The sequence below is a fragment of the Achromobacter kerstersii genome (genome assembly GCF_902859595.1).
Lineage (GTDB): Bacteria > Pseudomonadota > Gammaproteobacteria > Burkholderiales > Burkholderiaceae_B > Achromobacter > Achromobacter kerstersii.
The window spans coordinates 393,868-449,199 of record NZ_CADIJQ010000003.1; the positions used below are offsets into that span (position 1 = coordinate 393,868).

At 63.9% G+C, this 55,332-nt stretch carries 55 protein-coding genes (2 of these 55 cut by a window edge); 26 read left to right on the forward strand and 29 right to left on the reverse strand.

The genetic code is table 11. The features are described 5' to 3' along the window. A protein-coding gene (locus tag HV765_RS13225) for a cyclase family protein (RefSeq protein ID WP_054426240.1) crosses the window boundary here: on the reverse strand, positions 1–613 show its 5' portion. It extends 428 nt beyond the left edge of the window; 613 of the gene's 1,041 nt are visible here — the first part of the coding sequence; its start codon is at positions 611–613; the stop codon falls past the left edge of the window. A 169-nt stretch (positions 614–782) separates the two neighbouring features. On the opposite strand from HV765_RS13225, the gene HV765_RS13230 reads away from it, so the two are divergent. Further along, positions 783–1,790, forward strand: coding sequence for a Bug family tripartite tricarboxylate transporter substrate binding protein (locus tag HV765_RS13230; RefSeq protein ID WP_054426238.1), 1,008 nt, complete (start codon positions 783–785; stop codon positions 1,788–1,790). After that, positions 1,787–2,509 (forward strand): SDR family oxidoreductase, encoded by a 723-nt coding sequence (locus HV765_RS13235; RefSeq protein WP_175169939.1) that lies wholly within the window; start codon positions 1,787–1,789, stop codon positions 2,507–2,509. The genes HV765_RS13230 and HV765_RS13235 overlap by 4 nt, the downstream gene beginning before the upstream one ends. Positions 2,510–2,621: 112 nt before the next feature. Here HV765_RS13235 and HV765_RS13240 read toward each other — a convergent pair whose 3' ends face one another. Beyond that, positions 2,622–3,065: a hypothetical protein gene (locus tag HV765_RS13240; protein ID WP_254600555.1), complete on the reverse strand. Its 444-nt coding sequence runs from the start codon at positions 3,063–3,065 to the stop codon at positions 2,622–2,624. Next, positions 3,062–3,949, reverse strand: a complete 888-nt coding sequence (locus tag HV765_RS13245) for a GlxA family transcriptional regulator (RefSeq protein ID WP_175170026.1) — start codon at positions 3,947–3,949, stop codon at positions 3,062–3,064. The genes HV765_RS13240 and HV765_RS13245 overlap by 4 nt, the downstream gene beginning before the upstream one ends. Positions 3,950–4,051: 102 nt before the next feature. On the opposite strand from HV765_RS13245, the gene HV765_RS13250 reads away from it, so the two are divergent. After that, positions 4,052–4,726, forward strand: coding sequence for a DJ-1/PfpI family protein (locus tag HV765_RS13250; RefSeq protein ID WP_175169940.1), 675 nt, complete (start codon positions 4,052–4,054; stop codon positions 4,724–4,726). Positions 4,727–4,749: 23 nt separating this feature from the next. On the opposite strand, the gene HV765_RS13255 is transcribed toward HV765_RS13250, so the two are convergent. Continuing rightward, complete coding sequence (locus HV765_RS13255; RefSeq protein WP_175169941.1) at positions 4,750–5,232, reverse strand: Lrp/AsnC family transcriptional regulator; 483 nt, start codon at positions 5,230–5,232, stop codon at positions 4,750–4,752. A gap of 142 nt (positions 5,233–5,374) precedes the next feature. Here HV765_RS13255 and HV765_RS13260 point away from each other — a divergent pair, with 142 nt between their 5' ends. After that, positions 5,375–5,998 (forward strand): LysE family translocator, encoded by a 624-nt coding sequence (locus HV765_RS13260; protein WP_245636414.1) that lies wholly within the window; start codon positions 5,375–5,377, stop codon positions 5,996–5,998. 95 nt (positions 5,999–6,093) lie between these two features. Here HV765_RS13260 and HV765_RS13265 read toward each other — a convergent pair whose 3' ends face one another. Continuing rightward, positions 6,094–7,980 (reverse strand): ABC transporter ATP-binding protein, encoded by a 1,887-nt coding sequence (locus HV765_RS13265; RefSeq protein WP_175169942.1) that lies wholly within the window; start codon positions 7,978–7,980, stop codon positions 6,094–6,096. 474 nt (positions 7,981–8,454) lie between these two features. Further along, on the reverse strand, positions 8,455–9,705 hold the full coding sequence (locus tag HV765_RS13270; RefSeq protein ID WP_175169943.1) for a flavin-containing monooxygenase: 1,251 nt from the start codon (positions 9,703–9,705) through the stop codon (positions 8,455–8,457). A 361-nt stretch (positions 9,706–10,066) separates the two neighbouring features. On the opposite strand from HV765_RS13270, the gene HV765_RS13275 reads away from it, so the two are divergent. The 5 genes from HV765_RS13275 (at position 10,067) to HV765_RS13295 (ending at position 14,352) form a co-directional block, all read left to right on the forward strand. Further along, positions 10,067–11,188, forward strand: coding sequence for an ABC transporter ATP-binding protein (locus tag HV765_RS13275; RefSeq protein WP_175169944.1), 1,122 nt, complete (start codon positions 10,067–10,069; stop codon positions 11,186–11,188). An 82-nt stretch (positions 11,189–11,270) separates the two neighbouring features. Further along, positions 11,271–12,269: an NAD(P)H-quinone oxidoreductase gene (locus HV765_RS13280; protein ID WP_054426223.1), complete on the forward strand. Its 999-nt coding sequence runs from the start codon at positions 11,271–11,273 to the stop codon at positions 12,267–12,269. Between the two features lie 15 nt (positions 12,270–12,284). Further along, positions 12,285–12,899, forward strand: a complete 615-nt coding sequence (locus tag HV765_RS13285) for a glutathione S-transferase (RefSeq protein WP_175169945.1) — start codon at positions 12,285–12,287, stop codon at positions 12,897–12,899. A 10-nt stretch (positions 12,900–12,909) separates the two neighbouring features. Then, on the forward strand, positions 12,910–13,380 hold the full coding sequence (locus HV765_RS13290; RefSeq protein ID WP_175169946.1) for a type II 3-dehydroquinate dehydratase: 471 nt from the start codon (positions 12,910–12,912) through the stop codon (positions 13,378–13,380). 12 nt (positions 13,381–13,392) lie between these two features. Beyond that, positions 13,393–14,352 (forward strand): 2-hydroxyacid dehydrogenase, encoded by a 960-nt coding sequence (locus HV765_RS13295; RefSeq protein WP_054426217.1) that lies wholly within the window; start codon positions 13,393–13,395, stop codon positions 14,350–14,352. A 43-nt stretch (positions 14,353–14,395) separates the two neighbouring features. On the opposite strand, the gene HV765_RS13300 is transcribed toward HV765_RS13295, so the two are convergent. From HV765_RS13300 to HV765_RS13335, 8 genes are all read right to left on the reverse strand, one after another. After that, positions 14,396–15,217, reverse strand: a complete 822-nt coding sequence (locus tag HV765_RS13300) for an ABC transporter permease (protein ID WP_054426215.1) — start codon at positions 15,215–15,217, stop codon at positions 14,396–14,398. Between the two features lies 1 nt (position 15,218). Continuing rightward, positions 15,219–16,073 carry an ABC transporter permease gene (locus tag HV765_RS13305; RefSeq protein ID WP_175169947.1) on the reverse strand — a complete coding sequence of 285 codons (855 nt, stop codon included), beginning with the start codon at positions 16,071–16,073 and terminating at the stop codon, positions 15,219–15,221. A gap of 78 nt (positions 16,074–16,151) precedes the next feature. Beyond that, on the reverse strand, positions 16,152–17,177 hold the full coding sequence (locus HV765_RS13310; RefSeq protein WP_054426213.1) for an ABC transporter substrate-binding protein: 1,026 nt from the start codon (positions 17,175–17,177) through the stop codon (positions 16,152–16,154). Positions 17,178–17,202: 25 nt separating this feature from the next. Further along, positions 17,203–17,988 (reverse strand): amino acid ABC transporter ATP-binding protein, encoded by a 786-nt coding sequence (locus HV765_RS13315; RefSeq protein WP_054426211.1) that lies wholly within the window; start codon positions 17,986–17,988, stop codon positions 17,203–17,205. A gap of 37 nt (positions 17,989–18,025) precedes the next feature. Then, positions 18,026–18,715 carry an ABC transporter permease gene (locus HV765_RS13320; protein WP_054426209.1) on the reverse strand — a complete coding sequence of 230 codons (690 nt, stop codon included), beginning with the start codon at positions 18,713–18,715 and terminating at the stop codon, positions 18,026–18,028. After that, on the reverse strand, positions 18,705–19,418 hold the full coding sequence (locus HV765_RS13325; RefSeq protein ID WP_054426207.1) for an ABC transporter permease: 714 nt from the start codon (positions 19,416–19,418) through the stop codon (positions 18,705–18,707). Before HV765_RS13325 ends, HV765_RS13320 begins: the two co-directional genes overlap by 11 nt. 122 nt (positions 19,419–19,540) lie before the next feature. After that, positions 19,541–20,332, reverse strand: a complete 792-nt coding sequence (locus HV765_RS13330; protein WP_175169948.1) for a transporter substrate-binding domain-containing protein — start codon at positions 20,330–20,332, stop codon at positions 19,541–19,543. Between the two features lie 55 nt (positions 20,333–20,387). Beyond that, positions 20,388–21,185: a maleate cis-trans isomerase family protein gene (locus HV765_RS13335; protein ID WP_175169949.1), complete on the reverse strand. Its 798-nt coding sequence runs from the start codon at positions 21,183–21,185 to the stop codon at positions 20,388–20,390. Positions 21,186–21,503: 318 nt separating this feature from the next. On the opposite strand from HV765_RS13335, the gene HV765_RS13340 reads away from it, so the two are divergent. The 6 genes from HV765_RS13340 to HV765_RS13365 all read left to right on the forward strand — a co-directional run bounded on the left by HV765_RS13340 (position 21,504) and on the right by HV765_RS13365 (position 26,062). Next, positions 21,504–21,917, forward strand: coding sequence for a RidA family protein (locus HV765_RS13340; RefSeq protein ID WP_054426203.1), 414 nt, complete (start codon positions 21,504–21,506; stop codon positions 21,915–21,917). A 19-nt stretch (positions 21,918–21,936) separates the two neighbouring features. Next, a complete protein-coding gene (locus HV765_RS13345; RefSeq protein WP_175169950.1) occupies positions 21,937–22,608 on the forward strand; it encodes a DUF1028 domain-containing protein in 672 nt (223 codons plus the stop codon). 175 nt (positions 22,609–22,783) lie between these two features. Then, positions 22,784–23,809 carry a LysR substrate-binding domain-containing protein gene (locus HV765_RS13350; RefSeq protein WP_245636413.1) on the forward strand — a complete coding sequence of 342 codons (1,026 nt, stop codon included), beginning with the start codon at positions 22,784–22,786 and terminating at the stop codon, positions 23,807–23,809. A gap of 47 nt (positions 23,810–23,856) precedes the next feature. After that, complete coding sequence (argE, locus tag HV765_RS13355) at positions 23,857–25,032, forward strand: acetylornithine deacetylase (RefSeq protein ID WP_175169951.1); 1,176 nt, start codon at positions 23,857–23,859, stop codon at positions 25,030–25,032. A 139-nt stretch (positions 25,033–25,171) separates the two neighbouring features. Next, on the forward strand, positions 25,172–25,558 hold the full coding sequence (locus HV765_RS13360) for a DUF6152 family protein (protein WP_054426198.1): 387 nt from the start codon (positions 25,172–25,174) through the stop codon (positions 25,556–25,558). An 18-nt stretch (positions 25,559–25,576) separates the two neighbouring features. Further along, positions 25,577–26,062, forward strand: coding sequence for a DUF6644 family protein (locus tag HV765_RS13365; RefSeq protein WP_175169952.1), 486 nt, complete (start codon positions 25,577–25,579; stop codon positions 26,060–26,062). A 61-nt stretch (positions 26,063–26,123) separates the two neighbouring features. On the opposite strand, the gene HV765_RS13370 is transcribed toward HV765_RS13365, so the two are convergent. The 4 genes from HV765_RS13370 to blaOXA form a co-directional block, all read right to left on the reverse strand. Beyond that, positions 26,124–26,960, reverse strand: a complete 837-nt coding sequence (locus HV765_RS13370) for a PhzF family phenazine biosynthesis protein (RefSeq protein ID WP_175169953.1) — start codon at positions 26,958–26,960, stop codon at positions 26,124–26,126. 48 nt (positions 26,961–27,008) lie between these two features. Continuing rightward, positions 27,009–27,362, reverse strand: coding sequence for a RidA family protein (locus HV765_RS13375; RefSeq protein ID WP_175169954.1), 354 nt, complete (start codon positions 27,360–27,362; stop codon positions 27,009–27,011). Between the two features lie 124 nt (positions 27,363–27,486). After that, positions 27,487–28,416 (reverse strand): LysR family transcriptional regulator, encoded by a 930-nt coding sequence (locus HV765_RS13380; protein ID WP_175169955.1) that lies wholly within the window; start codon positions 28,414–28,416, stop codon positions 27,487–27,489. Positions 28,417–28,957: 541 nt separating this feature from the next. Further along, positions 28,958–29,848: a class D beta-lactamase gene (gene blaOXA, locus HV765_RS13385; RefSeq protein ID WP_175169956.1), complete on the reverse strand. Its 891-nt coding sequence runs from the start codon at positions 29,846–29,848 to the stop codon at positions 28,958–28,960. 275 nt (positions 29,849–30,123) lie between these two features. Here blaOXA and HV765_RS13390 point away from each other — a divergent pair, with 275 nt between their 5' ends. Beyond that, positions 30,124–31,584, forward strand: coding sequence for a hypothetical protein (locus HV765_RS13390; protein WP_254600556.1), 1,461 nt, complete (start codon positions 30,124–30,126; stop codon positions 31,582–31,584). Here HV765_RS13390 and HV765_RS13395 read toward each other — a convergent pair. Next, positions 31,566–32,513, reverse strand: a complete 948-nt coding sequence (locus HV765_RS13395; protein WP_175169958.1) for a LysR family transcriptional regulator — start codon at positions 32,511–32,513, stop codon at positions 31,566–31,568. The two genes, HV765_RS13390 and HV765_RS13395, sit on opposite strands and share 19 nt — an antisense overlap. Positions 32,514–32,667: 154 nt before the next feature. Here HV765_RS13395 and HV765_RS13400 point away from each other — a divergent pair, with 154 nt between their 5' ends. After that, on the forward strand, positions 32,668–35,271 hold the full coding sequence (locus tag HV765_RS13400) for a penicillin G acylase (protein ID WP_175169959.1): 2,604 nt from the start codon (positions 32,668–32,670) through the stop codon (positions 35,269–35,271). Here the strand turns inward: HV765_RS13400 and cydC are convergent. Beyond that, positions 35,243–39,049 (reverse strand): thiol reductant ABC exporter subunit CydC, encoded by a 3,807-nt coding sequence (cydC, locus tag HV765_RS13405; RefSeq protein WP_175169960.1) that lies wholly within the window; start codon positions 39,047–39,049, stop codon positions 35,243–35,245. The genes HV765_RS13400 and cydC overlap by 29 nt on opposite strands. Before the next feature lie 93 nt (positions 39,050–39,142). On the opposite strand from cydC, the gene HV765_RS13410 reads away from it, so the two are divergent. Continuing rightward, complete coding sequence (locus HV765_RS13410) at positions 39,143–40,087, forward strand: LysR substrate-binding domain-containing protein (RefSeq protein WP_175169961.1); 945 nt, start codon at positions 39,143–39,145, stop codon at positions 40,085–40,087. Between the two features lie 72 nt (positions 40,088–40,159). Here the strand turns inward: HV765_RS13410 and HV765_RS13415 are convergent, their stop codons facing one another. Genes HV765_RS13415 through HV765_RS13425 form a run of 3 tightly spaced genes read right to left on the reverse strand, consistent with a single transcriptional unit; the run spans position 40,160 to position 42,719 of the window. Then, positions 40,160–40,948, reverse strand: coding sequence for an ABC transporter ATP-binding protein (locus tag HV765_RS13415; protein WP_054426187.1), 789 nt, complete (start codon positions 40,946–40,948; stop codon positions 40,160–40,162). After that, the gene (locus HV765_RS13420; RefSeq protein ID WP_054426186.1) at positions 40,936–41,706 is read right to left on the reverse strand and encodes an ABC transporter permease; all 771 of its coding nucleotides are present in this window, start codon (positions 41,704–41,706) and stop codon (positions 40,936–40,938) included. Before HV765_RS13420 ends, HV765_RS13415 begins: the two co-directional genes overlap by 13 nt. Before the next feature lie 14 nt (positions 41,707–41,720). Beyond that, on the reverse strand, positions 41,721–42,719 hold the full coding sequence (locus HV765_RS13425; protein WP_054426184.1) for an aliphatic sulfonate ABC transporter substrate-binding protein: 999 nt from the start codon (positions 42,717–42,719) through the stop codon (positions 41,721–41,723). A 263-nt stretch (positions 42,720–42,982) separates the two neighbouring features. On the opposite strand from HV765_RS13425, the gene HV765_RS13430 reads away from it, so the two are divergent. From HV765_RS13430 to HV765_RS13445, 4 genes are all read left to right on the forward strand, one after another. Beyond that, positions 42,983–44,170, forward strand: a complete 1,188-nt coding sequence (locus HV765_RS13430) for an NAD(P)/FAD-dependent oxidoreductase (protein WP_175169962.1) — start codon at positions 42,983–42,985, stop codon at positions 44,168–44,170. Between the two features lie 4 nt (positions 44,171–44,174). Next, a complete protein-coding gene (locus HV765_RS13435) occupies positions 44,175–44,744 on the forward strand; it encodes a HutD/Ves family protein (protein WP_175169963.1) in 570 nt (189 codons plus the stop codon). 149 nt (positions 44,745–44,893) lie between these two features. Then, positions 44,894–45,643 (forward strand): electron transfer flavoprotein subunit beta/FixA family protein, encoded by a 750-nt coding sequence (locus HV765_RS13440; RefSeq protein ID WP_175169964.1) that lies wholly within the window; start codon positions 44,894–44,896, stop codon positions 45,641–45,643. Further along, a complete protein-coding gene (locus tag HV765_RS13445) occupies positions 45,643–46,572 on the forward strand; it encodes an electron transfer flavoprotein subunit alpha/FixB family protein (RefSeq protein WP_175169965.1) in 930 nt (309 codons plus the stop codon). The genes HV765_RS13440 and HV765_RS13445 overlap by 1 nt, the downstream gene beginning before the upstream one ends. Positions 46,573–46,579: 7 nt before the next feature. Here the strand turns inward: HV765_RS13445 and HV765_RS13450 are convergent, their stop codons facing one another. The 3 genes from HV765_RS13450 to HV765_RS13460 all read right to left on the reverse strand — a co-directional run bounded on the left by HV765_RS13450 (position 46,580) and on the right by HV765_RS13460 (position 49,603). Then, positions 46,580–47,593, reverse strand: coding sequence for a LysR family transcriptional regulator (locus tag HV765_RS13450; RefSeq protein WP_054426174.1), 1,014 nt, complete (start codon positions 47,591–47,593; stop codon positions 46,580–46,582). Positions 47,594–47,648: 55 nt separating this feature from the next. Then, positions 47,649–48,452 carry an N-formylglutamate deformylase gene (gene hutG / locus HV765_RS13455; protein WP_175169966.1) on the reverse strand — a complete coding sequence of 268 codons (804 nt, stop codon included), beginning with the start codon at positions 48,450–48,452 and terminating at the stop codon, positions 47,649–47,651. A gap of 215 nt (positions 48,453–48,667) precedes the next feature. Beyond that, positions 48,668–49,603: a LysR family transcriptional regulator gene (locus HV765_RS13460; protein WP_254600557.1), complete on the reverse strand. Its 936-nt coding sequence runs from the start codon at positions 49,601–49,603 to the stop codon at positions 48,668–48,670. 122 nt (positions 49,604–49,725) lie between these two features. On the opposite strand from HV765_RS13460, the gene HV765_RS13465 reads away from it, so the two are divergent. Beyond that, positions 49,726–50,928 (forward strand): MFS transporter, encoded by a 1,203-nt coding sequence (locus HV765_RS13465; protein ID WP_175169968.1) that lies wholly within the window; start codon positions 49,726–49,728, stop codon positions 50,926–50,928. A gap of 8 nt (positions 50,929–50,936) precedes the next feature. Here the strand turns inward: HV765_RS13465 and HV765_RS13470 are convergent, their stop codons facing one another. After that, the gene (locus HV765_RS13470) at positions 50,937–52,331 is read right to left on the reverse strand and encodes a lysozyme inhibitor LprI family protein (RefSeq protein WP_175169969.1); all 1,395 of its coding nucleotides are present in this window, start codon (positions 52,329–52,331) and stop codon (positions 50,937–50,939) included. Between the two features lie 105 nt (positions 52,332–52,436). On the opposite strand from HV765_RS13470, the gene HV765_RS13475 reads away from it, so the two are divergent. Then, positions 52,437–53,120: a MarC family NAAT transporter gene (locus tag HV765_RS13475; RefSeq protein WP_175169970.1), complete on the forward strand. Its 684-nt coding sequence runs from the start codon at positions 52,437–52,439 to the stop codon at positions 53,118–53,120. After that, a complete protein-coding gene (locus tag HV765_RS13480; RefSeq protein ID WP_175169971.1) occupies positions 53,107–54,129 on the forward strand; it encodes an Lnb N-terminal periplasmic domain-containing protein in 1,023 nt (340 codons plus the stop codon). The genes HV765_RS13475 and HV765_RS13480 overlap by 14 nt, the downstream gene beginning before the upstream one ends. Here the strand turns inward: HV765_RS13480 and HV765_RS13485 are convergent. Then, positions 54,126–54,761, reverse strand: a complete 636-nt coding sequence (locus HV765_RS13485) for a TetR/AcrR family transcriptional regulator (RefSeq protein WP_175169972.1) — start codon at positions 54,759–54,761, stop codon at positions 54,126–54,128. The two genes, HV765_RS13480 and HV765_RS13485, sit on opposite strands and share 4 nt — an antisense overlap. Before the next feature lie 188 nt (positions 54,762–54,949). Between HV765_RS13485 and HV765_RS13490 the strand changes: the two genes are divergently transcribed. Continuing rightward, on the forward strand, positions 54,950–55,153 hold the full coding sequence (locus HV765_RS13490; RefSeq protein WP_175169973.1) for a hypothetical protein: 204 nt from the start codon (positions 54,950–54,952) through the stop codon (positions 55,151–55,153). A gap of 95 nt (positions 55,154–55,248) precedes the next feature. Here HV765_RS13490 and HV765_RS13495 read toward each other — a convergent pair whose 3' ends face one another. Then, positions 55,249–55,332: the 3' portion of a porin gene (locus HV765_RS13495; RefSeq protein ID WP_054426155.1), read on the reverse strand. 1,053 nt of this gene lie beyond the right edge of the window; 84 of the gene's 1,137 nt are visible here — the last part of the coding sequence; the start codon falls outside the window, past its right edge — the gene reads right to left on this strand; its stop codon occupies positions 55,249–55,251.

Consider the following 55,332-nt stretch of genomic DNA (forward strand, 5'->3'; position numbering starts at 1 on the left):
TGGCGGCTTGCAGTTGTTCGTGGCCGACGAGCGTGCGGCCAGGGCCGAAGGCGCGCGCCAGATCCACCAGCACGCCGCGCCCTTGCATGCCTTTTTCGGCGTAGCGGCTGACGCTGAGCTTGCGCGCATACGAACCGCCGGGCGGGCAGCAGGCGTTGTCGGACGTGTCCGGGTCCACGCCGCCAAAGACGTCAACGCCCGCCGCAAAGCCGTTGTAGTAGACGCGGCGCGGCTCGCCGTCGCCTTGGATATCGAACATTGCGCCCACATGGCACAGGCCGTCCCACTGCGTGGAATATTGCATCGACAGCGTGACCTGATCGTCCGACAGCACGTCAACGGCCTCGGGCTGCACCTGCGACATCGCAAAGTTCAGGTAGGGCGTGCCTTCGCGGAACGTGGGTTTCAACGTGGGCGCATGACGGCGCGGGTTCAGCACGTTGCCGCCGGGCAGGTCCAACGGCAGCGACAGGCAGAACACCTTGCCCGCCTGCACTTCACGCACGCCCTGAAGCACCTTTTCTTCGGTCAGCAGGTTCAGCCTGCCGAGCTCGTCGTCCGGCCCGAAGTCGCCCCAGGTGGAACCTTCGGGGCGTTGCGTCCAGCGTTTCATCTCTTGTCTCCTGGTTATGTTCTATGTTTTTATAACTATAGTACGTATTTACGTACTTTGAAGTGCTTTGAATATTCCGCAGGCTGGAATTTTCCCCGATGTTGCCGAGTTGTACCCACAAGACTTAAGAAGAAATCCGCAGTCAGCGGATTCAAGAGGAGACAGATTCATGACCCAAGCCGTACCCCCGCGCGCCGGGTGGCGCAGCGTTGCCGTGGCCGCGTTGGCCACGCTGGCGCTGCCCGTCATTCACACCGCCGCGCATGCCGCCGGCTACCCCGAGCACCCCGTCACGGTCGTCGTGCCGTATCCGCCCGGAGGCGGGGCCGACATCTTTGGCCGCGCCATCGCCAACGCGCTGCAACCGGGCTTGAAGCAAACCGTGCTGGTTGAAAACAAGCCCGGCGCGGGCGGCAATATCGGCATGGCCTACGTGGCGCGCGCCAAGCCGGACGGCTACACGCTGGGCTTGGGCACCATCGGCACGCAGACCATCAACCAGTTTCTGTACAGCAACATGACGTTCGACCCGGAGCGTGATCTGGTGCCGATTGCGCTGGTGTCCACCACGCCGAACGTGATCGCCGTCAGCGCAAAGTCGCCGTACAAAACCGTGGCCGATGTCATCAAGGCTGCCAAGCAATCGCCCGACAAGAAGCTGACTTACGCATCGCCCGGCATTGGCTCGTCGGTGCATTTGACGGGCGCGTACTTCGAGTCGATGGCGGGCGTGACGATGCTGCACGTGCCGTTCAAGGGCACGTCTGCCTCATTGCCTGCTGTGGCGGGCGGGCAGGTGGATCTGTTGTTCGACAACCTGCCGGGCGCGCTGGCGCAGATCAAGGACGGCAACCTGGTGCGCGGCGTGGCGGTAACGTCAGGCGCCCGCGACCCGTCGGTGCCCAATCTGCCCACCGTGGCGGAATCCGGCTTGCCAGGCTTTGACGTCACCGCCTGGTTCGCGTTGTACGCGCCGCGCAATACGCCGGCGCCGGTTGTCCAACAGCTGATCGACGCGGCACGCAGCGGTCTGCAAAGCCAGGCCATCGCCACGAACTTCGCCACCATGGGCGCGAAACCCGGTACGCTTTTCGGCGCCGACCTGGCCGCCTTCGAATCCGCCGAGCGCAAGAAGTGGGGCGGGCTCATCAAAGACAAAGGAATCACTGCGCAATGACAACCCCCATCGCACTGGTTACCGGCGGCAGCCGGGGCATCGGGCGCGCCATTGTGGCGCGCCTGCTCAAGGACGGCTATCACGTCGTCAACTTCAGCCGCCGCGCGCCTGATGACACGCTGCCGGGCGAAACCTTCCGCTCGGTTGACCTGGGCGATGCCGCCGCAACGCGCGCCGCCGCAACGGAACTTGCGGCCGAGCGCCCCGTGCTGCATCTGGTGAACAACGCCGGCATGATCCAGGTGGCCGATATTGAAGACGTGACTGAAGCCGACCTGCTGCGCACGATGGCGCTGAACATCACCGCGCCGGTCCTGCTGATGCAGGCCTTGCTGCCGGGCATGCGGCAGGCGGGCTACGGACGTGTCGTCAACATCGGCAGCCGCGCGGCGTTAGGCAAAGGCGGGCGTTCGGTCTACGGCGCATCCAAGGCGGGCTTGGCCGGCATGACGCGCACCTGGGCGCTGGAACTGGCCGCCCACGGCATCACGGTGAACACCGTGGCGCCAGGCCCCATCGCCACGGAACTGTTCAATCAGTCCAACCCGCCGGGCGCGCCCAAGACGCGCGCGCTGGAAGCGTCCATTCCCGTGGGCCGTGTCGGAACGCCGGACGAAGTGGCCCACAGCGTCGCCATGTTCCTGGACAAGCAGGCGGGCTTCATCACGGGGCAATTGCTGTACGTGTGCGGCGGCATGTCGGTGGGGCTGGCCGGGTAGGCCTGGTGGGGTAGGCGTGGCGGGGTAGAGGCGGCGGGGTAGGGGCGGCGGGGTAGAGGCGGCGAGCTAGAAGCCGCGAGGTAGAAGCCGCGGGGGCGCGGCTTGCTTCGGTTTACTTCGGCTTCCAGTGGCGCCCGTCGGTGGACCGGAACACGCCGCCCGTTGCGCAGCAGCCGCCCGCGCCCATCGCCATTTCACCGATCTCGGCTTCCACGGTGTTGCCCTTGCGGGTCAGCGATTGGCGCTGGCACGCCATGAACGACGGGTAGAACTCGGGTTCCAGCACGATCGTCCAGCGGCGCGCGCCGGTCGAAGATTCCGGGTCCGCCTCGTTCAGATACACGTCGCAGTCGTGGACGATCAAATGCACGGGCTGGCCGTTGAGATCACCCTTGAACTCGCGATGGGGAGCCAGGTCTTGAAACAGCTTTTGCTCCAGCGTCAGCTTTGGCTTGGAAGGCGTATCGTCGCAGGCGGTCAGCAGCGTCAGCGTCAGCAAGGCGGCCGCAACAGCGGTCCAGCGGGCAAGGCATTCGCGGTGATTCGGTAGCGTCATTGGGGTGGCCTGTTGGGTACCGGCCCCACGTGATGTTGGACCGTTTTTTTCGACATCTTACCGGTGCTCTGTAGCGCGCTGGCGCGTTCTTCTCGCAGCCGCCGCAAGACTTCCGTGGGCGCCACGCCAAAGTGCACCGCAAATTTGCGTTGGAAGGTGCGGCGCGACATATGGCAGGCGTCGGCCATGTCGTCCACGGACCAGCGGGCCGACAAGTGCGCTTCGATTTTTTCCACCAGATCGCGAAAGGGCGCCGCCACACGGTCTTGCAGGCGCAGGCTTTGGCTGTATTGGCGCTGGTCGCCATCGCGGCGCATGAAGACGACCAGCCGCCGCGCCACCTGCTGCGATAGCGCGGTGCCATAGTCACGTTCAATCAGCGCCAGCGCCAGGTCGATGCCAGCGGTCACCCCCGCCGACGTCCAGTACTTGCCGCTTTCAATGAAGATGCGGTCGTCTTCCACGCGCAGCGCCGGGTACAGTTGGCGCAGCCGGTCGGCCGACCGCCAGTGCGTGGTGACGGCGCGGCCATTGAGCAGATCGCAGGCCGCCAACAGAAAGGCGCCCGTGCAAACGCTGCACGTGCGCGGCGTCGTTGCATCCCGGCGGCGCAGCCATGCGCGCGTTTCCGCGTGCGCGCTGGCGCGGTCCACGCCGGGGCCGCCCGGCACCAGCAGCATGTCGATGGGCGTATCGCCATCGGCCTCGAATGTGTTGTCAGCCTGCATGCGCAAGCCCTGTTCCCAGGTGCTGACGACAGGCGTGGCGGCGATGGTGCTCAACTGATACAGCACGCGCCCGGCTTCTTCGTTGGCCGAGCTGAACGCCTGCCACGGGCCCGCCAGATCCAGCGGCTGGAAACCGTCGTACAACACGAACACCACGCGCTGTGGCGCGCGTTCTGGCGCAATCTCTGCATTTTTTGGCACACGCGGCCGGGCGCGTCCGCCTATGCTGGGCGTTGGCGTTCTTGAGGGAGCATCGTCATGCATGTGAATATTCTCTTGTTCGAAGGGCTGACCCAGCTGGATATGACCGGCCCCTACGAGGTCCTGGCGAATGCGCCGGGGTTTACCGTGGATTTTGTCTCAAAAAGCCTGGACCCGGTACGTTGCGATCGCGGCCTGAAATTTTTGCCGACTCAGACGCTGGCATCCGCCACGCAATGCGATCTGCTGGTGGTGCCGGGCGGGCCGGGCACGGATGATGCCATCGTTGACGCCGATTGGGTGGCGTTCACCCGGCAGCAAGGCCTGGCGGCGCAATATCTGTTTGGTATTTGCACGGGTTCTCTGCTGCTGGGCGCGGCCGGCCTGCTGCGCGGCAAGCGGGCGTCCAGCCATTGGCGTGCGCGCGAATTGCTGTCGCGCTTTGGCGCGATTCCTACCGACGAACGCTTGTGCGTGGACGGCAACACCTACACCGCGGGCGGGGTGACGTCAGGCATCGACATGGGCTTGAAGGTGGTGGCGGCGCTGTGCGGCGATGACGTCGCCAAGCTGATCCAGTTGCAGATCGAGTACGACCCGAAGCCGCCGTTTCCGGGCGGCACGCCCGCGACGTCTGAACCCGCTATCGTCGAGCGCTATCTGGCCATGTCGCAGGCGCGTTTTGACCGCCGCGCGGCGTTGGTGGACCGGGCGGCGGCGACTATGCCGTAACCCGCCACGAGGTGCGGCGCGGGCTACTTGCCCAGATGGTCCAGCGGCAGCGGGCTTTGCCGCTTGACCGTCTGAATGGCGAAGTTGCTGCGGATGTCTTTCACGCCGGTCAGCTTCAACAGCGTGCCCAGCAGAAAGCGCTCGTAGCCGCGCAGGTCCGGCACCACCACTTGCAGCAGAAAGTCAGACTCGCCCGACACCAGATGCGCCGCGATGACTTCAGGCAGGGCGCTGACCTCTTTGCGGAACTGTTCGGCGTCGCGTTCGTGGTGCCGTTCCACCTTCACGCCGACGAACACGGTCAGGCCCAGACCCACTTCGTCTGGCGCCAGCCGCGCTTCGTATCCCTGAATCACCCCCGCTTCTTCCAGCATGCGCACGCGCCGCAGGCAGGGGGAGGGCGACAAGCCAATCTGCTCGGCCAGCTCCACATTGGTCAGGCGGCCATTCTGTTGCAATGCTTCCAGAATGCGGCGGTCGTAAGCGTCCAGTTCATGTTTTGGCATGGAATTAGGAAAAGTGTTTTTCTGCTAGTGGAATGTGCCAATCATCATAATTCCATTGGCATGAATCGCAAGCACATGCCAGCCCGATTTTCCTAGAATGACCGCCTTGAAGAGCATGCGTGGGAGCGCGGATATGGCCGATATGGCGTTGTTTCTTGGGGCCTTGCTGATTGTGTACGTGGTGCCCGGGCCGGACATGATCCTGTTACTGGAAACCGGCGTCCTGCGCGGGCGCGGGCAAGCGCTGGCGGTCGCGGTGGGGCTGGCGATTGCGCGTGCCGCGCATGTGACCTTGGCGGCGCTGGGTTTGGCGGCCCTGTTCAAGACCCATCCCTGGGCCTTCGACGCTGCGCGCACGGTAGGCGGCTGCTATCTGGTGTGGTTGGGGGTGAAGTTGTTGCGCGCGAAGCCGGTGGCGCTTGATGCGACGGGCCAGCCGGCGGCGGGCGGCAAGGGGCTGGGCGGCGCGTTGCTCAGCGGCGTGCTGACCAACGTGCTCAACCCCAAGGCCTTGCTGTTTTGCTCGGTGCTGCTGCCGCAATTCGTGTCGCCTGCGCACGGGTCCATCGGACAACAATTTGCCGTGCTGGGCGTCATCCTGGTCAGCCTGGGGCTGACGTTCGACGTGATCTGCGCGTTGGCCGGCGGGGCAGTGGGGCGCTGGATGTCAGCCAGCCCCCGCGCTCAGAAAGTGCAAAGCGTGATCTTCGGCACGGCGCTGATCGGCTTCGGCTTACGCCTGACGTTGGCGCAGCGCCCGGCGTGATGCCGGGCGCTGTATGGCGAACGGGTTTTGGCAGAGCCTATTTGCCAAAACCTATTTGCCGGCCGCGATCTGCCACCCCTTAGATCTGCCACCCCTTATTTACCGAACGCAAACTCACCGGCGTCCACGTCTTCGTCTTTAGCGGGAGGCGGCGTGGCGCCGTCTTGCAACATCTCGGCTGCCGTCATGCCCTTGGTCAGTTCCAGCGCCTGCCGTTCGAACAAGCGCCGATACAGGCCGCCCTTCAAACGGACCAGCACATCGTGGCTGCCTTCTTCGATGATGCGGCCGCGGTCCATCACTAGCAGACGGTCCAACGCGCGCACGGTGGACAGCCGGTGGGCCACCACCAGCGTCGTGCGGCCCACCATCAGACGGTCCATGGCCTGCTGGATCAGCACTTCGCTTTCGCTATCCAGGCTGGACGTGGCTTCGTCCAGAATCAGGATGGGCGAGTCCGCCAGGAACGCCCGCGCAATCGCCACGCGCTGGCGTTCACCGCCCGACAGCTTCACACCGCGTTCACCCACCAGCGTGTCGTAACCCTTGGGCAGCGACATGATGAACTCGTGCGCGCTGGCCAGCCGCGCCGCCTGCTCGATCTCGGCTTGTGTGGCGCCGGGCCGGCCATAGGCGATGTTCTCGGCCAGCGTGCGGTGAAACAGCACCGGGTCCTGCTGCACGATGGCGATCTGGCTGCGCAACGATGCCTGCTTCACCTGGGCGATGTCCTGCCCGTCGATGGTGATGCGGCCGTCGTTCACGTCATACAGGCGCTGAATCAGCTTGATGAACGTGGTCTTGCCCGAGCCCGAATGCCCCACCAGCCCGACGCGTTCGCCCGGCGCAATGCGCGCGGAGAATTTGTCGTACAGCGCGGTGTTGTGCGAGCCATAGCGGAACGTCACGTCCTCGAAACGGATTTCGCCTGCGGTGACGTGAATGGCGCCTGCGCCCGCGCGGTCAGCCACGCCCAGCGGCTGGCGTTCCATCGCGACCAGTTCTTCCATGTCGTTGACCGAGCGTTGCAGGTTGCGAATATGCATGCCCACGTCACGCAGATAGCCTTGCAGCACGAAGAACATCGTCAACGTGAACGTGATGTCGCCCACCGTTGCCTGGTTGCGTGACCACAGCAGCAGCGATGCGCCCAGAATGGCGGCCTGCATCGCCACCAGCATCCCGCCCTGAATGCCGCCGTTCAACGTGGCGCGCACCCAGGTGCGGCGCGTGCGGTTGCGCCACTTGTTCACCACGCGATCCAGCCGCGCTTCTTCACGGTTTTCAGCGCCAAAGGCCTTGACCACCGCATTGCAGCTGACGGCGTCAGCCAGCGCGCCGCCCATGCGCGTGTCCCACGCGTTGCCCAGGCGCGCGGCGGGCGCGACAAACCCCAGCGACAACGCGGCGGTAACGGCGATGTACAACACCGAACCCAGGCCCACCACCAGCCCCATCAGCGGCCAATGCGCACCCAGCAAGGCGGTGGCGCCCACCAGCATCACAACGGATGGCAGCAGCGCAATCAGCAGCGTGTCGTTCAGGATGTCTACGGCCCACATGCCGCGCGTGATCTTGCGCACCGTCGAACCGGCGAAGCTGTTGGCATGCCAGTCCGTGGAGAAGCGCTGTACGCGATGAAACGCGTTGGACACGATGCCGTTCATCATCTTCAACGTGAAGGTGATGATGTTCTGGAACACGGCCTGGCGCAGCAGCGTGCCGCCCACGCCCAGCGCCACCAGCAGCCAGAAGGCGGTGATGGCGGCGCTCCAGGCCAGCTCGTTGCCGGATGAGCCAGAGGCCACGGCGTCGACCAGTTTGCCGGCGTACATCGGCGTCAGGATATCGGCCACAGCCGACAGCAGCGCCAGCAGCACGATGACAAGCGTGCGCCAGGGTTGCAGGCCCCAGTGCCGAAAGGTAAAGCCCAGAACATCCTTAAAGGCCTGTCCTCGAAAGTCGATTTTTTTTCTAGCCATAACAATGGCCTGGCGGCACAAGACACGCCAGGATGTCCTTGTGATGAAAGAGGGATAACAAGCCATGCGCCGAATGGGCACAGGCGACTGCGTTCAGGTTTTTGGAACAAGCACGGAGGACCAGTCGCTAGGTAACGGTCTAGCGATGGGTCCGCGCGGGCGACGACTTAGTGGCGTCGCGGGGACACGCGCGGGACGGCGTTCGGCATGGGGTGAATCATCATGCAGCCTCCCTGACGGTGAGTTGAGTGGACGAAAAGAAATGGGCACACGCCCGAATTGCTGATTCTATAGAAATGAGTTATGGGAATCAACGGGGCCAGAATGCGGATCGGGTCTGCTGTGGGTTTTTTTCAACGATCAATGTTCCAGGGTCAGCCGGAGCATCGGAGCATCTGCAAAAAAAAACCCGCATCCTGATCCAGGGTGCGGGTTTTTTGCGTCAGTGCCGGAGCACGCCTGTTGCGGATTCCGTCATTCCTTCTTGTACGCCAGGTAGTCCAGGTGAATTCCAATATGGTCGGCGATGTAGCGGGCGTCGTGCCAAACCCCCCAGATGAACGAGGAACTTCGGTTGGTGAGGTTGGGCAGGCCGAGGAAGTAGATTCCTTTTTCGGCGGAGATGCCGCGCTTGTGGATGGGGTAGCCGTTTTGGTCAAACGTGTCGACGTCGATCCAGCTGAAGTCGACCTTGAAACCGGTTGCCCACAGGATGGTCTTGATGCCGGCCTCGGCCAGGTTCAGGCTTAGGGTGGGATAGGTCAGGCACTCCGGGTCGGGCAGCAGTTTCCAGGCATCCGGCTCGGGCGGAAGGTCCAGGCCATTCTGCTCGATGTAGGCGTCGGCTTCGCGCAGAACTTCGAAGTAGTCGGCATCGCCCTGGGCGACATCGCGGCCAAGGTTGTCGGCGAAGTGCAGCACCCCGTTTTCGTACGACGTCGTGATGCCGACCAACTGGATGCCGTCGTGGGCAAGGCGCCGGAAGTCGATAGTCTTGCCGTTCTCGTAGCCGCTCACGGCGAAGGCGACGTGCTCGCGCTTGGGCTTTTTCTTCACTTCGTCCCACATGCCCAGCGCGCCCAGCCACCAGCAGTAGTCGCGTCCGCGGTAGGAGCGGGGCGGCCGGTAGTGTTCGCCCACGGACAGGTAGACGGTGCGGCCGGCCTGGCGGAGTTCTTCGGCGATCTGCGAGCCGGAGGCGCCCGCGCCGACGACGAGCACGGCGCCGTCGGCCAGTTGCCCCGGGTTTTTGTAGGCCGAGGAATGAAGCTGCTGGATGCCGGCGCTTTCCGGCACGATTTTCGGATAGGTGGGGATCTGGAAGGGGCCGGTTGCGGCGACCACGTGCTGGGCTTCGATGGTGCCCGCAGAGGTGGTGACGGTGAAGCCCGGGCGCTTGTCGTTGCGCTGCACGCGCAGGACTTCGACGCCGGTGCGCACGGGCGCATTGAGCATCTTCGCGTAGTCTTCAAAGTACTGGGCCATGCGCTCCTTGGGCGGGAAGATATCAGGCCCGACGTCATCGAACTTCAAACCCGGAAAGCGGTCGTGCCAGGCGGGGCCGTTGGCCACCAGCGAGTCCCAGCGTTCGGAGCGCCAGCGTTCGGCGATCCGTTTGCGTTCGAGCACGATATGCGAAACGCCCATCGCGCCGAGGTGCTCGCTCATTGCGATGCCGGCCTGGCCGGCGCCGATCACCAGCGTGTTGGTTTTTTCAATTGACATGTGAAGATCCTAAGGAATACCGAGACCCTGGTGCGTCTCGTGGCTGACACGACGATCCGATTGGCAGGCAGTGTGACCCCGAAGCCTCAACTTGATAACTTCGTTTTTCGGACGGCTGACTTAGGAAAAAGCAAAGGTGTCGGTTTGCCCCGGTCGGCACACGCCATTGCGCTTGCGCCGTCATGATTTCTTTTTTCCGATGGCCCCCATCAGCATCGGCAATGCACTGGAAATAGGGCTTTACCGTATTCTTGACTGCACCAGAACGCTGGCGCCGCAGCACTTGCGTGCCATGCGGCCACCGCCTGTTTTTCCCGGAATTCTCGCGCCGGGAAACTGATCTTCAGTGAGTGCAGCAGCCATGCCGAATAGTCCCTATTCCTCCGATAGCTCCAGCGCGGTCAGCCTGGAGGGAGTGGTCAAGAAATATCGCGGTCACGCGGTGCTTCAACAGGTGTCCCTGAAGATCGAGCGCGGGGAGTTCCTGACGCTGCTGGGCCCGTCGGGCTGCGGCAAGACCACCTTGCTGAACCTGATCGCGGGATTTGCCGACGCGGACAACGGCGAGATCTTCATCGACGGCACGCCCGTCACGGCGCTGCCGCCGTATCAGCGCCAGATCGGCATCGTGTTCCAGAACTACGCGCTGTTCCCGCACATGACCGTAGAGCGCAATATCGCGTACGGCCTGCGGATGCGGCGCGTGCCGGCCGCCGAGATCGAGCGGCGGGTGCGTGAAGCCATGGCGCTTGTAAAGCTGGATGGATTGGGCGAGCGCAAGCCGCGCGAGCTGTCCGGCGGCCAGCAGCAGCGCGTGGCGCTGGCGCGGGCGTTGGTGATCCGTCCTAAAGTCTTGTTGCTGGACGAGCCATTTTCCGCGCTGGACAAAAGCCTGCGCGGCGCCATGCAGGTGGAAATCCGCGATATCCAGCGCAGGCTGGGCGTGACGACGATCTTCGTCACGCATGACCAGGGCGAAGCCCTCAGCATGTCGGATCGCATCGCCGTGATGAACCAGGGCGTGATCCGGCAAGTCGCCACGCCGGACGAGCTATACCGCAATCCGCAGGACCCGTTCGTGGCATCGTTCCTGGGCGACGTCAACATCCTGCCCGCGCACTATCACGGCACCAGCGCGGAAACCATCCAGCTGCGCCTGGGCGCGGGGCTGACGCATATCCCCCGCCAGCGCTTGGTGGGCGGGTCGCACGAGGGCCACCGGCTTGATCTTTATGTCCGGCCTGAACATATCAAGCTGGAAGCGCTGCATAGCGGATCGGTCCTGAGCGGCACGGTCGTCAACCACGTGTTCCAGGGTGATCACGTGGATCTGTACCTGGATGTGCACATTCCTGTGGAAGGGCGCCAGCACGTCATGGTGCGCACCTTCGACCTGAACTGCCTGCATGAATGGCCCGTGGGCGCCGTGGCGGGGCTTGCCTTGCCCGGCCACGGGGTCAGTGTCTTCAACGCGCCGTCCTGAATACGGCTTCACGCGATGCCCCTTCCTGGCGGCCGCGCCTGCGCAGCCGCCGAGTTTCCATTCGTCTGCGAGGCACAGTGCCATGAATCAAATCCCCGCTGAAATGCAAGCCATCATCGCCCGCGAGCCGGGCGACGCCACGGTGTTGACGCTGGCCGGCAGGCCAGTCCCGGCGCCGGGTCCCGGTGAAGTGTTGTTGCGCGTGCATTCGGCCGGCATCAACCGGCCCGACATCATGCAGCGCCAGGGCGTGAGCAAGCCGGCGCCGGGCGTGACCGACGTGCTGGGGCTGGAAGCTTGCGGCGAGGTCGCGGCGTGCGGACCCGGCGTGCCGGATTCCTTGCTTGGGCAACGTCTCATGAGCCTGCTTGCGGGCGGCGGCTATGCGCCGTGGTGCGTGGCGCGCGTGGATCATTCCCTGGCAGTGCCCAAGGCGCTGGACGACGCGCAGGCAAGCGCACTGCCGGAAGGCCTGTTCACCGTCTGGCACAACCTGTTCGAACTGGGCCGCCTGCGCATGGGCGAGACCGTCCTGATCCATGGCGGGGGAGGCGGCATCGGCACGCTGGCCATCCAGATGGCGCATGCCGCCGGCGCGCGGGTCATCGCCACGGACGGCGAACGCGATCGCTTGGATGCCCTGCGCGAACTCGGCGCCGACGAGGTGATCTGCTTTCATGACACGGATTTCGTGGAAGCCTGCGCGGCGTTCACGCAAGGCCGTGGTGTGGACGTCGTGCTGGATATCGTCGGCGGCGATTATGTGCGGCGCAATCTGCAGGCGCTGGCCTTCGGCGGGCGCCACGTGAGTCTTTCTTTTCTGCAGGGTTCGGCCGTCAACATCGAACTGCTGACCCTGATGCAAAAGCAGTTGAGCTTGCACTCATCGACCATGCGTCCGCAAACCGATGCCGAGAAGGCTCGGATGGCGGTCGCGCTCAGGCGCCATGTGCTGCCGTTGGTGGCCGCGGGCCGCGTCCGGCCCAGGATGGCGCAAAGCCTGCCCCTGGCCGACGCCGTGCGCGCGCATCAGTTGCTGGAAAGCGGCAAGGTGTTCGGCAAGCTGGTCCTCAAACCCTGACAAACGGAGAACGGATTGAAACTTCTCTATGCCCCGACGTCCCCCTTCGTGCGCAAGGTTATGGTGTGCGCGCACTTGACCGGCCAGGCCAAACAGATTGAATGGCTGGCCAGCGCCGCGCATCCGGTCAACCGCGACACGCGCATCGCCGCCCACAATCCGCTGGCCAAGGTGCCCACCCTGATCCTGCCGGACGGCAGAGCGCTCTACGACAGCCGCGTGATCTGCGAATACCTGGCCGAGGCCGCCGGCGATACGCAGTTGTTTCCGGCGGGTCCGGCTCGCTGGGTCGCGTTGACGCGGCAGGCCCTGGGCGACGGCCTGCTGGATGCCGCCTTGCTGGCGCGCTACGAGCACACGGCCCGGCCGGCCGAGATCCAGTGGCCGCAATGGCGCGAGGCGCAGCTCGTCAAAGTCCAAGCCTGCCTGGCGGACATCGAGTCGCAGGCAGACGATCTGCCGCGAACGCATCCCAGCATCGGTGACCTGACCCTCGCTTGCGCCTTGGGGTATCTGGATTTCCGCTTTCCCGAATTGGACTGGCGCACGGCGCATCCGCGCGCCGCCGCGTGGTTCTCCGTATTCAACGACTTGCCTGCCATGCAGGCGACCCTTCCTCACGAAGCCTGAGACTGCCTCCATGACGACGCCAAGCGCCACCCCTGCATCTTCCACGGTCTGGTTTCTTAACGGGCCGAACGCCAATCTCTACGGACTGGACGCCAACAAGACTTATGGCTCCGACAGTTTTCCCGTGTTGCAGCAGCGCTGCGAAAGCAAGGCGGCCTCGCTGGGCATCCAGTTGAACTTCGTCCAGTCCAACCATGAAGGGCAGTTGGTCGACTGGATTCAGGAAGCGCGTGGCGCCGCGCAGGGCGTCATCATCAACGCGGCCGGCCTGACCTATTCGTCGGTGCCCATCCTTGATGCCTTGTTATCCTTTCCGGGCAGAATCATCGAAGTCCACATGAGCAACATCTGGCGGCGGGAAGCGTTCCGCCATCATTCCTATATTTCCAAGGCCGCGGATGGCGTCATCGCGGGGCTGGGCGGCGATGGCTATGAGCTTGCCATCGAGGCCATGTCCCGCCTGATCCACCGCGGCGCCTGAGGCAGACCGGCCATGCACGCATCCTCCCGCCCCGCCGTATCGGGTGCAATGATCTTCTATAGCGATTTCGACGACTACACGGCCTGGCGCGACGCCATGCAGGCGTGCCTGCCGGACTTGCGTGTGGTGCACGCCAACGACGCGCACGATCCGGCCGACATCCATTACGCGCTGATCTGGAAGGCGCCGTCGGGCTTCTTCAACCGCATGAAAAACCTGCGCCTTATCGTGAATCTGGGCGCAGGGGTGGATTCGATTGTCGGCCGCGAAGACCTGCCCGCCGAGGTACCCATCACCCGTATTACCGATCCCAATATGGCGCGCATGATGGCGGGCTATGTGCTGTTTGCCGCCCTGCGTTATGCGCGTGACATTCCTTATTTCGAAGCGGCGCAGCGGCGGGGCGAATGGGCCTATCGCCATCCGCGCTCGCCGGAGGCGGTGCGGGTGGCGGTGCTGGGCCTGGGCGAACTGGGCGCCTATGCGGCGCGCGAACTGTCCCGCCAGGGGCTGAACGTGCTTGGCTGGTCGCGCAGCCCGCGCAACATCGAAGGCATCGAATGCCACGCCGGCATGGCGTCGCTGGATACCGTGCTGTCGTGCGCCGACATCCTGGTGGTGATGCTTCCGCTCACGCCGCAAACGCGCGGCCTGTTGAACCGTGAACGCCTGCAACGCCTGCCGCGTGGCGCGGCCCTGATCAATGTGGCCCGGGGCGCGCTGGTGGACCAGGCCGCCCTGACCGACCTGCTGCGTAGCGGTCATCTGGGCGGCGCGACGCTGGACGTCTTCGAGCGTGAACCTCTGCCGCCTGGCGACCCGCTCTGGGCCATGGAAAACGTGCTGATCACGCCTCACCTGGCATCGGTCGCCATTCCGGCATCCGCTGCCGGACAGATCGCCGACAACGTGCTGCGTGTCAGCCAAGGCTTGCCGCCCGTCAATCGCGTCGATGCCGCGCGCGGCTATTAAGCGGCGCCGCCCTGGCCCACGGGCCAGGGCATGTTGACCGGCTCTAGTGGTTGTCCTCGATATTGAGAATCCGGCCCAGCCCGAGGAAGCGGTTCGCGAAGATCAGCAGGCTGGCCGTCACCACGATATACACCACCGACAGCGCGGCGAGCGTCGGGTCGGCGAACTCGCGCACATAGTTGTACATCGTCACGGGAAGGGTCTGCGTGCTCTGCGTGGTCACGAACAGCGACGCGGTGAATTCGCTGAACGACATGATGGCCGCGAACAGCCAGCCGCCGAACAAGCCGGGCGCGAGCAAGGGCACGGTGATGGTGCACAGGACCCGAACCGGCGACGCTCCCAGGCTGGCGGCGCTTTGCTCCAGGCGCTCGTCCAGGTTCTCCATCGAGACATAGACGCTGCGCAACACGAACGGCAAAACAAGAATGACGTGGCACAGGATCACGATGCCGTAGCCACGATCAATGTTCAGCTGCGCCACCAGAATCAACAAGCCCAGTCCTACCGTGAAGTGCGGGATCACCAGCGGCGAGAGCAGAATCGCCTGCAGGATGTTCTTGCCGGGAAACGCCATGCGCTTGACGGCAATGGCCAGGCCGGTGCCGATGACCAGCGCCAGCAACGACGACCAGAACGTGACGACCACGCTGGCGCGAAAGCCGTCGCGGAAATCGGAGTAGGTGAAAACACGCTCGAACCACCGCCAGGACCAGGCCTGTGGCGGAAACGTGAGCAAGGCTTTTTCATTGAAGGAAGCCAGCACCACCACCACGACGGGCAGCAGCACGAAGGCCAGGATAAGCGTGATCAGCACGGGCGCGCCGATGCGCAGCCATAGGGGCAGGGATTTACGAAGACCCATGTCAATGTCCTCCAATGACTTTGAGACGGCGCGTGACGCGGCCAAGCAGCATCAGCGCGATCGCCGTCAGGCCCAGGCCCATGACGCTCAGGCTGGCCGCCAGGGGAAAGTTCATGGACGAGAATCCCAGCTGGTAGACCAATGTGGAAACCGTTGGAACGCGGCCTCCACCAATCATTTGCGGCGTGGCGAAGGCGCTGAACGTCCAGGCGAATGAAGTCGTGATGCTGGCCAGGATGCCCGGCATCGATAGCGGAAGCGTGATGGTCAGGAACGTGCGGACCGGCCCCGCGCCCAGACTTTCGGCGGCTTTCTCATAGTCGCGGTCGATGTGGGAAATGGCGGTGGCCAGCATCAGCACGACCACCGGAACGGTAACGTGCACCAGCGCCACCAATACGCCAAGATGACTGAACATCAACGCAAGCGGCGTATCGATCACGCCTAGCTTGAGCAGCATCGAATTGATGAAACCCGTACTGCCCAGCACGATGATCCACGAATAGGTGCGCACGATCTCACCCAGAAAGAGCGGTGTGATGGAGACGATCAGGATGAAAGACTTGATGTAGCGGTTTCGCACCCTGACCAGGGCATACGCCAATGGGTACGCGACGAGCAAGGAGAAGACCGTGGTTTCCACGCTCAGGCGCAAGGTGTTCACAAAGGCATCGACGTAAATCTGCTTGCCCATGCCCGAGAAGTTCGAGAGCGTCAGGCCGCCGACATCCAGCGACCCTGGAATGAAAGTGCGCAAGCTGTACTGCAGCACGGCCGCCATGGCGACGCAGATGCATAGCGCGATGAAGCTGGCCGGGGATATCAGCCATCCTCTCAGGGTGGAACGCGCATCCATGTTGGACCCATCCTTCGTATAGGGTGAAAGCGTGGCGGCGCCGCGGCCGGCAAGGCCGCGAGGCTGCGATATCGGCAATCAGTTCATGATGTTCTCGGTAAACCACTTGCGCCATTCAGCGGTCTTTTCGGCGCGCAGCTTGTCATCGATGACGATGGCCTGGGTATCCCATTGCTGCTTGGTCGTGAAAACGCCCGGCAGCGCGGCGTCTTCGGGCGAGACCTTGGCGTCGTCGATGACGGGGCTGGCTTTCTTGGCGGCCACGATCTTGGCCTGCACGTCTGGCGACAGCGCGATGTTCATGAACTTGTGCGCCAGGTCGGACTTGGCGGTGCCTTTCATGATGCCCATGGTGTCCACCCCCAGCACCGCGCCTTCCTTGGGCATCGCCACCTTGATCGGCACGCCTTGGCCGATCATGTAATAGGCGTTCATGGACAGCACGATCTGCACGGGCGTCTCACCGGCCGCGATCAGTTGCTGGCTGTTGGCATCGTTGGTGTAGAAGGCCTTGAAGTTGGGTTTCAGGGCCTTGAGTTTGTCCTGGCCCTTTTCCCAGGTGCTCGCGTCGCCGCCCGAGAGCAAGGCCGAAACGTCGATGATATGGCTGGGGTCGAAATCGGGCGCGGACAGCTTGCCTTTCAGCGCCGGGTTCCAAAGATCGTTCCAGCTGTTGAAGGTGATGCCGGCGGGAACCAGATCGGGGCGATAGCCGATGGTGTACACATACGCCCAGCTGCCGATATGGTACGGGCTGATCTTGGCGCGATCGACCAGGTGCGAGTAATTGGGAATTTTGCTCAGGTCCAGCTTCTCGTACAGGCCGCCATTGACGTAGAGCCAGCCGATGTGCGATGTCGTGAACGTGATGTCGCTTTCCGGCTTGGTGGCGAGCTTGGCCTTGTTCAGGCGGTCGATGGTGCCGCCCGTGATGTACTTCACCGGCACCCCTGTCTGCCGCGTGAACTCCTTGCCGATGGTCTCATCGATAAGGTCCCGGAAGCTGCCGCCCCAGGTGCTCACCACCAGGGCATCCTGCGCGTGCGCCGTGCCGGTGAGGGCCGCGCCGGCAAGCATGCCCGCGCCAATGAGTTTCTTGATCATGACATCCCCTTGTCTATGTTGTGAACTACAAAACCTGCTCTAGGAAATTCTTCAGGCGTTCGTTTCTGGGCGAGGCAAAGAACTGTTCGGTGGGCGCGGTTTCGATGATCTCGCCGCGCTCCATGAACACACAGCGGTCGGCCACCCGGCGGGCGAAGCCGATCTCGTGGGTGACGCAGATCATGGTGATGCCGGTCTGGGCCAGGTCTTCCATGATGCGCAGCACGGAACCCACCGATTCCGGATCGAGCGCCGATGTGGGCTCGTCAAAGAGCATGATGCGCGGGCGCAGGCAGAGCGCGCGCGCGATGGCCACGCGCTGCTGCTGCCCGCCGGAAAGCTGGATCGGATACTTGCCGGCCTGTTCGGTCACATTGACCTTGGCGAGGTACTCCCGTGCCGTCTGTTCGGCTTCGCTGGCCGGCGTCTTCAAGGCGATCTTGAGCGCGAAGGTGCAGTTTTCCAGCACCGTCATGTGCGGAAAGAGATTGAAGCTCTGGAACACCATGCCCAGCTGGCGCCGAACCTGCTCCACGCTTTCCGGGCTGCGGGTCAGGGCGGTGCCATTGACGTGGATATCGCCCGAATCATGCTGTTCCAGATGGTTGATGCAGCGGATCAGCGACGACTTCCCGGACCCCGAAGGCCCGCACAGGATGACGATTTCGCCGCTGGCTACCTCAAGGTGAATATCGCGCAAGGCGTGGAACGACCCGTAGAACTTGTTCAACCCCGAGATGGATACCGCGGGCGCGCAGTCAGCGCGAACGGAGGACAACGGCGGCGTGATGCTGGACAGGATGGCAGTCATGATGGTTCGCGCTCTGATAGACGGTCGGCCGGACGGTTCAGACTCTGACGAGATAGCGGTTCAACCTGCGATCCGCGATCGAGAATCCAAGACGTATGCAGTTGGTGATGCACCAGTAGATGGCCGCCGCCGTGATCAGCGGCGTGAACGGGTCATAGGTGTAGTCGAACACCGTGTTGGCGGCCGCGGTCAGGTCAACCAGCGTGATGGCGCTGACGGCCGCCGTGCTCTTCACCATGATGAGCAACTCATTCTGATAGGCGCGCAGCACATAGCGCGCGACCAGCGGGAGCCGCAAGCGGAACAGGATTTGGGCGGGCTTCAGGCCCAGGGTCTGCGCGGCTTCGATCGTGCCCTTGGGAATTGCCGCCAGCCCGCCGCGGATGATCTCCGCCATGAAGCCCGAGTGCGTCATCGACAGGCCCAGCCAGGCGCAGACATAAGCGCTGGAAAAAATGTTCCACAGAAAGGTGTCGCGCACGAAAGAGAACTGCGGCAGTCCGCTATAGATCAGATACAGCAACACCAGGCTGGGCACCCCGCGGAAAAACCCGATGTAGCTGCTGGCAAAGAGGGCGCGCGGGCCTGGCCGGAAGCTTGCCAGGGCAACCGGCAGCGCCAACAGGAGGCCGATGACCAGCACCGGCAGCAGCACCGCGAACGTTGTGCCGGCGCCGGCCAGCAGTTTGGGCAGGCTCTCCCAGGCCACCTGGAAATCAAAGTGCATGAGAGGCTCCCTGGGTCACGACGGGATGAAAGCCGCGCGCGGCCCACGTTTCAACGCGGCGGGCCACGAAGTAGGTCAGCCAGGTCATCATGAGAAAGAAGCACGCCGCCAGCATGTAATAGACGAAGGGCTCCTTGGTGACGCCAGAGGCGAGCTTGGCGTAGGCCATGATTTCCTTCAGGCCGATCAACGAAATTAGCGCCGTGTCCTTGAGCACGACGATCCACATATTGGTCATGCCGGGCAAGGCCAGGCGCAGCATCTGCGGCAGGATGACCTTTAACCAGATGGCGCTGCGCGGCACCAGCAGCACGCGCGCGGCTTCGAACTGCCCGTGGGGCACGTTCTGGATTGCGCTGCGTATCAAGTCGGCCAGGTAGGCGCCGTACACCATGCCCAGCGCCGCCACCGCCGCCATGAAAGGCGTGATCTCGATACGCTGGCCAATGCCGAACGGCGAGAGCAAGCCGGCGACGATCTGCGAGCCGCCGTAATAGAACAGGAAGCCCACCAGCAGCGAAGGCACGCCCGTGAAGATGGACGCATACGGAAGCCAGATGATTCTGGCCAGCAGCGTTGGCCGTAGTGTGATCAGGGCAAAGAACGTCCCGATCGCAAGCGCCAGCAGATAGGCGCAGACGGCGACCTGGATCGTCATCATCGCGCCGGTCGCGAGTTGCTGCACGAAACCCATCGAAGGCATGAGGTATTCCTAAAGCCTGTTCACATTGAAAGGCGCCTTGCACAGACCTTGGCAAGCGTATGAAACATGCCGCCTGGTCCGCCGGCCCCGTGCCGGGCGGCTCAGGCAGGGCGCGCCTGCGGCTAGCGGCAGGCCGCTTCCTCGGGCAGGAGCTCCACGTCCATGTAGGGTTTACGCAGCTTGGTGAAGGTGCAGTCCTTGATGATGGTTTCCAGCGTGGCGTTCATGCGGCCGAGCAGTTCGCCGCTGTCCTTGCGGGCAATCCAGCTCGAGCCCGCTTCGCCGCCACCGGTCCACAAGTCGCCGCCCGCGAATTTCCAGCCTTTGCCCTGGGGCTTGGACAGGAACTCGTTGGTCCAGCTGATCTTGGGGCCCAGGCTCATGTCCAGCCGTCCGTTGGCAAGGTCAAGCCGGATCTGGTCGGGGTTGTCGTAGAACACGATCTGCACCGCGTTGCCGAACGTCTCGGACACGTATTTGGCTTGCGCCGAACCGCGTTGCAGGCCGATGCGCGCGCCCTTTAGCCCTTCGGGTGTGAAGGTGTAGCTCTTCGCTTCCGGCACCACGTAAGAGTCCGGATTGAACAGCACCGGGCGGCCGAACAGCACCTTTTCCTTGCGCTCCGGCAGCGGCTTGGTCTGGCTGACCACGGCATCCAGTTTTTTCTGCAGCAGCGCGGGAATCAGGGCCTTGAAGTCCATGACGACGATTTCGCAATCGACCTTCATCCGTTTGCATGTCTCGCGCGCCAGGTCGGGTTCGAAGCCCGTCAGGCGGCCCGAGGGATCGACCATGCTGAACGGGGGATAACTTCCCTCGTTGCCAAGCACCAGCTTTTCGGCATGGGCCGGCGCCAGGACGAATAACGAGGCGCTTGCGAGTGTCAGCGCCGTGATGGTTTTGTGCAGATGCATCTTTTTCCCCTTGTTTATTGGTTCTCCGCCGTGGCGAAGTGCTTACACGACGTCTTTACATCGTGTCGGCCTTGTTCAGGTTGCCGTTGAACAGCGACCCGTAGCCGGGCTTGGCGCCTGCCGCGCCGGTGAGATCCAGGCAGTGCCAGAACGAGGCCTGGATGGCCGAGATCACCGGCTTGCCGAGTTTCTGTTCCAGCGCCTCGATGGCCCCGACAGTCCGGAAATTGGTGCACGACACGAAGATGGCTGTGGCATCCGGGTGGTCGACCGACATCACGTGGTCATAGACCTTTTCAAGCGAGACCTCGGCCAGCGCGTGGTCATCCGAGATGCCCAGGCAGGCGCTCCTGACGACCTCGTGGCCGTTTTCCTGCAGGAAGCGGATGGCGCGTTCGTGGATCTCGGGCAGATAAGGCGTGGCCAGCGCAACCTTGCCGGCCTTCACCTTCTTCAACGCCGCGAGCGTGGCGGTGGACGCCGTGGTGATCTTCGGCCCCGGCACCCATTGCCGCAGCTTCTGGATGAGCGCCTGGTCGTAGGCGGTGCCGTGCAGAAACGAAGCGCTGGTGCCGCCGAACAGCAGCACGTCGATAGGGGCCGCGCCCGCCAGGCGCGCCGCCTGCTCCAGCTCTGGGGCGTTCATCATTTCCTCGATGCCCTGCACGGTGACCTTGGGCAGCTTGATGCGTGCGGTATGAGTGGAAACCCCCGGCGCGGACATGGCCCACATCTCTTCTTCCATCACGACACTGGAGGCGATGTAGATCAGCCCGATGCGGGCAAGGTCGCCCGAGCCGTCGTAGCGGAATTGGGGATAGGCAGCGGGTGGGGGCATTGAGGCGGTGTTCATCCGGTTTCCCTGCAAAGAGAGGTTGCTTCGGCTAGCGAAAACCAATGATGAGAGACGCGATCCGAGCGACCAAGTCGCCTTTTCCGTTGGCATGAATAGATTTTCCTGATGGCCGGACAAGGCGCCCCGATGCATGGCGAAGGCGCATCGCCGCAGGCGCCGCCCGCGTCAGGATTTCCGAGACGGGACGCCGGAAAAAACAAATAGGCGGCCGCCCGGCTTGGGCCGACCATCAGCGGGCAGGTCACGGCCTTATGCGACGCCGCTTGCCAGGCAGGCGCGAGAGGCCCCGGATAAACCCTAATAAAGAGTCGAGCCATGAAGCACAAGCGCATACGCACCTTCAATACCAAGGCAACCTACCCGGAACAGAAACTCGACAACGATCTGTGCCAGGCCGTCGTCGCGCGCGGCAGCACGGTCTTTCTGCGCGGCCAGATCGGCCAGAACCTGGACACGTCCGAGAGCGTCTGCATCGGCGATGCCTCGGGCCAGGCGGAGCAGGCGATGAAGAACATCGACATGCTGCTTAAGGAAGCTGGCGGCGAACTGCAAGACATCTGCAAGATCACGATCTATCTCATTGATCCCCGTTATCGCGAGGCGGTCTATCTTGTGGTCGGCAAGTGGCTCAAGGGCGTGTTCCCCGTGTCCACCGGTATCGTGGTGTCGGCATTGGCGCGCCCCGAATGGCTGGTGGAAATCGACGCGACTGCTGTTATTCCGGATTGACGCCACAGGAGGCCCCGTCATGACTTTCTCGATCATTGCCCGTTGTCCGGCCACCGGCCAATTCGGCGCGGCCGTCTCATCGTCGTCGCCCGCGGTCGCGGCGCGTTGCGTCCGGGCGCGTGCAGGTGTGGGCGCGGCGGTCAGCCAGAACATCACCGACCCCGCCCTGGGGCCGCTCATCCTTGACGCGATGAGCCAGGGCCATTCGCCCGAGCGCGCCCTACAGTCGCTGGCCGAACGTCCGTTCATCAGCTACCGGCAGCTGATGGCCATCGACGCCACGCAGGCGCCGGCCATCTTCACCGGGTCGAACGCGCTGGGCCGTCTGGCCAGTGCAAAGGCTGAGCACGCCGCGTGCGCCGGCAATATGCTGGCGTCGCTGGATGTGCCCGCCGCCATGCTGTCAGCGTTCGAGAAGACGCCGGGTTCGCTGGCCGAACGCCTGATGCAGGCCTTGCTGGCGGGGCAGGCGGCGGGCGGCGAAGAGGGGCCGGTGCATTCGGCCGGCCTGCTGGTGGTGGCGGAGCTGGATTGGCCTATCGTCGACCTGCGCATGGACTGGGTGGAGCAATGCCCCGTCGAGACGCTTTACGAGGCCTGGAAGATCTACGAGCCGCAGATACAGGACTACATTACCCGCGCCCGGGACCCGCGCGCCGCGCCAAGCTTCGGCGTGCCCGGCAATCTGTGACAGGCGGTGGCAGGCGCCGAGTGCGAGAAAACCCGAGGAGCGTCCAGCCCGCTGTCCGGGCATAGTGGGACACTTTTTCCTCGGTGCGGCGCATGCCGGCGCCGGGCCATGGTGGCGGCCCGCCAGCCGGAACGCCACCTCCCTCCAGCCCGCTCCAGTTTTCTCACTTCGGACTATGCTCAATCGCATTTCGCTGCGCCAGATGGAGTACTTCGTCGCCACCGCCAAGCATGGCAGTATCGCCGCGGCATCCAGCCAGATCCACATTTCGGCGCCGTCGATTTCGGCCGCCATCGCACATGTTGAAACCGAGCTGGACGTGCAGTTATTCGTCCGGCATCCGTCCAAGGGCTTGGCCCTGACGGTGCTCGGCCAACAGGTCATGAGCGAATGCGAAGACCTGCTCGAGCGCGCGTCGCGCCTCTACAAGATCGCGTCCGTCTCCAGCAACACCATCCAGGGCACTTTGCGCGTGGGCTGCTTCCAGTCGCTTACGGCCATGATCGCGCCCGAGGTGATCTTTGGATTCGCGCGTGCGTTCGACAAGGTCGAGCTGCACATGGTCGAAGGCGACCAGCAGTTGCTGATCGACAAGCTGCATACGCTGGAGATCGACGTTGCGCTGAGCTACGACCTGAGGCTGGGCGACGAGATATCGTTCGAGGCGCTGGCGCGTTTGCCGCCGCATGTGGTGGTGAGCGAACTGCATCCGCTTTCGCAGCAGATCGCGGTGACGCTGGAGGAGCTGGCCCGCCTGCCCATGGTGCTGCTGGACCTGCCTTTGAGCCGTGACTACTTCATGTCCCTGTTCGCGAAGGTCGGGCTGGAGCCGAACATCGTGGCGCGTTCGCGTTCCGAGGAAGTGGTGCGGTCCATGGTGGCCAACGGGATCGGCTATGCCTTGTTCAACGTGCGGCCGAAGTCCACCCAAGCGCTGGATGGCAAGCGGCTGGTGCGGCTGCGCCTGGTGGGTGAACACCGCCCCATGCTGCTGGGCCTGACGACCTACAAGCCGATGAAGCCGTCGCGCCTGACCGAGGTGTTCATGCAGCGCTGCCGCTCCTATATCTCGGATCAATACATTCCCGGCATGAGCGAAGGCAGCTTCTTCGATCCTTACGTACTTCCCGAAAACGTACTTCCCGAAAACGTGCTTTCCAAAACTGTGCTTCCCAAAACCGTGCTTCCCAAAAACAAATGAACGGACGGCGCGCCTGAGCGCCTTCCGCCTACTTGCAGGCCCATGCCATGAGCAAACCCACTCCGGACAACAGTCCCGACCTATTGAGCGAATTGCTCGCGTTCCCATCCGTCACGCTGACGCCGAACATCGAACTCATCGAGCGTGTGCGGGAGCTGCTGGCGCAGGCCGGCATCGCGTCCACGCTGGTGGCGGACCCGCAGGACGCTGCGCGGAGCAATCTGTACGCGTCCGTTGGCCCGCAGGATGTGCCCGGCATCCTGCTGTCGGGCCACACCGATGTGGTCCCCGTGACGGGCCAGCCCTGGACCTCGCCGCCTTTCGAGGCAACCCTGCGCGATGGGCGCATCTATGGGCGCGGCAGCGCGGACATGAAGGGCTTCGTCGCCTGCGCCGTGATGGCCATGATCCGCGCGGCCCGCCAGCCGCTTGCGCGCCCCTTGCATCTGGCGCTGTCGTTCGACGAGGAAATCGGCTGCGTGGGCGTGCGCCATATGCTGCGCGCGCTGGAACATATGGAACCGGCTCCGCTGCTCTGCGTCGTGGGTGAGCCCACGCTGATGAAGATTGGCACCGGCAACAAGGGCAAGGCGGCCTACCGGGCCTTGTGCTGCGGCCAGGCGGGCCACTCCGGGCTGGCGCCGCATTTCGTCAATGCCATCCACACGGCCAGCGATCTGATCAGCGCCCTGCGCGACGTGCAGCGCGACCTGGCCGAACACGGCCCGCGCGAATCCGGCTATGACGTGCCGTACACGACCGTGCATGCGGGCACCATCAAGGGCGGCACGGCGCTGAACATCGTGCCCGCGGAATGCGAAGTCAATTTCGAGATCCGCAACGTCGCGCAGGATGACCCGAATCAGATCCTTGAGCGGGTGCTGGCGCTCACCAGGACGAAAATGCGTGCCGCGGGCGCCCGGCCCGATGCCGAGCCGCCCCGGGTCACGACCGTCAACACGTATCCCGGCCTGTCCACGGCAGACGACTCGGAGGCCGTCGCGCTGCTGGCCTCGTGGCTGCCGCCAGACACACCACGCGTCAAAGCCGCTTTCGGCACCGAGGGCGGGCTGTTCCAGCAGCTGTGGGCGCAGACGTCGGTGCTGATCTGCGGACCGGGCAGCATCGAAGTGGCGCACAAGGCCGACGAGTACGTCGAGCTGTCGCAGCTGGAGGCGTGCGACGCCATGATGGAAAAGTTGACGCAGTATCTGATGGCCTAGGGCGGGCGGGCATCCGGGTCATTGCGGCGTTTCGGACGCCTTCAGGAACCGCTGTCCCGCTGCTATGCTTGGCTGACTGGTCGCCACGCCGCAGTGCCGGGCCATGGCGACAGCCAAACCGCAACCTAGGAGCATCGACATGAAGCTATCCAAACGCGCGTTGTTGACAGGGCTGGCGCTATCCGCGTTGTTGGCAGTGGCCCCCGCGGCCATGGCGCATCACGGTTGGTCATGGGCAGAATCCGAACAGATGACCTTGAAAGGCACGGTCGAGCAGGTGCAGGTCGCGCCTCCCCATCCGACGTTGAGGGTGCGAGCCGATGACGGTGTCTGGGTGGTCGAACTGGGCAATCCCACCCAGACGAAGGAAGCGGGATTCGTCGAGGATTCCGCCAAACCGGGCGATGCCATCACCGCCATTGGCAACCGCGACCAGGACGCCGGCAACAAGCGCATGAAGGCTGTTCAGATCATGGTGGGCGGCAAGACCTACGACATCTATCCCAGCCGCATCAAGAAACCCTGAATTCCACAGCCTTTATCCATGCCCGAACTGCTTCGGCTGGCCCTGGAACAGCTTACGGCCCTGCCGCCAGCGCTGTGGCTGCGACGGTCCGGAACCCTCTATCTTCTGGTCAACGCCGCCCATATCGGCGCCATCGGCTTGTTGATCGGTTCGATCGTTCCGCTGGACCTGCGGCTGCTCGGCGTCCTCAAGCCCACTTCCTTGGCGCTCCTGGCGCCTGTGCTCGCGCGCACGGCCGCGGTTGGCCTTGCGCTGGCCATACTGACCGGCGCCATACTGTTCACCGTGCGGGCGCAGGAATACCTGCAGAACCCGGCATTTGTCGTGAAGATGGGCTTGTTGGGCGCGGGCGCAATCAACGCCTGGCTCGTGCGCCGGGGCGGGGCATGGGGGCAAGTATTACAGGGAGGCCGCCCATCCAGCGCGCTGCGCTGCCACGCCGCGTTCTCGCTGCTGCTATGGACCGGCTGCCTGGTAGCGGGCAGATGGATCGGGTTCCTGTAGCCCGCCTTTCGTCAAGACATCAATTTGATCAGGTAGGCGTCTGCGACGCTGGCCACCGCATTCAAGGTGGCGTCATCAGCCGAGCATTGCCAGAAACCTGGATGCCTTCGCCGCGTTGCGGGCCGATGTCGACGCGAATGCGGCAGGGGACACCCATGTCATCGCCTTGATCGATCCGGATGCTGCCCTGATGAGGCCAGCCCATATCGCGCAAATAGCCGCCCAGCGCGGCGGCGGCGGCGCCGGTGGCCGGGTCTTCGAACACCCCGCCCAATGGGAACGGATTGCGCACATGAAAATGTTGGTCCTGTTCCGCATGGATCAGGCAAAAGGTCGTCAGGCTTTCACGCTGGGCCAAGGCCTGGCCTTTGACGATGTCGTAGTCCATCTGGCGTAGCGCGTCGCGGGATTGCAAAGCCAGAACCAAATGGTCCGCCCCTGCATGCGCTAGCGCAGGCGGTATCCGACGGTCAAGATCCTCTTCCCGCAGCGCGAAGAGCTGCAGGGTTTCTTCAAGCAGCGCCGACCGCACGGCGCAACTTTTGGTGGCAGGCGACCGAAACGACGCGCTCCAGTCCGCCTGCGAGTAGCGCCCATCAACGGTGATCGTCGCCCGATTCAGTTGAAGCCTGAAGGTGCCCGAACCCTGCCGCTTCGCCAACGCCGCGCCAAGTGCGATCGTGGCATGGCCACAAAAATCCACCTCGACAAGCGGTGAAAAGTAGCGCACCCGCCAGCCGTCTTCCTGCGGCGCGGCGAAGACGGTTTCCGAATAGCCGACCTGCCGGGCGATACGTTGCATTTCGTCCGCTGCGGGCAGCGATTCGCCAATGACCACGCCTGCGGGATTGCCGCCGGAGGACGCGGCCGAGAATGCCGCGATGTGCTCAACGTCCATTTTTATCCTTTGTGTCACACGCCACCCTCGCGCCATGCGCTGACGGCGTCAGGCCTGAGCGTGTATGGGTTCGAAGGAAGCAATCAGGTCAATTTCGACTTTTGCGCCATTGATCGCCAGTTGGGATACGACCGTCGAACGGGTCGGCCGGTGCTGCCCAAATGACTTGCCGAAGGCTTGGTCGAACGCGGCGAAGTCCGCTTTTTCTGTCACCCAGGCGTTTGCTTTCACCACGTTTTCAAGCCCTAGCCCATGTTTGGTGAGAACGGCGGCATGGTGCGCCAGGATCAGGGACGTTTGGGCAGCCACGTCTCCGTGAATCTCGCCCTTGTCATCGAATGCCAATTGGCCGGACAGAAACAGCAGGGAACCGGTGCGCAGCGCGGTTGAGAGGTGAGGCATGAAGTCTTCCTTTATCTTGGTGTGGTGTGAATAAAGAAATTTTCACGCGAATGACTGGCTCGCCGCCATAGCCGCTGATTGCAGGTCATTGCTGCACTGAATGCAGCGATGGAAAACGGCGTTACTACGTTGGCGCGCCGCCGGACCAGGGGAGATGGCGAAAAAGGTCCGTGATCCATTCGGCAAACGCTTCGGTCCTGGCTGGCGCATAGCGGCGCGAGGGACGGACCAGATAGATGCCTCCCTCCCTGTCGAACGTCCATGCCGGAAGCACTCGCACCAAAGAACCTGCCGCCAAGTCACGGGCCACCAGCCACTCTCCGGCGCCTATCACCCCAACGCCCGCCCGGGCGGCCTCAAGCAGCGCGATCGGGTCGTTGGTGCGCAATGTGCCGTTGGCACGCACCGTTTCTACCCGCTGTCCATCCGAAAGCCGCCACATCGGAAACGAGTTCAGGCTGGGGTTGCCGAGGCAGTTTTGCTTTTGCAGATCGGAGGGCTGATTCGGCATGCCATGGCGCTCAATGAATTCAGGCGAGGCGGCAAGAATGCGTTCATGGCTTGCCAGCTTTCTGGCGACGAGTTGGCTGTCGGGCAAATGCCCGATCCGAATTGCCGCATCGAAGCCGCCCTCGATCAAGTCGATGACGGCGTCGCTGTATTGGGCGTCAAGCACAAGCTTCGGGTGCTGGTTCATGAAAGAGGGCAGGCGAGGCGCCAACCACTGACGCCCCATCGTCGCGGGTAAAGCGACTTTCAGGGTGCCGTGCAATTCGCTGGCTTGTTCGGCCGCATCTAACTGCGCTTCGTTCAGCAGGTCCATGGCAACCTTGAGCTTGTCGGCAAGCCTTTTCCCAGCCTCGGTTAACTGCACTTGCCTGGTGGAGCGTTCCACCAACCTTACGCCAAGGCGAACTTCCAACGAAGCGATTCGCTTGGAGATAATGGTCGGATGCCGACCCAGTGATCGACCTGCGGATGCGAAGGAACGTTCCGCGGCCACCGCCAGCAAGGCCGCGATTTCGTCGATGTGGCGACTTTCCAATTCGGTCATTCTAAAAGCTACAAATTTGTAGGGCAGGTAAAACGGGAACGGGGCGAGGTCCCGCATCTAGCGGCCGTGTGAGCGCGGCGATGCTTCGATGCTCACCGACAGCGTTCAGCGTGCCGACATGCACCAAGCAGGCATATGCTCAGATGTGGCGGCGCAGCCCGGGTTTGAATGACATTGCCCAGTGTGAACGGCCTGGTTCCAATAGAGGCGGAGCCGACTTGGATAAGTGTCGCATGCGGCGCCAGTTGGAGGCTCCATTTTATCGCCGCAGCCCAGAATTAAGCTCGTCGAACCGCGATAGGCGGAGCACGCCCGACAGCCCGTAGGGGCTGGCGTTGGCGTTCTGAACGGTTGGACTCGTCTTGATTATCGCGGACATAGCACACGTGCCTGGTCGGCTCTTCCCTTCTGATACGTGCGGGTCGCGGATGAGCTACGACCGCTTCTGGCTGTGAGGACGCTCGAGGACGTCCGCTTCCGGCCCGAAGACCGTTAGGCCAACGCCTCGTGTGGAAATGTCGAGCCGACTCCGATGCTGGCGCTATCTGGAGGCGCCAGAAATCGCAGATTGCGCGCCCTGCGACGTTAAATCGGGAGGGGCGGTGGACAGCAAGCCCAGGTCGCCGAATACAGCGCGCACGATTTTCATGCGCGCAGCGGCATCCTGGCTTTTCTTAACGTCAATGTTGAGCGCGAAATAGAAAACCTCTCCCTGCCGTTCCAGATAGCCTACAAGCCAGCCCGTTTGCGGCGCGCCTGGTTCACCAAGCCCGGCCCATCCCGTCTTGCCACTCAGACGGTAGTCAGGTGTCTGTTCCAGGACGAGCATGTCTTTGGTCATCTGCACCGTCCGCTCGGCCAAGCCGAATTGATTGACATAGAACCGCCGCAAGAATTCCACCTGCTCGTTCGCGGAAATTCTGAGCGAACCGGTTAGCCAAAATTGATCTATGCCTCCAGAAATGTTCCGGTTGCCGTAGTCAAAACGGTCGACATAAGCCTGCATACGTTCCGCGCCAATGCGCCTGGCGATTTCCTGGTAGTACCAGACCGCGGAGTTTTGTAGCGCCGATTCAAGCGTATGGTTTTGCGCCCATGCCGCCGGCCACCATGGCTGGCGAGGCGCGCGTTTACTGTCCCACTCGATTACGAAGTCCTTGCTTTTCGCTTCACCTGTTTCCAATGCAATGAGCGAATTGGGAATTTTGTAGGTGGACGCTGGCAGATACCGTTGAGCGGCCCTGACCTCGTCATAGCGCCGAAACTCTCCGGTCTGTCCGTCAAGAAGGACGAACGTGCCCTCTACTTGCTGCTCATGAAATCTCGCACCTATATCGATCACTGGCAGTTCGGCCTGAGCAGCTGCCGATCCGAGCAACGTCATTAGCAGCGGCAAGGCTGCTTTGGCAAACCGACGAAATTTCGACTTCATGTTGTCTCCTTGATTGTCATGCGGGATGCATGCGGGCGCCAGAATATGCGTGTGTCTCAAGAGCGCCAATCAAGTTGCCGTAACCTCTGTAACATGGCGGAATGACTCGGAAAATCCAAATCGATTTAGGCCGTCCACTTCTTGTGGACGGCATGCCTGCGCGGTATCAGTCGGTTTGGCTGCTGCTAAGAGTCTGGTACGCACAGCAAACAGGTGAGGTGTCAGTGCCCGGGTCGTCATTGCAGGCCCGATACCCGGGGAACTCCAACCTTCGCATGCTTGTTTCCCGCGCGTTTCGTGATTTCGCAACGTGGGGGGTGGAGGTGGGGTGGGGAAATGCCATTGACCTGCCCCCTGCGCTGCTCAATGCATCACGCCGCAGCCAGGGACCATTCTGGATGACGCAAGCGCAGGCAGATAGGGTGATGTGCCGCCACGGCTCGGAGCCCGCAAGCCTGGACTTCTTAGCGAACTTTCTTGGCCTGAGGGGGCATGTATCCCCGCGCGCAGACCTTCTGCAATACGTGACCCAGGATGGGGACTACTGGAATCACCTGACCCAGGCCATGCGGCTCGCGCGAGATGGCATGGCGACGACGGGTATGAGTTGGGCTGCGAGTTATCGGGCCGCTGACCGAACGGCACTGGACGACTTTCAGCGAGCGTTGGCCATACTCAAAGAGAGTCTCGCATGGCGTCGTCACGGTAACGTAAGGCGCAGCGAGGCCGCGTTAAACAGGCTGGGGCGTATTCTCCAGTCAGAAGGCGTCGGCCCTTCCATGCCGACCTTGTCGGCAATGGCGTCGGTCGCCTCGGCCTGGAATAGCTATGCGCGCGGAGATATCAGGCAATCGCATGCCGGACTAGACCGTCTAGTGGCGGACCAGTTTCTGGCGCCTGTCATTCGCTACAACCCCCGCGTGCGCTTCGAATACCTGAATTTGCGTGCCTTGCTGCACAAAGGCAGCGCTCTCGAGGACAAGAGTGCTGATCGAGTCTTGAGAATGAATGAGGCGGAGAAGGCGATTTGCGCCTTGTCAGAAGCACTGCAGGCCGCTTACGAGGCGGACTCTGTCGAGGCCGCTCAGGATGTGGCGGCAAACATCGGATGGACGTTGTGGTTATTTTGGCAACAGCGGCTGCTTGCTGTACTCAACGACCAGGACGTTCATACGGTGCAAGGATTATCGCTACGCTGGCTGGGGCTATCGGAATGGATATGCGACCGCTTTGGCGTCGGCGGCAGTTCTGCCTGGAATACCGTGTTCGTACTCCGCATCGCTCGTGGCAGCTGTGATGACAGAAGCGGAGACTTGAAGCGCTTTCAAGCGCAGTCGCCCCTTCCTTTGGGCAAAATGTTAGAGGCAGTCAAGCCGTTCCAAGCGGCCTTTTCGCGTGCCAAGGGCTACGAAGACTGGTCGAATGTCGCGGCCTTCACGCTTGAGGAAAATGACGCAGGCCGAGTTTTCTACGGGGCGCATCAAGTGGCTAACTTGCTGCTTGAATTCGTTTGGTATCGCACCCATAGCGAGGGGCTGAGCCACCAAGTTTTCGCTGCGGTGGAGCGGTTTGCACACGTCGTGCAAGGTTTGGGTTCGGGGCAACGACGCTTTTTCAGGGAAAGCCTCAAAGCCTTACCTGAGCCGCTCCAGATAGCCGCAAAGGATGCTGCGGCCTCACGCGACGCCGATTCGACAACGCTCCCACGGCAATGCAGTCAGGCGGACGGAGGCTGAATGACAACGCCGCCGGACTGCCCCGACGCGAATTCCGACCAGCACGTTTGCGTGAACGTATACAACGCGTCTTGTGCCGTCAGCGGCGTGCGCCCGGCCAAGCGCGCCAGCACGTAGTGGCCTTGGCGTTGCCGCTCGGGCGCAATGGGCACTTCCACCAGATGGCCCGCGGCCTGCTCGCGCCGCGTCACGCAGATCACGCCTAGCAGTAGCGTGTCGGTGTGCAGGGCAAGGCTTACCAGCGCGTCCAGATTTTCGCAGCGCGTGGTCACCATGGTTTCGGGCGCGCCGCCCGGCCCCAGCGTTTCGGCCAGCCGCAACGACACCTCGGGGCTGAGCGTGCTGGAGGCCACTGGGTACTGCCGAATCTGATCAATGCCCACGCGCTTGTGCGCCAGAATCGGATGCCCTTTGCGGCACACCATGCCCGCGCGCAAGGGCGCCAGCGGACGCGTGTCGATATCGGCGGCGTCGTACAGCATGCGCGCGTCGCACACCATGGCGTCGATGCGTTCGGCGCGCAGCATGTCCAGCAACGTGGCGGTGGCGCCGAGTTCGACGCCTACGCGCACGTGTGGGTGGTTGGCGGCCATGTGCGTGAGGAATGGGGAGAGCAACAAGGAGGCCGGCGTGGGACTTAGTCCTATATTCAGCGTGCCCGACTCGCCGCTGTGCAAGGTTTTGAGCTCACGTTGCAGCTCGGCCTCTTCGAATCGCATGCGGCGCGCACGTTCCGCGACACAGGCGCCGTAGGGCGTCAGGCGCACTTGGCGCGTGCCGCGGTCCAAGAGCGGCAAGCCCAATTCGGCTTCCAGCGCCTGGATGCTGCGGCTGAGCGCGGGTTGCGACAGGTTCACTTTTTCTGCCGCGCGCGAAAACGTGCCGTGCTCCACAACGGCGAGCAGGTGTTTAAGTTTCTGAAAGTCCATGTCAGAAAAGCATCAATGCTATGAAATAAATGCATTGGAATTATAGTTTGCGGCTCCGTATGATGGCCCGCAGACGGTGTCCGCCAGAGACGCCGCACCCCGCGCCGGGTGACTCGCACCGTGACGCGGTTTCAAGAAATTCGGAGACAGATTCATGAAGCAGCACTTGTTGATGGCCGCCATCCTGGCGGCCTGCACGGGCGCGTTCGCCGCCCACGCGCAAACGCCGGCCACCCCTTCGGCTACCCCTTCCACAACATCTTCCTCAGCCGAGGCCCCCGCAGAAACCCGCGCCACGCGCCCGGCCGGCGGGCAGGTCACGATTCGCCGCGATGACTACGGCATGCCGCATGTGTACGCCAACACCGTCTACGGCATCTTCTATGGCTACGGTTACGCCGTGGCGCAAGACCGCCTGTTCCAGATGGAGATGGCGCGCCGCAGCACGCAGGGCCGTGTGGCCGAGGTGCTGGGCGAAAAAATGGTGGCCTTCGACAAATCGATACGCGGCAATTTTTCGCCCGAACGCATCCAGCGCCAGTTGGCCGTGCTGCCGGCATCCGAACGCCAGATTCTGGATGGCTACGCCGCGGGCATGAACGCCTGGATTGCGCAGGTGCGCGCCAAGCCGGGCAGCCTGATGCCCAAAGAATTCAATGACTTGCAGTTTCAGCCGTCGGACTGGACGCCTTACGACGTAGCGATGGTTTTCGTCGGCACGATGGCCAACCGCTTTTCGGACGCCAACAGCGAGATCGATAACCTGGCGCTGCTGACCGCGCTGAAAGACAAGCACGGCGACGCGCGCGCCATGCAGATCTTCAATCAACTGCGCTGGATGACCGACAGCCGCGCGCCGACGACGGTGCCGGAAGAAGAGGGGGTGTATCAGCCGAACGCGGCGAAAGCGCAGGCCACGCTGTCTTACGCTTTGCCGCGATACGACGGCACGCCGCCCATGCTGGAACGTATCGCCCGCGATCCGCAAACGCGTGGCGTGCTGGACGCTGCCACGGCCGACGCGCCCGCGCGCCTGTTGGCGCAGTTTGCGGAATCGGGCCAGCCCGGCATTGCCGGTTTTCCCACCACCAGCAATATGTGGATCGTCGGGCGCGACCATGCCAAGGACGCGCGGTCGATTCTGTTGAACGGCCCGCAGTTCGGCTGGTGGAACCCGGCCTACACCTACGGCATCGGCCTGCACGGCGCGGGGTTTGACGTGGTGGGCAACACGCCGTTCGCCTATCCCAGCATTTTGTTCGGCCACAACGCGCACGTCACCTGGGGTTCTACCGCGGGCTTTGGCGACGACGTCGACATCTACGCCGAAAAGCTCGACCCTGCCGACCACACCCGCTACTTCCACAATGGTGAATGGAAGACGATGGAAAAGCGCACCGAGCTGATCGCGGTGAAGGGCGGCGAGCCCGTGCTGATGGACGTGTACCGCACGGTGCACGGCATCGTCACCAAGTTCGACGACAAGCAGCACGTGGCCTACGCGAAGGCGCGCGCGTGGGAAGGCTATGAGCTGCAATCGCTGATGGCCTGGACGCACAAGACGGAGTCGAAAAATTGGGACCAATGGAAGCAGCAGGCCGCGCGCCACGCGCTCACCATCAACTGGTACTACGCGGACGACCGCGGCAACATCGGTTATGCGCACACGGGCTTCTACCCCAAGCGCCGCGCGGGCCACGACCCGCGCCTGCCCGTACCCGGCACCGGCGAGATGGATTGGGACGGCATGCTGCCGTTTGCCACCAACCCGCAGGTGTACAACCCGCGCCAGGGCTTCATCGCCAACTGGAACAACCAGCCGATGCGCGGCTACCCGTCCACCGACCTGTTCGCCATCGTCTGGGGGCAAGCTGACCGCTACGCCGAAATCGAAACCCGCATGAAGGCCATGACGGCCAACGGCGGCAAGGTCAGCCCGCAGCAGATGTGGGACTTGATCCGCACCACCAGCTACGCCGACGTCAACCGCCGCCACTTCCTGCCGTTCCTGCAACGCGCCGTGGCGGGGCTGCCCGCTGATGACGCCCGTGCGCGCCTGGTGGCGGGTCTGGCGTCCTGGGATGGCATGGGCACCAGCGACAAACAGCCGGGCTTCTATGACAACGCCGGTTCTGCCGTGATGGATGCCTGGCTGCGCGCCATGCTGAAGGCCACGCTTGCCGACGAGATGCCCGCCGACTTCTTCAAGTGGTACAGCGCAACCGGCTATCCCACGCCCGCGGCGCCCGCCACGGGCTCGGTCAACCTGACGGTGGGGGTGAAAGTGTTATTCAACGCGCTGGCCGGCCAGAATTCGGGCGTGCCGCAGCAATACGACTTCTTCAACGGCAAGCGCCCCGAAGCCGTCACGCTGGCCGCCTTGGACGAAGCCCTGGCCACGTTGCAGAAGACGTATGGCCAGGACCCCGCTGCATGGCGCATCCCCGCGCCGCCGATGGTGTTTGCGCCCAAGAACTTCCTGGGCGTGCCGCAGGCGGACGACAAGGCGGTGCTGAGCTACTCGGCCACGCAGAACCGCGGCACCGAAAACAACATGACGGTGTTCGATGCCAAGGGCGTGCACGCGGTGGATGTGGTGGCGCCGGGGCAGAGCGGCTTCGTCGCCCCGGACGGCACGCCTTCCGTCCACACCCGTGACCAGTTCGATCTTTACAACCGCTTTGGCAACAAGCGGGTCTGGTTCACGGATGCAGAGGTGCGCGCCAACGCTACGTCGGTTGAGACGTTGCGCTACTGACTGCGTAGCCGCCCTGGTGGCTGGCCAAGCGCGCATAGGCCCCTTGCTTTCGCAGCAATTGGTCGTGCGTGCCGGCCTCCGCCAGCGTGCCGCGTTCCAGCACCAGGATCAGGTCGGCGTCGCGGATGGTGGACAGCCGGTGCGCGATCACCAAGGTGGTCCGATGGCGCATCAGCGTGTCCAGCGCGCCGCGCACTTGCATCTCGGACAAGGTGTCCAGATGCGAGGTTGCCTCGTCCAGAATCAGCACGGGCGCATTCTTCAGGAAGGCGCGCGCAATCGAGATACGCTGACGCTGGCCGCCCGACAACTGCATGCCGCGTTCTCCCACCTTGGTCGCCAGGCCCTCGGGCAGGGTGCGCACGAAGTCCGTCAAGGCGGCTTGCTCCAGGGCGCGCGCCAGCTCGTCGGGCGAGGCCTCGGGGCGGGCCAGCCGGATGTTGCCTTCCAGCGTGTCGTTGAACAGGTAGGTGTCTTGCGTGACCAGCGCTACCCGTTCGCGCAAGCCATCCAGCTGCAACTGGCGCACGTCCACGCCATCCAGTTTCACCACGCCCTGGCGCGGGTCCCAGAAGCGCAGCAGCAGGCTGGCGACGGTGCTCTTGCCCGCCCCTGACGCACCCACTACCGCCACGGTGGCGCCGGCCGGGGCCTTGAAGCTCAGGTCCTTCAAGGTGTCTTCCTGCTTGCCCGGGTAGGCGAAGCTGACGTGGTCGAACGCCAATGACAACCCATGCGTGGCGACAGGCGGCGCCAGCGGGCCGTCGGTAACGGGTTCCGGTTCGTTGGCCACCACATGCAGGCGGCGCGTGGCGGCAATGGTGTCGGCCAGTTGACGGCTGACCTGCGAAATTTCGGACACCGGCAGGAAGGTGGCCAGTGCAATCAGCACCAGCAACGGCAGCATGCTGGCCGACAGCGTGCCGGCCGCCACCTGCAACGCGCCGACGACGGCCACCGCCAAGCCGCCCAAGCCCATCGCGATTTCGAACCAGGCCGTTTGCTTGGAGAGATCACGCAGGATATCCAGGCGGCGCACGCGGTACTGATCGGCCACTTTCAGGAACTGGTCGCGCCGGCGGCCGGTGGCCTGGAACGCGGTCAGATCGGCTAACCCCTGGATGGTGTCGGTGGTGTGCGCGCTCATTTCACCCAGCGCCTGCCGGGCCTTGTCGCCCAAGGCGTCAACGTGACGGCGGCCCCGCACGGGCGACACCAGCGCATAGGCCAGGAAGGGCAGCAGCGCCAGCGCCACGGGCCAGCTGTACACGCCCAGGAAACCCAGCACCGACAGCGGCACCAGCACCGACACGATGGCCGGCGCGATGGTGTGCGCGTAGAAGTATTCGACCATCTCGATGTCTTGCGTGGCCAACGCCACCAAGTCGCCCGAACGGCGTTGCAACAGGTAGGCGGGCGCCAGACGTTCCAGTTTGTCGTAGAGCTTGACCCGCATGTCGGCCAGCAACTGATACGCCATCGCATGCGCCAGCCACGACTCCAGCCAGTGGAACAGGGCGGCCAACGGCGCGGCGATCAGCAGGCCAACCACCAGGCTGGAAATGTCACGGCCATCGCGTATGGCCGCTACGATCAGCGCGCTGAAAACGCCCACGCCGATGAAGGCCGCCACACGCGCCACGCCCAGCAAGATGGTGGCGATGAGCGTGCCGCGCCACGGGCGCACCACCGACAGCAGGGTGCCCAAGGTCGCGCGCCAGCCGACCTGTTCAGCGTCGGCATCCAGTGAGCGCAGCACCGGGCCTTGCTTGGTGTCGGGGTCTGCGGCGGGGGTCGAGTCAGCGGTCCGGGCGATGTCGGGCGCAGCGTTGGCCGTCGGGTTGGCCACCCGCGGCAGGCCCGCCGAGGGGTTCTCATGCGCCTCCGCCTGCTCGTGCATCAGGCGGTAGTACAAGCCGCGTTGCTGCATCAATTCTGCATGCGGGCCGGCTTCCACCACGCGGCCCTGGTCCAGCACCAGGCTGCGGTCCGCGCCGATCACGCTGGCCAGCCGGTGCGCCAGGATCAGCGTCGTGCGTCCGGACATCAGCCGGTCCAGTGCCTGTTGAATGAGGGCTTCGTTTTCCGTATCGACGGATGACAGCGCTTCGTCCAGGATCAGGATCGGCGCGTCGCGCAGCAGCGCTCGCGCAATCGCCACGCGTTGGCGCTGGCCGCCCGATAGTTGCAGGCCGCGCTCGCCGATGCGGGTCGCGTAGCCGTCGGGCAGCGCCATGATGAAGTCGTCGATATTGGCCGCGCGCGCAGCGGCGCGCACCTGCTCGTGCGTGGCGTCGGGTCGGCCCAGACGCAGGTTGTCGTCTATGGTGCCGTGAAACAGCGTGATGTCCTGGCTGACCAGCGCCATCTGCGACAGCAGTGTTTGCGTGTCCAGCGTATTCACATCGTGTCCGCCCACGCGGATCACGCCCGCCTGCGGCACGCATTCCCGCAGCAGCAGACGCACGATGGTGGACTTGCCCGCGCCGCTAGGCCCGACGACCCCGACGCGTTCGCCCGCTGCAATGCTGAACGCCAGCCCCTGATGGGCGCGGCGTTCGGGCGTGTAGGAGAACGCCACGTTGTCGAACTCGATAGTGGGCGCCAGGCGGACAGCCGTAGCGGGAATAGAGGAAGCAGCCGAAGCAGCCGAAGCAGCCGAAGCAGCCGAAGTAGCGGAAGCAGCCGAAGTAGCGGAAGCAGCCGAAGTAGCGGAAGTAGCCGAAGTAGCCGAACCAGCCGAAGCAGCCGAAGCAACGGTAGTGGCGGAAGTCGCCGGTGCAGCCGGCTTGGCCACATTGGCGACCGCGTCAGGCGCCGGCGTCAACGGCTGCGCATCCATCAGGGCGTGGATGCTGACAGCTGCCGATTGGCCCAGCATGCCTCGGTGCAACACCGAGCGCAGGTCGCGCAGCGGCCGGAAGATTTCGGTGCCGGCCATCAGCACGATCAGCAGCGCTTCAACGCTCATGTCGCCCGCCGCCACGCGCCACGCACCCAAGGTCAACGCCAGCGCGGCGCCCAGCGCCACACCCAGGTCGCTGATGCCGCGCGTCAGCAGGCTGACCGACAGCACCCAGAACGTGTTGTCCGACAGGCTGCGAGCCTTGGCGGCCAGACGCTGGCCCCAGGCTTTGCCCTGGCCGTACGACTTCAACGTGGGCAAGCCTTGCACGGCGTCCAGAAAGTCTTCGCCGAAGGCGTTCAGCGAGCGCGTGCGCGCCTGGCTGGCGCGGCGGTCCAGCATGTGCACCGCCATCGGGCCGATCAAGGCGAACAGCGCCGCCGCGAGGAACACGAGCGCAGTGGGCACGTCCCAGAAGGCGATCACCGCAAAGATGGCGAAGGGCGCAGCGGCCGCAATGGCGACCTGCGGCAAATACTGGCCGAAGAACGTTTGCAACTGCTCAACCCCGTCCACCACCGTCAGCATGACGCCGCCCGTGCGCTGGTTGGCAAACCAGGCGGGGCCTAGCGTGACGATGCGGTCATACAGTTTGCCGCGCAGCGTCTGCTGAATCTGGGCCGAGGTGTGATTCGCCTGCACGGTGCGCCAGTGGTCAAAGCCCGCGCGCAGCAGCACCATTGCGCCCACGCACAGCGCGGGGGTGATCCAGTCTTGCCACGGCGCGCCGTTGAATACGCGGGCCAGCAGCTGGCCCAGGAAGACATAGCGGGCAATGCCAGCCGCCAGCGCCAGCAGGCCCAGGAAGATGCCGCCCGCCATGCCGGCGCGCAAGCCCGCGGTTAACCGCCACAATCGAGAGTCGAAATACATATCAATGCTCCATCCAGAGCCTGCATGGTCACTGATCCGCCGCACGCGCGAAAGCGATAGTTTTTCAATCATGGGTTGAGATAAACTCAACCGATGCCCGAACTGCCCAACCACACGCCGCCGCTGGCAGCGTTGCGCGCCTTTGAAGCCGTCGCCCGCCTGGGCAGCCTGAGCCGCGCCGCTGCCGAATTGCACGTCACCAAGAGCGCCGTCAGCCATCAGCTGCGCGCGCTGGAAGCGGATCTGGGCGTGCCGCTATTGCGGCGGGGCGGCACAGTACGCCGCGCAGAGACAACCGCCGCGGGCACCGAGCTGCTGGCGTCCGTACAACAGGCCTTGACCCTGTTGGATACCGCGTGCCGCAATGTGCGCGCCTCGGCGCGAGGCCGCCGACGCTATACCTTGAACGTGTCCGCCAACCCGTCGCTGGCCGCGCTGTGGCTGGCGCCGCGCATCGGCCGCTTCATTGAATTGCATCCCGACATCGGCGTTCAGGTCTACCTGCACGCCAGCCAGGACCCGGCCTGGAAAAGCCAGGACATTGATCTGGCGTTCTTGCACGTGCGCGCGCGCGGGCCGCATCTGGCCGAGCCCGGCGATATTGCGTTGATGACCGAAACCGTCGTGCCCGTGTGCAGCCCCACGCTGATTGCCGAGGCGGATCGCAATGACCCTCGCGTTTTCCTGCGCCATCGCTGGCTTGAAGAAAAGCACATCGACAGCCCCGAAACCGATTGGCGCACGTGGAGCCCGCGGTTGGGCCTGGCCGAATCCGATTGGCAGGAGCCCATGGTGCTGAGCGGCCTGAGCACGGTGGTGGCGGCAGCCGCGGCGGGCGTCGGCATTGCGCTGGGCCGCGCGCCGCTCATCGATGAAGACCTGGCCAGCGGCCGGCTGGTGCCGCTGATGCCGCAACTGCGCATGCCGGGTTCGTGGGGCTACGTGATGCGCATCCACGCCAACCGGCCGATGGATGCGTCGTTGCCCGCGCTGGTGGAGTTTCTGGCGGAAGAAGGGCGCAGCAAAGGGGCGTGGTAACGCGGGACTGATCACCCGACCGCCCCACCTCCAGCCCGTCGGATCGCGGTGGGCGGCTTTCCTGGGGGCGTTTTAGTCGCTGGTCAGTTCCATGCTGCGCGTCACTTCTTCCTGCACGCGCTCCCAGATCGACCGCTTCAATTCCACAAAGCGCGGTGACAACTGCACATCAGCGCTGCGCGGATGCGGCAGGTCGTTCTGGATGTCTTGCACGATGCGCCCGGGTTTGGAACCCATCACCGCCATGCGCGTGGACAGCGTCAGGGCTTCGTCGATGGAGTGCGTGATGAAGACAATCGTCTTGCCGCTTTGCTCGTAGATCGACAGCAACTGGTCTTGCAGCACCTGACGCGTCATGGCGTCCAGCGCGGCGAAGGGCTCGTCGAACAGCATCACGTCGGGGTCATTGGCCAGCACCCGCGCAATCGACACGCGCTGCTTCATGCCGCCTGACAGCGCATGCGGATACTTGTCCGCCGCCTGCTTTAAGCCGACCATTTCGATGAACTTGCGGGCAATCGGCGCGCGTTCCTGCTTGGACATGCCGCGCATCTTCAGGCCGAATTCCACGTTCTCTTGCACCGTGCGCCACGGAAACAGCGCGTACTGCTGAAACACCATGCCACAGGCGGCGGTTACGTCGGTGACGGTCTTGCCGTTGATGGCGACGGTGCCGGTGTTGGGCGTGATGAAGCCCGCCATCAGGTTCAGCAAGGTGGACTTGCCGCAGCCAGACGCGCCCAGCAGCACCAGGAACTCACCGCGCTTGACCTCCAGGTTCACCTTGTCCAGCACGGTCACGTCGCCATAGGCCTTGGACACATCGGTCAGCTGGATCATCGTGTCGTTCATCGTTGCCATGCCAGCACCCATCGTTCAAGAAGCCGCAAACACAAGTCAGTTACCAGGACGGTGAAACTGATCAGGACCATGCCCAGCACCACGGTGTCGGTCTGGAAAAATTCCTTGCCGTTCATGATCATGAAGCCCAGACCTTCCTTGGACGCGACCAGTTCGGCAGAAATCACGCACGTCCATGACAGGCCCAGAATGATCTTCATGCCCGATAGAATCTGCGGCAGGCATCCGGGGAACAGCACTTCGCGCATGACCTGCCAGCGGTTGGCGCCCAGGTTGCGCGCCGCCCGCACCAGCACCGGGTCGATGCTGCGCGACGCTTCCATCACGTACAGCAGCGCTGGCACGAACGACCCCATGAACACGATGCTGTACTTCTGCGTTTCGGTAATGCCGAACCACAAGAGCGACAGCGGAATCCAGCTCATGGAGGGCAGCGGGCGCAGAAACGAAATGATGGGGTCGAAGACGGCGCGCGCCACCTTCGATGTGCCCAACAGAATGCCCAGCGGAATGGCCACGATGACGGCCGCCAGAAAGCCCACCATCACGCGGCGCGTGGAGGCCAGCACGTTGTAGAACAGCGTGCCCTGGTCCGACATCGACATGGCGCGCGCCAGCACCTGCGACGGCGCGGGCAGGAAGATCGGGTCGACCGCGCCGGCGCGGCACAGGCCTTCCCACAGCAACAAAAAGCTCAGAAGCGAAAACACGCTGACCCAGATCAGCCGTGTTTCCCTTGAAGACGAACGCGTGGACATGGCTTGTGTCCCGCTTACAGGTACGAGGCCTGGACCCAGTCCTTGACGGTGGGTGCGCGGTCGATCTGCTTGAGGGACACCAGCATTTCGGCCAGTTGCTGCATGCCGGTGACGAACTTGCCCGGCTCCACCATCAGCGCTTGCTGGTCCGCAGCCGAATACCACTGCGTCTGCTTGATGACGGCCAGCTGTTCTTCCTTGGACAAGCCCGTCAGCTCCAGCAGCACGCCTGCGGCCTCATCGGGCTGCTCGGTCAGCATGGTGTTGGCCTGGAACACGGCGTGCAGGAATTTCTTCACGGCGTCAGGGTTCTCTTTGCCCAGCTTCGTGTGCGTCAGCAGCACATCGGGGCCGGGGGTGATGCCGTATTGCTTGTAGAGCGAGAACGCCGTGTCGTCCAACAGCACGTGCGTGCCAGGCACGGCCTTGATGCGGTCGAACGCCGGGGTCCAGGCCACCGCCGCGTCGATCTGCTTGCCTTGGTAGGCAGACAGCAGGTTGGTCGCGGGCAGGTTGATGATGGACACGTCGCGGTCCGGGTTCATGCCCGCCTGACGCAGCACGTCCAGCAACAACACGTGCGCGCTGGAGGCATAGGTGACGCCGATCTTCTTGCCCTTCAGGTCAGCTACCGACTTCACGTCTTCGCGCACCAGCACGCCTTCGGCGCGGCCGAAGTTGTTGGGCGTGGCAATCACCTGAAATTGGCGCGCGCCCGCCGCCATCAAGGCCAGCGACGACACTACGCCCGTGCCGGCCAGGTCGATGTTGCCGGCCATCACGGCGCTCATGCGGTCGGACGACGTGGCGAAGCTCTGCCACTTGATGTCCAGGCCCTGCTTGGCGAACAACCCCGTCTTCATGGCGATGTAGGCCGAATAATGCCCCAGCCAGGCCGAGCCGCCGTACGTGTATGACGCATTGGCGGCGCGGCCGATCATGGGAAAGCCCAGGGCGCTTGCGCCCGCCAACGCTGCGGTGCGCACCAACATGGCGCGGCGATTCATGTTCATATTTTTCCCCTACGTAAAGTAGATTGACTGATAGATGTCATGTCGCCGGCACTCTGTGGTGCGGCAGACGAGACTTTCACCCGGGCATCGCGCCGCAGCATGAATATAAGGATTGGCGATGGTCGAAATTTGTTCTGCTTAAACAAAGCGGGCGGAACGTCGGCGTTTCATCAAGGCTTTTATTCAGTATTCGCGGTGCTTATATTGCGAAGCGCCACCCACGGCAGGTTCACACTCGCGCCACTTGTCCTTGGAGCCTTGTCGTGAAAAGTTATGACGTGATCGTGATTGGTGCCGGCGTGATCGGCAGTTCGGTGGCGTTCCACCTGGCGGAGCTGGGCGCCAAAAACGTGCTGGTGCTGGATCGCGCCACGATCGGGGCGGGCACGACCTCGCAGTCTTCCGGCATTTTGCGCACGCACTATTCGGTGCGCGAAAACGTGGAGCTGGCCCAGCGTTCCTGGAACGTGTTCAACAACTTTGCCAGCTATGTCGGCGACGACGAGGCGTCCTGCGGCCTGGTCAAGTGTGGCTACCTGATTACGGCGGCCGACGACGACAAGCTGGAACCGTTGCGCGGCGCGCTGGATCAGCAACGCGCGCAAGGCATTGCGCTGGAATTGCTGAACCCTGCCCAAGCCCGCGAACTCCTGCCGATTGCCTCGTTCGATGATGCCGCGCTGATCGGCTATGAACCCGAAGCCGGTTTCGCCGACGCCTATCTGGTGGCGACCAGTTTCGCGCGCGGCGCACGCCGCCGGGGCGTGACCATTCGCGAAAACGTCGACGTGCGAAAACTGCTGATCGAGAACGGCCGGGTGATTGGCGTGTCCACGTCTGATGGCGATTTCGCCAGCCCGCTCGTCATCAGCACGCAAAACATCTGGACGCCCGAACTGGCCGGCTGGACCGGCGTGGCGATGCCCGTCGTGCCTGAACGCCATGCCGTGCTGGCGCTGGAATGCAGCGAGGCGCCCTATACCTATTCCATGCCGGTCTTCAAAGACCTGGCGTCGCCGGGCATGCTGTATTGTCGCAGCTATGGCGGCAACCAGATGCTGGTCAGCGAAGGCATCGTGGGCGAGGCGCTGCAAAAGAGCGACGCCGAGCAAGGCGATATTCCGCTGGACTACGTGGCCGAAGTGGGCGAACAGGTTGCCGCGCGCTTCCCGGCGTATGAGACGGCAGGCCTGGCCTCGTCCTGGACCGGCGTGTACGACGTCACGCCAGATTGGAATCCGGTGCTGGGCCGCGTGCCCAGCGTGCAGGGGCTGATTGTGGGGTTCGGCTTTTCGGGTCACGGCTTCAAGCTGTCGCCGACCGTGGGCCGGGTTCTGGCGCAGGAAGCGCTGGGGCTGGCCACCGACGTGTCGCTCAAGCCTTACGACATCGGCCGTTTTGAAAGCGGCGCGTTGTTGACGGGCAAGTACGGCCTTGGCGCGGTGTCCTGATCCGATGCGCGCCGTGCACGCCAACTGGCAGGACTTGCCGCCTGAACCCTGGAAAAACGGCGGTGGCGTCACGCGCACCTTGGCGGTGGATGACGCCGCCAGCGCATGCATGATGCCGCCGCGTTGGCGGGTTAGCGTGGCCGACATCACCCGTGATGGCGCGTATTCACGCTTCCCGGGCGTTGACCGCGTGTCGGTGGTGGTGTCGGGGGCGGGCGTGGCGTTGCGTGGCGACGGCGAAGACATCGCGTTGTTGCCAGGCAGGGCGGTCGCGTTCGCGGGCGATGTCGCCTTGCAGTCGCGCTTGCTTGAAGGCGCGGTGCGCGTGCTCAATCTGTTCGTTTTACGTGGCGCGGTTCAAGCGCAGGTGCGCTGCGGTGGCGCGCAGCCCGTCACCGTCAAGGCCGGATCGTTGGAAGACGCCGCCGGCCCCGCATCCCACGTGCGCATCGTGGTGGACGCGCAGAATTTTTTTATCGACTCGTCCTGTCAGGACGATGCCGTGTCCGCAGACGCGTTGCCGCCGGACGCCGTGCGGATTGATCTGCACATGGCGGCGTTTGGCACGGTTTGATCGTTGCGTTTGATGCGTTTGATGCGTTTGACGCGGTTGATGGGTTTGTTTGTTGGGTTGCTCTATTGGGCTTGATTATTGGGTTTGATTATTGCTATTCGCGCCCCGCGCGGCGCGTTTTGTTGATTCCTTGATTCAGGAGTGTTCGCATGAAGGTGATAGCCGCGGTCAAGCGCGTGGTTGACTACAACGTCAACGTGCGCGTCAAGGCCGACCAGAGCGGCGTGGAGATCGGCAACGTCAAGATGTCGATGAACCCGTTTGATGAAATCGCCGTCGAGGCGGCCGTGCGCTTGAAAGAGCAGGGCGTGGCGCAAGACGTGGTTGCGGTGTCTTGCGGCACGGCGCAGTCGCAGGAAACCTTGCGCACGGCCTTGGCCATTGGCGCCGACCGGGGCGTGCTGGTGCAAACCGACGTTGCCCTGCAACCGTTGGCGGTGGCCAAGCTGCTGCGCGCGGTCGTGCAAAAAGAACAGCCCGCGCTGGTGATTCTGGGCAAGCAGGCCATCGACGATGACGCCTGCCAAACGGGTCAGATGCTGGCCGCCCTGCTGGGCTGGCCGCAAGCGACCAACGCCAGCGCGATTGATATCGACGGCGGTGTTGCGCGCATCACGCGTGAGGTGGATGGCGGCCTGGAAGTGCTGGAGCTGACCTTGCCCGCCATCGTCACCGCCGACCTGCGTTTGAACGAGCCGCGCTACGTCACGCTGCCCAACATCATGAAGGCAAAGAAGAAGCCGGTGGATATCGAGACACCCGAGGCATTGGGCGTGGACCCCGCGTCGCGGCTGGAAACGCTGCGCGTGGAAGAGCCCGCCGCGCGCGCGCCCGGCATCAAGGTGGCCGACGTGGCCGCGCTGGTCGACAAACTGAAGAACGAAGCGAAGGTGATCTGATGACGGTCTTGGTTATTGCCGAACACGACAACCGCGCCCTGAACAGCGCAACGCGCAACGCCATTGCCGCTGCCGGCAAACTGGGCGCGCCCATTCATGTGCTGGTGGCGGGCGCGGATGCGCAAGCCGTGGCGGATGCTGCGGCACGTACACCGGGCGTGGAGAAAGTGCTGTGGGCGGAAGCGCCGCATCTGGGCGAAGGGCTGGCCGAGAACCTGGCCGCGCAGGCCGTGGCCGTCGCCGCGCCGTACTCGCATCTATTCCTGGCCGCCACCACGCAGGGCAAGAACGTGGCCCCGCGCATCGCCGCGCTGCTGGACGTGGCGCAGGTGTCTGACGTGATCGAGGTGTTGGCGCCCGACACGTTCAAGCGCCCCATCTATGCGGGCAACGCGATTGCCACGGTCAAGAGCGGTTACCCGGTGGTGGTGGCGACGATCCGCCCGACGGCGTTCGATGCCGTGCCGGCCGAAGGCGGCAGCGCGGCGGTGGAATCCGTTGCGGCGGTGGCCGATATGGGGCTGGCGCGATTCAAGCGCCGCGAGATCGCCGTGTCCGAACGCCCGGAATTGGGCGGTGCGCGCGTGGTGGTATCAGGCGGCCGGGGTCTGGGCAGCGCCGACAACTTCAAACTGCTGGACCCGTTGGCTGAAAAGCTGGGGGCGGCACTCGGCGCCTCGCGCGCGGCGGTGGATGCGGGCTATGCGCCCAATGATTGGCAGGTGGGGCAAACCGGCAAGATCGTTGCGCCGGAACTCTACGTGGCAGTGGGTATTTCAGGCGCCATCCAGCATCTGGCCGGCATGAAAGACTCCAAGACCATCGTCGCCATCAATAAAGACGGCGATGCGCCGATCTTTGGCGTGGCGGACTACGGCTTGGTGGGCGACTTGTTCGACGCCGTGCCCGCGCTGGCCGCGTCGCTGTAACGCAGGCTTAACGCCGCATGCTGCGCCACAGCGTGGCAGGCGGCAGCCCGAGCGCCGGCGCGATGTCTTTCTGAATCAGGCGTTCTACCGCCATCAGGATCACGTCGCGCGCTTCGGTGGGCAGCTTGCCCACTTCCTGCTGACGCGCGGCCAGATACAAGGTGCGCGACAGGCTGGGGTCATCCGCGCGGGTCACGCCCAGGTACGGCCCCAGCGGCAACACGCGCAGCTGGTCCACAAAATGGCGCGACTGCCAGATGCACAGTGGCGTGCTGATCGCAAAGCCGATGCCGCCAGTCACCAGGCTGAGCAGCGGGTCGGTGTTGTCGAATTCAAAAGTGCGTTCGATCATCACGTCGTGTGATTCGATCAGACGGTCGATCTCGGCGCCGATGAACGAACGGGCGCTATAGCGAATGAACTGCGTGCGCTTGCCCAGTTCCTTCAGCGTGGTGATGGCCGACATGTCCATGGACCGCGGCACGATCAGCACATAGGGTTCGCTGAACAAACTGTACTTCTTGATGGTGGGCTTGCCCGCGACTGCGCTGGTGGTGACGACCAGATCCAGCTGCCGGTCTTCCAGCTGCTTGTCCAGCACGGGCGTGATGCCCGACCACAGCCGGATCTGGCGCGACGCGCCCGACAGGCCGTGGATCAGCGTTGGCCCCAACGTGCCCGCAAAGGAATCCACGCAGCCAAAGCGCACGATGTTGCGTTTGGCGCGGCTCAGGTTGCGCACGCTTTCCGTCATGTCGCCCGCTTGCGCGAGCAGGCGCGCGGCATGGTCGAACAGCAGTTCGCCTGCGGGCGTGGGCCGCGCGGGGCGGGTGCTGCGGTCAAGCAGCTCGGTCGACATCGCGGCCTCAAGCTGCTTCACGCGCTGCGATACCGCCGCTTGCGACAAGCCCAAGAGCCGCGCCGCGCCGGATACCGACGCGGCTTCCACCACCGCCACCCAGGTCAGCAGCAGGCTCCATTCCGGATAGTTTTCCGTCGTGCTGAAGGAAAAACGGTTCATCGCCTGGCGGTGTCCTGAGGGGGGCTTAGGGTGTGCTGCGGGGGGCGCGTGTTGCTTAGCGCTGACGCGCCGTGGTTTGGCGCAGCGCGGCTTGCACCATGCCTTCAACGACGGGAATGACCTTGCCAGCCAGATCGGCGCGGTAGCCATAGGGATGCGTTTCGTCCATGTAGGTGGACTGGCACATTTCCAGCTGGATGGCGTGGATGTTGTCGGCCGGCGAGCCGTATTGGCGCGTGATGTAGCCGCCCTTGAAGCGGCCGTTGATGGCCCAGGTGTAGTCCGCGCAGCCGTCCAGTTGTTCGCGGACGGCGGCCAGGATGTCGGGCGCACATGCCGCGCCATCGGACGTGCCGATGTTCAGGTCGGGCAGCTTGCCGTCGAACAGACGCGGCAGCACGCTCGCGATCGAATGCGCTTCCCACAGCAGCACCGTGCCGTGTTCGGCCTTGATGCGGTCGAGTTCTTCGCGCAGCTTGGCGTGATAGGGCTGCCAGTACGTTTGCAGGCGGTGCGCGCGCTCGGCGTCCGTCAGCACGGCGTCGTTCTGATAGAGCGCGTCGCCGCGGAACGTTTGCGTGGGGCACAGGCCGGTCTTGGTCTGGCCGGGGTACAGGCTTTCGTCGTTGGGCGGGCGGTTCAGGTCCACCACATAACGCGAATAGCGCGCGCCAAGCACGGACGCGCCCAGCGCCTGGGCAAATTGGTACAGCGTGTCCAGATGCCAGTCGGTATCGCCGGATTGCAGGCCCAGCGGCGTCATCTGTGCGCGTTGCGCATCGGGAATCTGGCTGCCGAGATGGGGAATGGAAATCAGCAGCGGCGAGGTGCCACGGCTGAAATGATAGAGGTCGCTCAAGGGAAAACTCCGGGTCACAAAGTCAGTGCGCTGCGGGCTCGGCCGCAGATGACGGGCGCTTGTATGCTAGGCAGCGCGGCCCGTCGCGGTAATTGCATCAGTTTAATGGATATTGATAATCAGGAAGGGTGATGCAAAAAAATGGGCTGGTGAAGCATGGGTTGCACGGGTTGCATTCATTGCATCGGTGGCATCGGTTGCATGGGTCGCATCGGTTACGCGTACGGGCGCCACGGCAGGTCGGTGCTCCAGGCAGCGGCGATGTCATCGATCAGCACGCGCACTTTAGGCGATAGATGCCGCCGATGCGGATACACCGCATACACCGGCGCGCCCGCGCCGGCCACGGATTCCAGCACGGGGGCCAGGCGGCCGGCGCGCAAGTCGTCGGCCACCAGGAACGCGCCCAATTGCGCAATGCCGTCGCCGGCCACGGCCGCGTCGCGCAACGCCTCGGTGTGGCCCACCCGTAGCCGGCCCGCCACCGGAACCTGGCGTTCCTGTCCCTGAACGGTAAAGCGCCATGGCACCGGTTGCCCGGTATGCGTGAAGACCAGCGTCTGATGCTGGGCCAGCGCGTCGATGGTGGCGGGCGCGCCGTAGCGATGCAGATAATCGGGCGCAGCGCAGGTGATCAGCCGGTGGGGCGCCAGCACGCGCCGCACCAACCGGCTGTCTGCTTCGCCGCCAATGCGGATGGCGACATCGATGCCGTCGCGCACCAGATCGGTGTAGTCGTCCGAGAAACTGATGTCCGCGTCCACGTCCGGCCAACGCCGCAAGTAGCCGCGCACCAGCGGCATCACATGCAAGCGGCCCAACGAGACAGGCAGGTCGATGCGCAAGCGGCCACGCGGCGCCTGCTGCCGGCTGGCCATGGCGTCGGTGGCGTTGTCCACCTCGGACAAGATGCGTTGCGCGTGCTCGTAGAAGAGGCGGCCGTCGTCGCTCAGGCTGACGCTGCGCGTGCTGCGATGAAACAGCCGCACGCCCAGGCTTTGCTCCAGACGCGCAATGCACTTGCCGATGGCGGATCGGGACAGGCTCAGTTTTTCAGCGGCCGCGGTGAAGCTCTGCGCGTCGGCCACGCGCACGAAGGCGAGGACGTCGCCGATGTGATCGAGCCGTTGAAGCGGGGGCGGGTTGTTCACGAAAGATTGTCCACGGTTCGTCCCTTGTATTGCGCTTGTTGCCTGCTTTATCTTCGAAATGGAAACAGTAGACTGCATAAGGGTCGACCCCGCAATGGGGCTTTTCTGGAACGCAACGCACGATGACCCAAACCTCTACCCCGCAAGCCGGCAGACCGAATTCGGCTTCAACTTCCTTGCGCGCCTGGCTGGGCGTCACCGCCGTGGGGCTGGCCACCTTCAGCGTGGTCACCACCGAAATGCTGCCGGTGGGCTTGCTGGTGCCGATCACGCACGAATTGAATGTATCGGTGGGCGAGGGTGGTTGGATGCTTTTCGTGCCGGCCATTCTGGCGGCCTTGTTTGCGCCGCTGATCGTCATCCGGCCCAAGGGCACCGATAGCCGTTGGCTGCTTTGCGGGCTGCTGGCCTTGCTGATGGGGGCGAATCTGGCCAGCGCGCTGGCGCCGTCCATGCCGTGGTTGTTGGGCGCGCGCGTGCTGGTGGGCATTTGCATCGGCGGCATCTGGGCGATCGCGGGCGGGCTGGCGGGCAGACTCGTTGCACCGCACGCGGTGGGTGTGGCCACCGCCATCATCTTTGGCGGGGTTGCGGTGGCCTCGGTGCTGGGCGTGCCGCTGGGCGCCTTCATTGGTGAGCTGGCAGGGTGGCGCGCCGCGTTTGGGACGATGGCGGTGTTGTGCGCAGCCGTGCTCGTGCTGATCTGGCTGGCCTTGCCGCCGCTGCCCGCACCGCGCGGCTTATCGGCGCGCGAACTGGCCTGGCTGCTTTCGAATTCGGCGTTGCGGCGGGGCTTGCTGATCACCTTGTTCATGGTGGCGGGCCATTTCATGGCGTACACCTTTGTGCGGCCGATGCTGCAAACGCAGGCGGGGTTTGGCCAGCAATGGATAGGCCTGTTGTTGTTCGCGTATGGCGTGGCGGGTGTGGCGGGAAATTTTCTGGCGGGTTCCGCCGCCGCACGCCGTCCCGCCGCCGTTTTGATGACAATTGCCGTCACCTTGCTGCTGACCCTGGCGCTGCTGGGCGGGCTGGGCCATTGGCCGCCGGCCAGCGCGCTGTTGTTGGTGGTGTGGGGGCTGGCGTATGGCGGCGTGTCGGTGTCGCTTCAGATCTGGATGCTGCGGGCGGCGCCTGACGCGGTGGACGCCGCCACGGCCTTCTTCGTGGCGATGTTCAACCTGGCGATCGCGGCGGGTTCCTTCTTGGGCGCGGCCAGCGTGGATGCGCTGGGCTTGCAGATGAACGCGTGGCTGGCGGCGGCGTGCATGCTGTTGCCGGTGGGCGCGCTATGGCGCCGGCCGCACGCGCTGACAGCCGCGTGATGGCGCGATCAGTCGCCGCTGAACATCGGCCGCAACGACGTTTCAAGGCGGACGGCGTGGCGCCTGCCTTCGACCTGGAACTCGTCTTCTTTGCCATTCGGCGCCGGATCGCGCAACCACATCAAGGCCGACAGACCCGACTTCGCGTCGTAGCTGCCGAACCAGTCGATCAGCCGCCCGAGATGGCAGCGCGCGCCCACCTGCACAGGAAAGTCAGCGACGATCTCGATCGAATAATGTCCCGGGCCGTAGTGGTAGTAGGCATCCTGATCATCCGCTTTGACGCCCGCAGGGATGGGGCAGAGCGGACGGGCGGGAGAGCCCGGCTCGCGGGCGGCGGCGGGCCCTTGCGCGGTTTCAGGATCAATGCGCGTCAACGCTTGCGTGAGCGCGGCGTGCAAGGAGTCGTCCAGCGTGCGGGCCGGTTCTTTGTCGGCGCGCTTCTGGTGTTTGGGAATGCTTAGCTGATAGCGGTAGCGCACGGTCAGCGTGGGGGCGTCGCCGGGGTCACGGAAGGGGCGCAGCAGGTAGACATCGTCCGCGCCGTAGCGGCTGTTGCGATAGGCCGCGTAGACGCGTCCGCGCAGCGTGATCCAGTCAGCCGCCTGGTTGGAGCCGCGTCCATTCAGCGTGTACAGGCCGGAGGCGGATTCGCGGTTGCTGTCGCCTGCGGTGGCGGTGAATTTGCCTTTGTCTCGGCGCAGGGCGCTGACGTCCGAGAACAAGCCCGTGCCGCCGGTGTAGGAGTCGATCACCACGTCGCGCAGGCCGTCGCCGTCCAGATCCATCAAGGTGTAGGACGCCACGCCGTTCTCGCCGCCTGACTCGATGCCGGATGCCAGCAGCGCCGCCCATTCATCTTGCGATACACCGTGGGGGCGTTTGGTGGGAAATTTGGCTTCATCATCATCGTCACTTCGAACATTGTCGAAGCGCGTCTTGCCGGTTTTCACCGACAGCGCGGCCAAGGTGGACTTCAGCGGAAACTCGGCATCCGTCTGGCTCGCGGTTTGTACGGCCTGGCGCAAATCTTCAAGCGCCTGCCGGTCGGTCTCGTCCGGCACATAGGCGTTGGCACGGCGCAAACCATCCTGCAAGGCGCTCAGGCGCAGCAGGGTTTGGTCGCGGATGCAGTCGGTGTTGCCGCCGCAGCGGTTGCGCGTGCGCAGCCAGTCGCGTTGTTCATCGCGCAGCGCGGCGCGCCCGTCCGGCCGCGCAGCGCCAAGCTTGGCGTAAGCGTCCGACAAATCACTGTCTTGACGAAGCAGGTCGGCGTTGGCGCAAATGGCCAGTTCGGTCGGCGTTTTGGCTTGGGCGCAATTCATCCCGGCGGCAAGCGCGGGCGAGGCCAGGGGCAGCAAAATGAGCAGGCCGCCGAGCAAGAGCTTGGGAGTCGGGGTCAATAGGCACCGGGAAATGTGTAAGGTAGAGGGCATTACACGATTGAACGTTGAACCAGGCAAGCGGCCCGTCAGGTAAATGGGCCGCCTCCTTTTTTTATGAGCCCCATGATTGACGATCTGATCCAACTCGCCAAACTCACCAGCCTTGGGCTGGCGCTGATGCTGCCCTTGGCCAACCCGCTGACCTCGATGACGCTGCTGCTGTCGCTCGGCGCGCAGATTCCTTATAAAGAGCGCGAACGCCAGGTGACGCAGGCGGCGTATTACGTGGTCGGCATCATGTTGGTGACCTACTACGCGGGTGCGTGGATCATGCATACGTTCGGCATTTCGATTCCGGGCTTGCGCATTGCGGGTGGCCTGATCGTGGTCAGCATCGGTTTCAGCATGCTGTTCCCGCCTGCCGAACCGCGCTCGCTGGCGGCGGAAGCGGCCGCCGACGCCAAGGCGCGCGACACGCCGAACATCGCGTTCGTGCCACTGGCGCTGCCTGGAACGGCGGGGCCAGGCACCATCGCCATGATCATCAGCGGGGCGGCCTCGATTGATGGCGCGATCACGCCACAGTATCCGACGTGGGTGGTGGCGGTAACGCCCATCATCGTGTTCGCCTTGCTGGGCGTGCTGTTCTGGATCTGCCTGCGTTCGGCGGGCCGCATCGTGGCGGTGATCGGGCAAAGCGGCGTGGAAGCCATTTCGCGCGTCATGGGCTTCCTGCTGGTGTGCATGGGGGTTCAATTCGTCATCAACGGCGTGTTGGAAATTGTGGGCAAGCATGTTGGTGGATAAGCCGGTGCGCCGCGCTGGACGCTTGCGTCGGGGGCTGGTGGGGGTGGGGCGCGTGCTGGTCACGCTGCTGGTGGCCGCGTCCGCGCTGTGGGGTTGTCTTGCGCTGTGGTATCAGGCGCCGGGCGGCGTGTGGGGCAAGGGGGCGGCGGCCGCTGTGTGGGCCGCGCTATGCCTGGGCGCGGCGGTGGCGTTGTGGCGCGCGGGGCCGTGGCGGCGGGCAGGGTGGGCGTATCTGATCGGGCTGGTCCTGCTGGCCGGCTGGTGGCAAACGCTTGCGCCGTCCAATGACCGCATCTGGGCCGACGACGTGGCGAAGATGCTGCGCGGCACGGTGCAAGGTTCGACGGTCACGCTCGAGAACGTGCGCAATTTCGATTGGCGTACGGACACCGACTACACCGCCCGCTGGGAAACGCGGCAATACGATCTGGACAAGCTCGTGTCCGTGGACATGGCGCTGTCTTACTGGGCGGGCCCGGCCATTGCGCACACGCTCGTCTCCTTCGGTTTCTCCGACGGGCGGCACGTGGTGTTCTCGGTTGAGATCCGCAAGGAACGCGGCGAACAATTCTCCGAGATCGGCGGCTTCTTCAAACAGTTCGAATTGAGCGTGGTGGCGGCCGAAGAGCGCGACATCCTGTATGTGCGCGCCGGACCTCGCGGGGAAAGCGTGTATTTGTACCCAGTGCGCATGCCAGAGCGCGCGATGCGCGAGCTATTTCTGTCCTACGTCAACACCGCCAACGCGCTGGTGACGACGCCGCGCTTCTATCACACGGTTACGGCCAACTGCACGACATTGGTCTACCGCATGGTCAACGCCATCGTGCCGGGCCTGCCGTTGGACTTACGCATCCTGCTGTCGGGCTATCTGCCCGAATACCTGTACGACCAGGGCGGACTAGATACCAGCGTCCCGCTGGACGTGCTGCGAGCGCGGGCATCGATTGGCCATCAGGCCCCGCCGGGTGACGACCCGCTTGCCTTCTCCCGCCTGATTCGGCCTTAAACCTGATACGCGCGCAGCAACGTATCAATGCCGTAATGACAGGTCGCCAGCGCTTCGGCGGGCGGCCCGTCGGCATAGCCGCCGACCAGCCGCGCGTGGAACGCAATGCCGTTGATCAGGTTGCCGAGCGTCAGCGCCGCCTGGCGCGGATCGTCAATCTTCAGTTCGCCTTGTTCACACGCGGCGCGCAGGCACTGTTCCAGCGGCGCATGAATTTGCGTGTCGACGGCCTGTTGCAGGGACGCCGCCAACTGCGGCATGCGATGGCATTCCGACACCAGCAGCCGGTGCAGCGCGGCTGATTTGGGTTGCACCGCATAGGTCAAGAGCCGCACCGCCAACTGCTGCAGCGCCGGCCCCACCGCTTGGCCGGGCGGCGCCTTCAGGAACACGGCGGCCCGCAAGTTGTCCAACTCGAATTGCAGCACGGCAGCCAGCATGCCTTCCTTGCTGCCAAACAGCTGATACGCCGTGGCGGCGGACCCGCCAGCCTGCTGCACGATGCGTTGGATGGACGTTTGTGCGTACCCAAGTTCCAGTAACAACTGACTGGCCACTTCAAGCAGCCGCAGCCGCCTGGCTTCGCCCTTGGTGGTCAGGGCGCGCGGCATCGGATCGGCCGAATCGCTCATCACCTGTTTCTCCCGGTTTCCATGGCATGGACATGACAGGGTTTTACCCCGTTTCGTCATGTAATGTGGAGTACATTTCATTTTTGAGCGCCGCAAAAGCGCGCTTCAAAAGAGTCAAAAGCGGGTATTTCCCACGCGAGTTGTTGACCCGGGACGAGTCCGGGCTGTTTTTGTAGGAGGGCGCCCGAATGTCCTGGCTGACCCTGAGCAGTGCCTTGATCATTGCGGCTGCCGCTGGCGCCGTGCTGTTGCGCCACCCCGGCGTGCTGTTGTACGACTGGATTGCCACTCGTAAGGCGGGCACCCGTACACGCGCAGCCCTGGTCGCCCCGAAAGCGCGTCCGCAAGCCGCCTCCGCCAAGCACGCCCCACCCGCCGCTCTGGCGGGGTAAAAAAATCCACACATAAAAAAAGCCACCCGTTTCCGGGTGGCTTAAGTCGTCAAGGGCGCCCCGACTCTGCTCAGTTGGGGCGGCCCGCAGCCTGCTTAGAAGCGATGGCGGATGCCGACGCCAACCGTGCTCATCTTGTCACCGTTGATGAAGGCGGCGCCATCGGCGTAGGACGCCAG

Excerpts from the sequence above, each read along its gene's own strand:
- HV765_RS13345 (WP_175169950.1), top strand. The coding sequence starts at position 21,937 with ATGACTTTCTCGATCATTGCCCGTTGTCCGGCCACCGGCCAATTCGGC.
- blaOXA (WP_175169956.1), bottom strand. The coding sequence starts at position 29,848 with ATGAAGTCGAAATTTCGTCGGTTTGCCAAAGCAGCCTTGCCGCTGCTA.
- HV765_RS13270 (WP_175169943.1), bottom strand. The coding sequence starts at position 9,705 with ATGTCAATTGAAAAAACCAACACGCTGGTGATCGGCGCCGGCCAGGCC.
- HV765_RS13490 (WP_175169973.1), top strand. The coding sequence starts at position 54,950 with ATGTCCTGGCTGACCCTGAGCAGTGCCTTGATCATTGCGGCTGCCGCT.
- HV765_RS13445 (WP_175169965.1), top strand. The coding sequence starts at position 45,643 with ATGACGGTCTTGGTTATTGCCGAACACGACAACCGCGCCCTGAACAGC.
- HV765_RS13325 (WP_054426207.1), bottom strand. The coding sequence starts at position 19,418 with ATGCCTTCGATGGGTTTCGTGCAGCAACTCGCGACCGGCGCGATGATG.
- argE (WP_175169951.1), top strand. The coding sequence starts at position 23,857 with ATGAGCAAACCCACTCCGGACAACAGTCCCGACCTATTGAGCGAATTG.
- HV765_RS13450 (WP_054426174.1), bottom strand. The coding sequence starts at position 47,593 with ATGAACCGTTTTTCCTTCAGCACGACGGAAAACTATCCGGAATGGAGC.
- HV765_RS13240 (WP_254600555.1), bottom strand. The coding sequence starts at position 3,065 with ATGACGCTACCGAATCACCGCGAATGCCTTGCCCGCTGGACCGCTGTT.
- HV765_RS13250 (WP_175169940.1), top strand. The coding sequence starts at position 4,052 with ATGCATGTGAATATTCTCTTGTTCGAAGGGCTGACCCAGCTGGATATG.
- HV765_RS13380 (WP_175169955.1), bottom strand. The coding sequence starts at position 28,416 with ATGACCGAATTGGAAAGTCGCCACATCGACGAAATCGCGGCCTTGCTG.
- cydC (WP_175169960.1), bottom strand. The coding sequence starts at position 39,049 with ATGTATTTCGACTCTCGATTGTGGCGGTTAACCGCGGGCTTGCGCGCC.
- HV765_RS13310 (WP_054426213.1), bottom strand. The coding sequence starts at position 17,177 with ATGATCAAGAAACTCATTGGCGCGGGCATGCTTGCCGGCGCGGCCCTC.
- HV765_RS13340 (WP_054426203.1), top strand. The coding sequence starts at position 21,504 with ATGAAGCACAAGCGCATACGCACCTTCAATACCAAGGCAACCTACCCG.
- HV765_RS13410 (WP_175169961.1), top strand. The coding sequence starts at position 39,143 with ATGCCCGAACTGCCCAACCACACGCCGCCGCTGGCAGCGTTGCGCGCC.
- HV765_RS13255 (WP_175169941.1), bottom strand. The coding sequence starts at position 5,232 with ATGCCAAAACATGAACTGGACGCTTACGACCGCCGCATTCTGGAAGCA.
- HV765_RS13330 (WP_175169948.1), bottom strand. The coding sequence starts at position 20,332 with ATGCATCTGCACAAAACCATCACGGCGCTGACACTCGCAAGCGCCTCG.
- HV765_RS13390 (WP_254600556.1), top strand. The coding sequence starts at position 30,124 with ATGCTTGTTTCCCGCGCGTTTCGTGATTTCGCAACGTGGGGGGTGGAG.
- HV765_RS13400 (WP_175169959.1), top strand. The coding sequence starts at position 32,668 with ATGAAGCAGCACTTGTTGATGGCCGCCATCCTGGCGGCCTGCACGGGC.
- HV765_RS13260 (WP_245636414.1), top strand. The coding sequence starts at position 5,375 with ATGGCGTTGTTTCTTGGGGCCTTGCTGATTGTGTACGTGGTGCCCGGG.
- HV765_RS13235 (WP_175169939.1), top strand. The coding sequence starts at position 1,787 with ATGACAACCCCCATCGCACTGGTTACCGGCGGCAGCCGGGGCATCGGG.
- HV765_RS13375 (WP_175169954.1), bottom strand. The coding sequence starts at position 27,362 with ATGCCTCACCTCTCAACCGCGCTGCGCACCGGTTCCCTGCTGTTTCTG.
- HV765_RS13475 (WP_175169970.1), top strand. The coding sequence starts at position 52,437 with ATGATTGACGATCTGATCCAACTCGCCAAACTCACCAGCCTTGGGCTG.
- HV765_RS13300 (WP_054426215.1), bottom strand. The coding sequence starts at position 15,217 with ATGGGTCTTCGTAAATCCCTGCCCCTATGGCTGCGCATCGGCGCGCCC.
- HV765_RS13230 (WP_054426238.1), top strand. The coding sequence starts at position 783 with ATGACCCAAGCCGTACCCCCGCGCGCCGGGTGGCGCAGCGTTGCCGTG.
- HV765_RS13425 (WP_054426184.1), bottom strand. The coding sequence starts at position 42,719 with ATGAACATGAATCGCCGCGCCATGTTGGTGCGCACCGCAGCGTTGGCG.
- HV765_RS13305 (WP_175169947.1), bottom strand. The coding sequence starts at position 16,073 with ATGGATGCGCGTTCCACCCTGAGAGGATGGCTGATATCCCCGGCCAGC.
- HV765_RS13315 (WP_054426211.1), bottom strand. The coding sequence starts at position 17,988 with ATGACTGCCATCCTGTCCAGCATCACGCCGCCGTTGTCCTCCGTTCGC.
- HV765_RS13290 (WP_175169946.1), top strand. The coding sequence starts at position 12,910 with ATGACGACGCCAAGCGCCACCCCTGCATCTTCCACGGTCTGGTTTCTT.
- HV765_RS13370 (WP_175169953.1), bottom strand. The coding sequence starts at position 26,960 with ATGGACGTTGAGCACATCGCGGCATTCTCGGCCGCGTCCTCCGGCGGC.
- HV765_RS13265 (WP_175169942.1), bottom strand. The coding sequence starts at position 7,980 with ATGGCTAGAAAAAAAATCGACTTTCGAGGACAGGCCTTTAAGGATGTT.
- HV765_RS13465 (WP_175169968.1), top strand. The coding sequence starts at position 49,726 with ATGACCCAAACCTCTACCCCGCAAGCCGGCAGACCGAATTCGGCTTCA.
- HV765_RS13335 (WP_175169949.1), bottom strand. The coding sequence starts at position 21,185 with ATGAACACCGCCTCAATGCCCCCACCCGCTGCCTATCCCCAATTCCGC.
- HV765_RS13295 (WP_054426217.1), top strand. The coding sequence starts at position 13,393 with ATGCACGCATCCTCCCGCCCCGCCGTATCGGGTGCAATGATCTTCTAT.
- HV765_RS13350 (WP_245636413.1), top strand. The coding sequence starts at position 22,784 with ATGCTCAATCGCATTTCGCTGCGCCAGATGGAGTACTTCGTCGCCACC.
- HV765_RS13420 (WP_054426186.1), bottom strand. The coding sequence starts at position 41,706 with ATGTCCACGCGTTCGTCTTCAAGGGAAACACGGCTGATCTGGGTCAGC.
- HV765_RS13365 (WP_175169952.1), top strand. The coding sequence starts at position 25,577 with ATGCCCGAACTGCTTCGGCTGGCCCTGGAACAGCTTACGGCCCTGCCG.
- HV765_RS13485 (WP_175169972.1), bottom strand. The coding sequence starts at position 54,761 with ATGAGCGATTCGGCCGATCCGATGCCGCGCGCCCTGACCACCAAGGGC.
- HV765_RS13440 (WP_175169964.1), top strand. The coding sequence starts at position 44,894 with ATGAAGGTGATAGCCGCGGTCAAGCGCGTGGTTGACTACAACGTCAAC.
- HV765_RS13415 (WP_054426187.1), bottom strand. The coding sequence starts at position 40,948 with ATGGCAACGATGAACGACACGATGATCCAGCTGACCGATGTGTCCAAG.
- HV765_RS13360 (WP_054426198.1), top strand. The coding sequence starts at position 25,172 with ATGAAGCTATCCAAACGCGCGTTGTTGACAGGGCTGGCGCTATCCGCG.
- HV765_RS13480 (WP_175169971.1), top strand. The coding sequence starts at position 53,107 with ATGTTGGTGGATAAGCCGGTGCGCCGCGCTGGACGCTTGCGTCGGGGG.
- HV765_RS13395 (WP_175169958.1), bottom strand. The coding sequence starts at position 32,513 with ATGGACTTTCAGAAACTTAAACACCTGCTCGCCGTTGTGGAGCACGGC.
- HV765_RS13280 (WP_054426223.1), top strand. The coding sequence starts at position 11,271 with ATGAATCAAATCCCCGCTGAAATGCAAGCCATCATCGCCCGCGAGCCG.
- HV765_RS13435 (WP_175169963.1), top strand. The coding sequence starts at position 44,175 with ATGCGCGCCGTGCACGCCAACTGGCAGGACTTGCCGCCTGAACCCTGG.
- HV765_RS13320 (WP_054426209.1), bottom strand. The coding sequence starts at position 18,715 with ATGCACTTTGATTTCCAGGTGGCCTGGGAGAGCCTGCCCAAACTGCTG.
- HV765_RS13275 (WP_175169944.1), top strand. The coding sequence starts at position 10,067 with ATGCCGAATAGTCCCTATTCCTCCGATAGCTCCAGCGCGGTCAGCCTG.